This window comes from Corynebacterium sp. UMB10321, assembly GCF_030228725.1.
Classification (GTDB): Bacteria; Actinomycetota; Actinomycetes; order Mycobacteriales; family Mycobacteriaceae; genus Corynebacterium; species Corynebacterium pseudogenitalium.
This window is the reverse complement of the sequence record NZ_JASOZC010000005.1, coordinates 1-57,671: the sequence shown is the minus strand read 5'-3', so window position 1 is coordinate 57,671 and position 57,671 is coordinate 1. Positions and strand designations below refer to the sequence as shown.

The 57,671-nt window shown below is 59.3% G+C and carries 51 protein-coding genes, 1 tRNA gene and 1 pseudogene (1 of these 53 running past the window's edge); 24 read left to right on the top strand and 29 right to left on the bottom strand.

Going from position 1 to position 57,671, the window contains the following annotated elements:
• The 4 genes in view from QP752_RS06355 to QP752_RS06340 are tightly spaced (at most 24 nt apart) and all read right to left on the bottom strand, a layout consistent with a single transcriptional unit that may run on beyond the window.
• A protein-coding gene (locus tag QP752_RS06355; RefSeq protein ID WP_070363537.1) for a cysteine desulfurase family protein crosses the window boundary here: on the bottom strand, nt 1-581 show its 5' portion. 544 nt of this gene lie to the left of the window's left edge; 581 of the gene's 1,125 nt are visible here — the first part of the coding sequence; the start codon lies at nt 579-581; its stop codon lies off the left edge, out of view.
• A gap of 5 nt (nt 582-586) precedes the next feature.
• On the bottom strand, nt 587-1,741 hold the full coding sequence (locus QP752_RS06350; protein WP_070976351.1) for an SAM-dependent methyltransferase: 1,155 nt from the start codon (nt 1,739-1,741) through the stop codon (nt 587-589).
• Entirely contained in the window at nt 1,738-2,595 is an 858-nt protein-coding gene (locus tag QP752_RS06345; RefSeq protein WP_070362603.1) for an NUDIX hydrolase, read from the bottom strand. Before QP752_RS06345 ends, QP752_RS06350 begins: the two co-directional genes overlap by 4 nt.
• 24 nt (nt 2,596-2,619) lie before the next feature.
• Nucleotides 2,620-3,453 carry an ABC transporter ATP-binding protein gene (locus QP752_RS06340; RefSeq protein WP_240492718.1) on the bottom strand — a complete coding sequence of 278 codons (834 nt, stop codon included), beginning with the start codon at nt 3,451-3,453 and terminating at the stop codon, nt 2,620-2,622.
• Nucleotides 3,454-3,672: 219 nt separating this feature from the next.
• On the opposite strand from QP752_RS06340, the gene QP752_RS06335 reads away from it, so the two are divergent.
• On the top strand, nt 3,673-5,697 hold the full coding sequence (locus tag QP752_RS06335) for a maltotransferase domain-containing protein (protein WP_070976349.1): 2,025 nt from the start codon (nt 3,673-3,675) through the stop codon (nt 5,695-5,697).
• Between the two features lie 34 nt (nt 5,698-5,731).
• On the top strand, nt 5,732-7,936 hold the full coding sequence (gene glgB / locus QP752_RS06330; protein ID WP_176754840.1) for a 1,4-alpha-glucan branching protein GlgB: 2,205 nt from the start codon (nt 5,732-5,734) through the stop codon (nt 7,934-7,936).
• A gap of 56 nt (nt 7,937-7,992) precedes the next feature.
• Here the strand turns inward: glgB and QP752_RS06325 are convergent, their stop codons facing one another.
• The 19 genes from QP752_RS06325 to rho form a co-directional block, all read right to left on the bottom strand.
• Complete coding sequence (locus QP752_RS06325) at nt 7,993-8,871, bottom strand: tetratricopeptide repeat protein (protein ID WP_070976347.1); 879 nt, start codon at nt 8,869-8,871, stop codon at nt 7,993-7,995.
• A gap of 3 nt (nt 8,872-8,874) precedes the next feature.
• On the bottom strand, nt 8,875-9,180 hold the full coding sequence (locus QP752_RS06320) for an MTH1187 family thiamine-binding protein (RefSeq protein ID WP_070362607.1): 306 nt from the start codon (nt 9,178-9,180) through the stop codon (nt 8,875-8,877).
• Nucleotides 9,181-9,190: 10 nt separating this feature from the next.
• Nucleotides 9,191-9,394: a hypothetical protein gene (locus tag QP752_RS06315; RefSeq protein ID WP_240492820.1), complete on the bottom strand. Its 204-nt coding sequence runs from the start codon at nt 9,392-9,394 to the stop codon at nt 9,191-9,193.
• Between the two features lie 99 nt (nt 9,395-9,493).
• The gene (nucS, locus tag QP752_RS06310) at nt 9,494-10,186 is read right to left on the bottom strand and encodes an endonuclease NucS (protein WP_070479532.1); all 693 of its coding nucleotides are present in this window, start codon (nt 10,184-10,186) and stop codon (nt 9,494-9,496) included.
• A gap of 45 nt (nt 10,187-10,231) precedes the next feature.
• On the bottom strand, nt 10,232-10,672 hold the full coding sequence (locus QP752_RS06305; protein WP_256000481.1) for a DUF2550 domain-containing protein: 441 nt from the start codon (nt 10,670-10,672) through the stop codon (nt 10,232-10,234).
• A gap of 202 nt (nt 10,673-10,874) precedes the next feature.
• Complete coding sequence (locus tag QP752_RS06300; protein ID WP_070362610.1) at nt 10,875-11,249, bottom strand: F0F1 ATP synthase subunit epsilon; 375 nt, start codon at nt 11,247-11,249, stop codon at nt 10,875-10,877.
• Between the two features lie 9 nt (nt 11,250-11,258).
• Nucleotides 11,259-12,752 (bottom strand): F0F1 ATP synthase subunit beta, encoded by a 1,494-nt coding sequence (atpD, locus tag QP752_RS06295; protein ID WP_070362611.1) that lies wholly within the window; start codon nt 12,750-12,752, stop codon nt 11,259-11,261.
• A gap of 3 nt (nt 12,753-12,755) precedes the next feature.
• The gene (locus QP752_RS06290) at nt 12,756-13,730 is read right to left on the bottom strand and encodes a F0F1 ATP synthase subunit gamma (protein ID WP_070362612.1); all 975 of its coding nucleotides are present in this window, start codon (nt 13,728-13,730) and stop codon (nt 12,756-12,758) included.
• Nucleotides 13,731-13,782: 52 nt separating this feature from the next.
• Nucleotides 13,783-15,453, bottom strand: coding sequence for a F0F1 ATP synthase subunit alpha (gene atpA, locus QP752_RS06285; protein ID WP_252931755.1), 1,671 nt, complete (start codon nt 15,451-15,453; stop codon nt 13,783-13,785).
• 9 nt (nt 15,454-15,462) lie between these two features.
• A complete protein-coding gene (locus tag QP752_RS06280; RefSeq protein ID WP_284804943.1) occupies nt 15,463-16,296 on the bottom strand; it encodes a F0F1 ATP synthase subunit delta in 834 nt (277 codons plus the stop codon).
• Nucleotides 16,297-16,301: 5 nt separating this feature from the next.
• A complete protein-coding gene (locus QP752_RS06275; RefSeq protein ID WP_070362615.1) occupies nt 16,302-16,871 on the bottom strand; it encodes a F0F1 ATP synthase subunit B in 570 nt (189 codons plus the stop codon).
• 47 nt (nt 16,872-16,918) lie between these two features.
• The gene (locus QP752_RS06270) at nt 16,919-17,161 is read right to left on the bottom strand and encodes an ATP synthase F0 subunit C (protein WP_070362616.1); all 243 of its coding nucleotides are present in this window, start codon (nt 17,159-17,161) and stop codon (nt 16,919-16,921) included.
• Between the two features lie 106 nt (nt 17,162-17,267).
• Nucleotides 17,268-18,062, bottom strand: coding sequence for a F0F1 ATP synthase subunit A (gene atpB / locus QP752_RS06265; RefSeq protein ID WP_071568648.1), 795 nt, complete (start codon nt 18,060-18,062; stop codon nt 17,268-17,270).
• Between the two features lie 441 nt (nt 18,063-18,503).
• Entirely contained in the window at nt 18,504-18,965 is a 462-nt protein-coding gene (locus QP752_RS06260) for a hypothetical protein (RefSeq protein WP_284804939.1), read from the bottom strand.
• A gap of 11 nt (nt 18,966-18,976) precedes the next feature.
• On the bottom strand, nt 18,977-20,119 hold the full coding sequence (locus tag QP752_RS06255) for an MraY family glycosyltransferase (RefSeq protein WP_070362618.1): 1,143 nt from the start codon (nt 20,117-20,119) through the stop codon (nt 18,977-18,979).
• Nucleotides 20,120-20,779, bottom strand: coding sequence for an L-threonylcarbamoyladenylate synthase (locus tag QP752_RS06250; protein ID WP_070362619.1), 660 nt, complete (start codon nt 20,777-20,779; stop codon nt 20,120-20,122). It abuts the gene before it with no gap.
• 37 nt (nt 20,780-20,816) lie between these two features.
• Nucleotides 20,817-21,650: a peptide chain release factor N(5)-glutamine methyltransferase gene (prmC, locus tag QP752_RS06245; protein WP_256021264.1), complete on the bottom strand. Its 834-nt coding sequence runs from the start codon at nt 21,648-21,650 to the stop codon at nt 20,817-20,819.
• 19 nt (nt 21,651-21,669) lie between these two features.
• Entirely contained in the window at nt 21,670-22,743 is a 1,074-nt protein-coding gene (prfA, locus tag QP752_RS06240) for a peptide chain release factor 1 (RefSeq protein ID WP_284804936.1), read from the bottom strand.
• Nucleotides 22,743-24,581 (bottom strand): transcription termination factor Rho, encoded by a 1,839-nt coding sequence (gene rho, locus QP752_RS06235; protein ID WP_070362622.1) that lies wholly within the window; start codon nt 24,579-24,581, stop codon nt 22,743-22,745. Before rho ends, prfA begins: the two co-directional genes overlap by 1 nt.
• 304 nt (nt 24,582-24,885) lie before the next feature.
• On the opposite strand from rho, the gene QP752_RS06230 reads away from it, so the two are divergent.
• The 5 genes from QP752_RS06230 (at nt 24,886) to QP752_RS06210 (ending at nt 30,137) form a co-directional block, all read left to right on the top strand.
• Nucleotides 24,886-26,628, top strand: coding sequence for a long-chain fatty-acid--CoA ligase (locus tag QP752_RS06230; RefSeq protein WP_070479523.1), 1,743 nt, complete (start codon nt 24,886-24,888; stop codon nt 26,626-26,628).
• 62 nt (nt 26,629-26,690) lie between these two features.
• Entirely contained in the window at nt 26,691-27,809 is a 1,119-nt protein-coding gene (gene moaA / locus QP752_RS06225; protein WP_284804934.1) for a GTP 3',8-cyclase MoaA, read from the top strand.
• A 6-nt stretch (nt 27,810-27,815) separates the two neighbouring features.
• Complete coding sequence (locus tag QP752_RS06220; RefSeq protein ID WP_284804932.1) at nt 27,816-29,048, top strand: molybdopterin molybdotransferase MoeA; 1,233 nt, start codon at nt 27,816-27,818, stop codon at nt 29,046-29,048.
• Between the two features lie 17 nt (nt 29,049-29,065).
• Complete coding sequence (moaC, locus tag QP752_RS06215; RefSeq protein ID WP_284804929.1) at nt 29,066-29,545, top strand: cyclic pyranopterin monophosphate synthase MoaC; 480 nt, start codon at nt 29,066-29,068, stop codon at nt 29,543-29,545.
• Between the two features lie 10 nt (nt 29,546-29,555).
• The gene (locus tag QP752_RS06210; RefSeq protein ID WP_284804928.1) at nt 29,556-30,137 is read left to right on the top strand and encodes a molybdenum cofactor guanylyltransferase; all 582 of its coding nucleotides are present in this window, start codon (nt 29,556-29,558) and stop codon (nt 30,135-30,137) included.
• Between the two features lie 7 nt (nt 30,138-30,144).
• Here QP752_RS06210 and QP752_RS06205 read toward each other — a convergent pair whose 3' ends face one another.
• Nucleotides 30,145-30,633 (bottom strand): molybdopterin-binding protein, encoded by a 489-nt coding sequence (locus QP752_RS06205; RefSeq protein ID WP_284804927.1) that lies wholly within the window; start codon nt 30,631-30,633, stop codon nt 30,145-30,147.
• 215 nt (nt 30,634-30,848) lie between these two features.
• Here QP752_RS06205 and QP752_RS06200 point away from each other — a divergent pair, with 215 nt between their 5' ends.
• The 7 genes and pseudogenes from QP752_RS06200 (at nt 30,849) to QP752_RS06170 (ending at nt 41,988) form a co-directional block, all read left to right on the top strand.
• Nucleotides 30,849-32,138, top strand: a complete 1,290-nt coding sequence (locus tag QP752_RS06200) for an MFS transporter (RefSeq protein WP_070479515.1) — start codon at nt 30,849-30,851, stop codon at nt 32,136-32,138.
• Nucleotides 32,139-32,194: 56 nt separating this feature from the next.
• Nucleotides 32,195-35,929 carry a nitrate reductase subunit alpha gene (locus tag QP752_RS06195; RefSeq protein ID WP_284804925.1) on the top strand — a complete coding sequence of 1,245 codons (3,735 nt, stop codon included), beginning with the start codon at nt 32,195-32,197 and terminating at the stop codon, nt 35,927-35,929.
• Nucleotides 35,929-37,509 (top strand): annotated as a pseudogene (gene narH / locus QP752_RS06190) (nitrate reductase subunit beta); the annotation flags it as partial. The gene QP752_RS06195 and the pseudogene narH, both read left to right, overlap by 1 nt.
• 143 nt (nt 37,510-37,652) lie before the next feature.
• Nucleotides 37,653-38,348, top strand: a complete 696-nt coding sequence (narJ, locus tag QP752_RS06185; protein WP_070479512.1) for a nitrate reductase molybdenum cofactor assembly chaperone — start codon at nt 37,653-37,655, stop codon at nt 38,346-38,348.
• Nucleotides 38,349-38,363: 15 nt separating this feature from the next.
• Entirely contained in the window at nt 38,364-39,122 is a 759-nt protein-coding gene (gene narI / locus QP752_RS06180) for a respiratory nitrate reductase subunit gamma (RefSeq protein ID WP_070362631.1), read from the top strand.
• A 120-nt stretch (nt 39,123-39,242) separates the two neighbouring features.
• A complete protein-coding gene (modA, locus tag QP752_RS06175; protein ID WP_070362632.1) occupies nt 39,243-40,028 on the top strand; it encodes a molybdate ABC transporter substrate-binding protein in 786 nt (261 codons plus the stop codon).
• A 22-nt stretch (nt 40,029-40,050) separates the two neighbouring features.
• A complete protein-coding gene (locus QP752_RS06170; RefSeq protein ID WP_070479511.1) occupies nt 40,051-41,988 on the top strand; it encodes an ATP-binding cassette domain-containing protein in 1,938 nt (645 codons plus the stop codon).
• Here the strand turns inward: QP752_RS06170 and QP752_RS06165 are convergent.
• The gene (locus QP752_RS06165; protein WP_070479545.1) at nt 41,985-42,239 is read right to left on the bottom strand and encodes a MoaD/ThiS family protein; all 255 of its coding nucleotides are present in this window, start codon (nt 42,237-42,239) and stop codon (nt 41,985-41,987) included. The genes QP752_RS06170 and QP752_RS06165 overlap by 4 nt on opposite strands.
• Before the next feature lie 45 nt (nt 42,240-42,284).
• On the opposite strand from QP752_RS06165, the gene QP752_RS06160 reads away from it, so the two are divergent.
• Genes QP752_RS06160 through QP752_RS06145 form a run of 4 tightly spaced genes read left to right on the top strand, consistent with a single transcriptional unit; the run spans nt 42,285 to nt 45,442 of the window.
• Nucleotides 42,285-43,454, top strand: coding sequence for a molybdopterin molybdotransferase MoeA (locus QP752_RS06160; protein ID WP_070479509.1), 1,170 nt, complete (start codon nt 42,285-42,287; stop codon nt 43,452-43,454).
• A 9-nt stretch (nt 43,455-43,463) separates the two neighbouring features.
• Nucleotides 43,464-43,946, top strand: a complete 483-nt coding sequence (locus QP752_RS06155) for a MogA/MoaB family molybdenum cofactor biosynthesis protein (RefSeq protein ID WP_070479507.1) — start codon at nt 43,464-43,466, stop codon at nt 43,944-43,946.
• Entirely contained in the window at nt 43,936-44,427 is a 492-nt protein-coding gene (locus tag QP752_RS06150; RefSeq protein WP_070479506.1) for a molybdenum cofactor biosynthesis protein MoaE, read from the top strand. The genes QP752_RS06155 and QP752_RS06150 overlap by 11 nt, the downstream gene beginning before the upstream one ends.
• A complete protein-coding gene (locus tag QP752_RS06145; RefSeq protein ID WP_070479504.1) occupies nt 44,414-45,442 on the top strand; it encodes a ThiF family adenylyltransferase in 1,029 nt (342 codons plus the stop codon). Before QP752_RS06150 ends, QP752_RS06145 begins: the two co-directional genes overlap by 14 nt.
• Before the next feature lie 13 nt (nt 45,443-45,455).
• Here the strand turns inward: QP752_RS06145 and thrB are convergent, their stop codons facing one another.
• The 4 genes from thrB to argS form a co-directional block, all read right to left on the bottom strand.
• On the bottom strand, nt 45,456-46,385 hold the full coding sequence (gene thrB / locus QP752_RS06140) for a homoserine kinase (protein WP_070362638.1): 930 nt from the start codon (nt 46,383-46,385) through the stop codon (nt 45,456-45,458).
• A gap of 30 nt (nt 46,386-46,415) precedes the next feature.
• Nucleotides 46,416-47,768: a homoserine dehydrogenase gene (locus QP752_RS06135; RefSeq protein WP_070362639.1), complete on the bottom strand. Its 1,353-nt coding sequence runs from the start codon at nt 47,766-47,768 to the stop codon at nt 46,416-46,418.
• Between the two features lie 84 nt (nt 47,769-47,852).
• On the bottom strand, nt 47,853-49,187 hold the full coding sequence (lysA, locus tag QP752_RS06130) for a diaminopimelate decarboxylase (protein WP_284804917.1): 1,335 nt from the start codon (nt 49,185-49,187) through the stop codon (nt 47,853-47,855).
• A gap of 10 nt (nt 49,188-49,197) precedes the next feature.
• Nucleotides 49,198-50,850, bottom strand: coding sequence for an arginine--tRNA ligase (gene argS, locus QP752_RS06125; RefSeq protein WP_070479500.1), 1,653 nt, complete (start codon nt 50,848-50,850; stop codon nt 49,198-49,200).
• Between the two features lie 233 nt (nt 50,851-51,083).
• On the opposite strand from argS, the gene QP752_RS06120 reads away from it, so the two are divergent.
• The 6 genes from QP752_RS06120 to QP752_RS06095 all read left to right on the top strand — a co-directional run bounded on the left by QP752_RS06120 (nt 51,084) and on the right by QP752_RS06095 (nt 57,582).
• On the top strand, nt 51,084-52,760 hold the full coding sequence (locus tag QP752_RS06120) for an L-lactate permease (protein ID WP_070479499.1): 1,677 nt from the start codon (nt 51,084-51,086) through the stop codon (nt 52,758-52,760).
• A gap of 48 nt (nt 52,761-52,808) precedes the next feature.
• Nucleotides 52,809-53,594, top strand: a complete 786-nt coding sequence (locus QP752_RS06115) for a (Fe-S)-binding protein (RefSeq protein ID WP_070479497.1) — start codon at nt 52,809-52,811, stop codon at nt 53,592-53,594.
• Nucleotides 53,591-55,120, top strand: coding sequence for a LutB/LldF family L-lactate oxidation iron-sulfur protein (locus QP752_RS06110; protein ID WP_070479495.1), 1,530 nt, complete (start codon nt 53,591-53,593; stop codon nt 55,118-55,120). Before QP752_RS06115 ends, QP752_RS06110 begins: the two co-directional genes overlap by 4 nt.
• Before the next feature lie 2 nt (nt 55,121-55,122).
• Nucleotides 55,123-55,767 carry an LUD domain-containing protein gene (locus QP752_RS06105; protein ID WP_070479493.1) on the top strand — a complete coding sequence of 215 codons (645 nt, stop codon included), beginning with the start codon at nt 55,123-55,125 and terminating at the stop codon, nt 55,765-55,767.
• Nucleotides 55,768-55,845: 78 nt separating this feature from the next.
• Nucleotides 55,846-57,423 (top strand): alpha/beta fold hydrolase, encoded by a 1,578-nt coding sequence (locus QP752_RS06100; protein WP_070479492.1) that lies wholly within the window; start codon nt 55,846-55,848, stop codon nt 57,421-57,423.
• An 85-nt stretch (nt 57,424-57,508) separates the two neighbouring features.
• Nucleotides 57,509-57,582: transfer RNA gene (locus QP752_RS06095), tRNA-Arg, on the top strand.
• Nucleotides 57,583-57,671: the final 89 nt, after the last annotated feature.

Sequence of the window (57,671 nt, the reverse complement as noted above, 5' to 3'; positions counted from 1 at the left end):
TTATGTGCGCTCGCTGCCAATGTGGTAGCACCGAGGTCGTGGAAGTGAACGGGGACCTTTCCAACGGCCTGCACAGCATCCACATGAACAGGAGTGTTCTGAAGCGCAGCTCTGCGAACAACCTCCTTCACTGGCTGGAGTGCGCCAGTCTCATTGTTTGCCCACATCACTGCGGCCACAGCTGCCGGAGTGTCAAGCGCCTCGAGGTCCGACAGGTGGCCGTCGTCGCCTACCGGGAGCCAATCCACGTGCTGTGCTCCTAGTGCCTTGACAGTCTCGAGCACTGCCGAGTGCTCAACCGGTGAACACACCACCCGGTCCCCTTGCTTGCCACGCATGGCTTCGTAGAGACCGCGGACCGCGATGTTGTCTGCCTCGGTGCCCGAGCCTGTGAAAATCACTTCAACCGGGTCCGCGCCAAGCAACTCCGCGACTTGTTCTCTTGCATCGGCAAGCACCGCGTTGGCTTGGCGTCCCGCTGCGTGTTGCGCACCGGGATTCAACGCACCTGCGTGTTCAACCCAGGCATCGATTGCTACCTGACGCATCGGAGTAGTTGCAGCGTGATCGAGATACTTCATGCGCACTACCCTACGCGCTGATGCTCCCTTGCCTCACAAATGTATGCAGTCGGGCTGTTGCCTGTTCGCGCAATAAGTACCGCCATCTGTCGGTGCCCTTTCAGCTTCATCTTCTTCCGAAGCTGGTCCGGGTTGACGTCTACCCCGCGTACGAGGATCTCAAGCGCCCCCGCTTGATAGTTGGCCAGTGCTGCCTTAAGACGCTTGAACGGCACAGCCTCTAAGAAACGGAAGCCACTCGTTGCTGAGGGAAGCTCATCACCCGTAAGAAATGCAATGTGCGGGTCCACCATCCACAAGCTGTGCCGGTGCGCCCAGTGGCGAACTAGCCCGGCGCGGATGATCGCTCCGTCGGGCTCGATCATCCAAGTACCTGGTTCGGCGACAGTGGTGTCGTCAGGCTCGTCCGACCTCACTATCTCTCGCGAACCGTCCGCGCGCAGCACCACCGCTTCGCGAATGCCGGATCCGAAACCTTCTGTGTACAGGCAGGTTTCTTTGACGCCGCCATCGAGAGAGACGACGCTGACGAGCCCGCTCCACTCGCTGTAGTCGATTCCGGGTGCACACTTTACTGCGAGTTCTCTGCCACGATGTGCTTCCACGAGGTCTGGCAGGGGTGGTAGGAGTTTTGCTGGGTCGGTGATTCGTCGGCCGTTGGCGCGTCGTGCTGGGTCAGCCACGATGACATCGGCGCGGCTAATGGGTTGCAGTGCATCGGCTTGGCAGAGGAGCACGTTGGCGTCGGCAAGGTTTGCTTGAGCCATCGCAAGCCGTACGCGATCGAGATCGGAGCCTATCCAAGAGAGCTGTTGTTTTCTTATCGACGCCCCTTCGCTTCCCACTGAACAGGTCACGTCGTGGACCGTGGCTGCTCCGAAATCCTTGATCAGCTGCGCTCTGTATTCGGCAACGAGCTGTGGCGTTGCTTGTTGCGCGGCGTCGCTATCGGTAAGCCAATGTTCGGGCATCTTCCCACGGGCGCTGCGCTGCGCAGCGAGTAACTCCGAAACGACACGGGCATGATCGCCGAATTCCTTTTCCAGTACGGCTCTGTCGCGAATTAGCGTACTTGGAATGAGTTCGAGGTCCGGTCCAAGCGCCAGAATCTTTTGCAGGTTGTCCCGTAGGAACCCAACCTCGTCCAAAGTAAAACTCATTTGGGCGTCCCGATCCTATCTGTCGGGTGCTGGTGGAAAAACTCGTGGTAGCGCGGATCATCGGCGGGGTCTCCGATGATCGGGCGCATGTCGGCGTTGCGTGCAAGTTTGACCGCATCCTCGAAGGTGTCGCAGGAGCACAGCTGTTGGAGTTGCCCCCATGTTGATGGCACGAAGCGAACGAGCCCGGCGCGCCATCCTTCCATGAGTAGCTTCGGGGAGAACCAGTTTGCGTCGTCTGCCTCGCCGGTTTCCGCGTCTGGTTCTTGTCCGATGGGTGCTTTTGCGAGGAAGCTGAAGGTGTCGAACCAGTTACCTCGGTGCGAGCAACCTACCCAGCGTGCAAATGGGATGAGGAGGTCGCTGCAGACGTTGAGTTCATTGGCCTGCAGCATGTCCGTAAGCGAGATCTCGTGCGAGACGAGTTTGAGCCGTTGGTCGTGGAAAGGACGTGCGTCGCCGAGTAGGGTTCCTTCGTCGTCAACGGCGAGCAGTGTTCCGGTTTCTTCGAACAATTCGCGAACAGCGGCAAACAGCAGGGCATGTGCCTTGTATTTGGTGACGCCGAGCCTTCGTGCAACAGAGACTGCCGACTTGCCAATCCACAGGTCTCCGTCATTCCAGGCGCGGGGTGGGAAGTCGCGACTATCGACGCCACCTCCGGGAAAAACTGTCATGCCTGGGTAGTTTTTCATGCTCATGACTCGTTCTTGCATCCACACCTTGATTCCGTCGGGAGTGTCGCGGATGAGGATGACGGTGGCAGACAGGCGTGACCCGTTGAACCCACTGGTTTCTGTTGCGTCGACGGCGTCTGTTGCGTCGACAGAAAATGCGCCGGTTTTGCGGTACACGGTGCTCCACCTCCTCGCGTGGTGTTATGCGCGGTGCGCACCACTTCGTGCGCTTCGTGCACGGCGTGCATAGAACCGGCCGTCGTCGTGCTGCACTTCGATTGGCTGATGATACGCCTTAGAGACGTTTTCACTGGTCAATACGTCTTCGATAAGACCTTGGGCGATCACTGTTCCTTCGTCGAGCAGCAAGGCATGTGTAAAACCATATGGGATTTCTTCCAGATGGTGGGTGATCATCACCATAGCTGGCGCATCGGGGTCGAGTGCGAGGTCGCCGAGGTATGCGATGAGGTCCTCGCGTCCGCCGAGATCCATACCTGCCGCCGGTTCGTCCATGATGAGCAGTTCTGGGTCGATCATGACCGCGCGGGCGATGAGGACGCGCTTCTTTTCTCCATCTGAGAGCGTTCCCCACGTGCGGTCGATAAGGTGCATAGCCCCGACCTGTTCCAGGACTTCGAGTGCTTGCTCGTAGTCGACGTCCTCGTACTGCTCGCGCCAACGCCCGACGACCGCGTAGCCTGCGGAGACGACGACGTCGCCAACTTTTTCACTTGGCGGAATCATCGAAGCAATCGCTGAGGACGTCAATCCGATTGCCGCGCGAAGGTCACGCATATCTGTTTTACCGATGCGCTCTCCGAGTACGAATGCGACGCCGCGCGATGGGAACTCTTGGGCAGCCGCCATTCGGATCAGTGTGGTCTTGCCGGCGCCATTTGGGCCGACGATGACCCAACGTTCGTCGAGCTCCACCTGCCAGTCGATAGGGCCAACAAGCGTGTTGCCTCCGCGAATAAACTCGACTCCTCGGAAGTCGATAAGCAGATCTGGATCAGTGGTTGGTTCGTTCACGGCTACCATTCTGGCTTCTTTCTACTTCGGCGTCTTGGTGGATAGAAAAACAAGCGACTGAGTTCTCAGTGTAACCATATCGTTGTATGAGAATCGCCACGGATGAAAGCGAACCCTTATGTCGATATTTAACGCGAGAGTTAGCTAGTCTGAGAGAAGAAAGAGCACACCTATAGGTGTGTCCGACTTCCATCGGCCACATGTGAGGACAAAAACGACATGGTTGCACGCTTTGGTATCGACGACGTACGCCCTCAAGTTTCCGGGCGAACTCTTCCGGCAAAGGCGGTGGTAGGTGAGGTTGTGCCAGTCTCTGCCCTGGTGTGGAGAGAAGGCCACGACGCTATCGCTGCAAGCTTGGTTATTACGGATCCGAATGGAGAACAGTACTCCATTCACATGCAGCAAGAACCGTACCGCCCGGACTACACCCATGCGGTGTTTGTCCCCGATGCTCAGGGGCTGTGGCGCTACCGCGTTGATGCGTGGAGTGACGTCATGGCGACGTGGCGCAACGCCGTCACAAAGAAGCTGGAGGCCGGGCAGACTACCGAAGAAATGGCGAACGACATCGCCCACGGCATCCACCTTTTTGAAGCCGCAATTGCGCAGACTCCGGCCCCAGACCGCGAGGTGCTCGAACGGGCCGCTGCGGCGCTTGATAATCCCGCGCTGCCACTGGCTGAACGAATTCTCGCCGGCATTTCTGACGAAGTACTCGAAGTACTCAATGCTTTTCCGCTTCGGGAGCTCGTCACCCATGGGCCTATTTGCGATATCTACGTAGAACGACGCGATGCGCTGGTGAACTCGTGGTACGAGCTCTTCCCGCGTTCCACCGGCGGTTGGGACGATGAAGGCAACCCGGTTCACGGTACCTGGGCTACCACTGCGAAGGCGCTCGATCGCGTTGCTGCAATGGGCTTTGACACGGTCTACTTCCCTCCTATCCACCCAATCGGTGAGATCAACCGGAAGGGCAAAGACAACACACTTGTCGCCGAGGAGGGTGATGTCGGCTCCCCGTGGGCGATCGGTTCACGAGACGGTGGGCACGATGCCTTCCACCCGCAGCTCGGTGGTGAGAAAGAGTTTTGCGCGATGCTTGACCATGCGCACGAACTCGGATTGGAGGTAGCGCTGGATTTGGCCTTGCAGGCTGCGCCGGATCACCCTTGGGCGAGCGAGCACCCCGACTTCTTCACCATCTTGGAAGACGGCACGATTGCTTACGCCGAGAACCCGCCGAAGAAGTACCAGGATATCTACCCGATCAACTTCGATAACAACCCGGAGAAGGTCTACGAGGAGATTTACCGGGTTGTCATGTACTGGGTAGACCTGGGCATCCGAACGTTCCGTGTGGACAATCCGCACACGAAGCCGGTGAACTTCTGGCACTGGTTGATCACCCGCGTCCACGAGACGCACCCCGACGTCATCTTCTTGGCCGAAGCGTTTACCCGCCCACCAGTGATGTACGGGCTGTCGAAGGCAGGGTTCTCCCAGTCCTACACTCACTTCACCTGGAAAGTATCTAAGAGTGACCTCATCGACTTCGCTGAGCACATGGTCGACGTCGCGGATGTCTCGCGCCCGAACCTCTTCGTGAACACGCCTGACATCTTGCACGCCTCGCTGCAGTACGGAGGTCCAGCCGCGTTCGCAATTCGCGCCACGCTTGCCGCCACAATGAGCCCATTGTGGGGCGTATATTCCGGCTTTGAGCTCTTCGAAGGCGAAGCCGTCGCAGAAGGTAGCGAAGAGTACAACCACTCCGAGAAGTATGAACTGCGCCCACGCGACTTCCAGACAGCCCTCGATAACGGGCAGTCTCTAGAGCCTTACATCACTTCGCTGAACCGCTTCCGCAAGGCGCAGCCTGCGCTGCAGCAGCTACGTCAAATTCGCTTCCATCACGTGGACAACGACCAGATCCTCGCGTACTCGAAGGTCGATGCGATCTCTGGCAACGCGGTCCTCGTCGTCGTTAATCTCGACCCTTGGAACGCGCAGGAAGGCACGCTGTACCTCGACGCGCCGGCAGTTGGTCTCGAATATGGTGCGCAGTTTGCCGTCCATGACTTGGTAACTGACGCGTACTACGACTGGGGATCAGAAAACTACGTGCGCCTCGCACCGGAAGTCAACGTCGCTCACATTCTCAAGCTGCCTGATGTTGCGCCACAGAAGAGAGAAGCGCTCGCTTTCCGGCAAATTTCAGATCACGACTACCGCCCATAACAACCGCGACCAAACAGACGCTAGAAAGATCATTATGTCTGCAAATTCAGTCAACCCAGCACTGCTGATCCCGGCTCACGACCGGCACCGCCTCCTCGAATGCAAGCACCACGCACCGCACGACTTCTACGGATGGCACGCGGCACCCGAGGGCTCCCTCATTCGCACCCGATTCCTCGGCGCAACGAACGTCGAGTTACTCATCCACGATGAGATCCGGCAAATGCAGTCCCTTGGCGACGATATTTGGGCGATCGGCTTGACCGACACCACTGCGCCCGACTATCGCTTCAAGGTTCACTATCCCGAGGGCGACCCGGTGACCGTCGCCGACGCATATCACTTTCTGCCTACACTCGGCACGCTCGACCTGCACCTGATTAGCGAAGGCCGCCACGAGCGTCTCTGGGAGGTGCTCGGCGCCAACGTCCGTACCTACGAGACGACGCTCGGCACCGTCACTGGTACCTCGTTCGCTGTGTGGGCACCGAATGCACAGGGCGTGGCCGTCGTCGGTGACTTCTGTGCATGGAACCCAAACCAGTACCCGATGCGCGTCCTCGGTTCGACTGGAGTGTGGGAGATCTTCATCCCGGGCATTGAGGCAGGCACCACGTACAAATTTGCAGTACAGACGTCCGACGGCCGTCGCATCGACAAGGCCGACCCTCTGGCGAAGCAAACGCTGACACCTCCAGAGACCGTCTCCGTGGTTGCCGCCCCTTCCGAGTTCAAGTGGACAGATGAGGATTGGGCGCAAAAGCGCAGCGAAGCAGACCCGACCAACTCCCCAATGAGCGTCTACGAGTGCCACGTCGGCTCATGGAAGAAGGGCGCAACCTTCCAGACGATGCGCGACGAGCTCGTACCGTACCTCATGGAAAACGGCTTCACCCATGTCGAGTTCCTCCCGGTAGCCGAGCATCCATTCGGTGGCTCTTGGGGCTACCAGGTCACGGGGTACTACGCCCCAACCGCCCGTTGGGGGACTCCAGATGACTTCCGCGCACTCGTCAACGACCTACACGCAGCAGGCATCGGGGTCATCGTCGACTGGGTCCCCGCACACTTCCCAAAGGATGACTGGGCGCTCGCCCGCTTCGACGGCACCGCGTTGTACGAGCACCCCGACTGGCGCCGTGGCGAGCAAAAAGACTGGGGCACCTACGTCTTTGACTTCGGACGCAACGAAGTTCGCAACTTCTTGGTCGCAAACGCTCTGTACTGGTGCGAAGAGTTCCACATTGATGGCCTCCGCGTCGACGCCGTCGCGTCAATGCTCTACCTTGACTACTCCCGCCAACCCGGCGAATGGCTTCCAAATCAGTTCGGTGGGCGCGAGAACTGGGACGCTGTCCAGTTCCTGCAAGAGATGAACGCAACGGTTCACCGCAACCACCCAGGCATCGTGACCATCGCGGAGGAGTCTACTGCTTGGCCAGGCGTGACCGCTATGACGGAAAACGACGGCCTCGGTTTCTCCCTGAAGTGGAACATGGGCTGGATGAATGACACACTCGAGTACTTCTCCCTCGACCCGATTCACCGCTCATACCACCACAACGAAATCACGTTCTCCCTCGTGTACGCGTTTTCCGAGCAATATGTCCTGCCGTTTAGCCACGACGAAGTAGTCCACGGCAAGGGCTCGCTTTGGCAGCGCATGCCAGGCGACGACTGGAACAAGGCCGCCGGCCTTCGCACGCTCTTCGGCTATATGTTCTCCCACCCAGGCAAGCAGCTCCTCTTCATGGGCTGTGACTGGGGCCAGACCACCGAGTGGGACGAAGCGAACTCAATCAACTGGGACAATATTTCTGACGGCTGGGGCCACGAGTACCACCGCGGTATCCAGCAACTAGTTCGCGACCTCAACCGAGTGTACGTCGACACCCCTGCGTTGTACGCGCAGGACAACGTGCCTGCCGGATTCCAGTGGGTCAAGGGCGACGACTCACAGCACAACATCCTCGCCTACCTCCGGTGGGATACCGAGGGCAACCCTGTGCTGGCCGTCATCAACATGTCCGGAACTTCCCAGCCAAATTACCGGATCGGCCTGCCGGTCGCCGGTGAGTGGGAGCTACTCATCAACACGGACGCAGGCGTCTACGGCGGTGCCAACAACGACCTGCCACACACTGTGCACAGCGACGATGTTCAGTGGGATCACTTCCCTCACTCGATCGAGCTGCACGTACCAGCAATGAGCGCACAGCTGTACAAGCTGAGCCGCTAGAACGCTAGAGCCCGGGCCTCAGGAGTTCCTGCAGGTCCGGGCTTTTGCATGTCACGCTAGAACAGCGCACTCGCAAGCTTCGTACGAGCGGCGAGCACACGCGGGTCGCCGGCGTCGAAAAGCCCGAAGAGCTCGAGCAGTCGCTCCTTCGCCTCTGGAGACTGCTTGATCAAGCCCAACAGACGGTCGAATGCTTTCTCAGGCGCACCGGACACGAGCTCAGCATCAGCAGCCACCATCTGTTTCGCGACATCGTCAGGGTGCTCCGCAGCATCAGCAATAGGATCAACCGACAAGTTCGCAGGGTCAAGCCGCTTGACGACGGCCACCGTCGCCTTCGCCTGCGCAACCTCCTTGTTACCAGGCTCCTCGCTCAGCATCGCATCGTAGATAGCCGTAGCCTGATCGAAATCACCTGCCTGCATCGCACGAGCTGCCTCTTCCAAACGCGGGTCCTCTGCTGGGGCAGCATCCTCAACGGGCTCCTCGTCTAGGCCCTGCAACTGCCTGCCAACGTTGCTCACCAATGCCTCGAGCCAAGGCTTCAATTCTTCCTCCGACTGATCCCCCTCGAAGCTCGTCAGTGGGCGCCCAGCAGCGAGCGCGAGCGTGGTCGGAACCATCCGTACGCCAAGCGCCTGCGCGATCTGCGGAGTGGCATCAGCATCAACGTATGCGTACGCGAATCCTCGCTGACCGGTAGCCAACTTGGTCAACGTCGCCCGTAGCGACTCGGAATCAGCTGAACGCGCACTACCGACGTGAACGACAACCGGAATCTGCATTGAGCGCTGCAGTACCTTGGCTTCCAAATCTGCCTCAGTAACCGTAAATACTGGGACAAACCCCTCGCGCTTCATTTCCTCGCGGGCCTCCGCTTGCTTCGCTACCTGAGCTAAATCAACGGCCCCTGCCGTAAATTGTGGTCCTGTCACGTCCTAGTTCTCCTCAAGATGCTTGTTCAAAGACTCCATCTTCTGGTGGAGCATATCTGTAAACCCACGGCGGATATCCGCTTTAATCACCAGCGAAACACGCGGAGACACTTCCTCCACCGCCTGCGTCGCACGCTTAATAACGTCCATGACTTCGTCCCATTCACCCTCAACCGTGGTGAACATGGCTGTCGTCTCATTCGGCAGCCCCGATTCACGAACTACTTTCACGGCGCGTGCCACGGCCTGCGACATCTCCGCGTTCGGCGTGTCAGTGACGGCTGGTGCTACTGAAAATGCTGCAATCATGCCTCATACCCTACCGCCTCGACCAACAATGTTTATGCCAGTGACGGCGATCATCCGCCCCGCGCCCCACTTCCTTCGGCCACGCAACGACATGGGCTACTCCTGGAGGAATGTTCTGATTACATCCCGGGCACACGTAGAACTTCCGCGCTGCGGAAGAACCAATCTGACGCACTTTGTAGATCTCACCATGCGTCCACCGCGGCCCTTCCATTTCTTGGGTGCCGATAAACGTGGACCCATCCCGCGGGAGTATATAGCTCGGCTGGATGTTTTGACGCCGATTTTTTCGCGGCACTGCTACATCGCTCCTCTAAAACAGGCGCAGCTCATCTGATTCGATTCCACGCAGGTCGTCATAGTCCAGCACAATACAGCGAAAACCACGATCTTCCGCGAGCGTGCGGGCCTGAGGCTTAATCTCCTGCGCAGCGAACACACCCTGTACTGGACGAAGTACGCTATCGCGGTTAAGCAGTTCAACATACCTGCTGAGCTGCTCGACGCCGTCGATCCCTCCCCGGCGTTTCACCTCAACGGCAACTGTCTTGCCGTCTGCGTCCTTGGCGAGCAAGTCGACTGGGCCAATCGCCGTCGGATACTCACGGCGGACGAGCGTAAACCCATCGCCGAGCGTAGAAATATGCTCAGCCAACAGCTCCTGTAGGTGCGCTTCCACCCCGTCCTTCACAAGACCTGGATCTTCACCGAGCTCCACGTTGGTATCAGACACGATCTCCTCGACCGTTATGCGAAGCTGTTCGCCTTTTGGGTTCTCCACGATCCACAACTCGTCCCCCGTGTCTTCCCCATCAATATCCACGACGGCTTGTTCACGTATCGTGCACGGCGGTGTCATCCAGTTCAGTGGTTTATAAGCACGGTCGTCTGCGTGGATCGACACAGACCCGTCAGCTTTCATCAAAATAAGGCGAAGCGCAGACGGCAAATGCGCATCGAGACGACCAACATAATCTACTGAACAGCGAGCAATGACAAGACGCATGGATACTAGGCTACCGGTCGTATCATTCTGTACGGAATTATCCCGCTAGTAGCGCTGATCGCGGCCGCGGTCACGCAGCGCACGCCGACGCAGCGCCTCGTAATCAACCTTTTCCTGCCGCTCATCAGGTGCAGACTCAATCCATGAAATCAACGCCATCTGCGCGCGCTTCTGGCCCGCGAATTCAATATCGCCATCGGCACCGTGCAGCAGTACGGCTTCCTTAATCCCTGGCATGAACGACTGCTCTTCTTGACTCAGCGCTCGCATTCCCTCGAAGCTGGTCTGGGTGCGCTCAATGCACATGTCGTACTGGAATGACAAGGACCGCAGTTTATAAAAACGGAGCTCCTCCGCGTGATAGATTAGCACACCGTGGCGCCAACCGTGGACCCCGGTGGCCGGGAGTTGTCGGAACAGGCCTATCGCGCCGGAGTTGCGGAACATTAAAAAGCGCCACACGCACACAGTAATAACAAAGAACACAAAGAACAATGCGACGTACAGTAAAACGATCACATTGCACCTCTGCTTCGTTCAAACCGACCTTGATGAAAGTATGCGCTTCATTTTAGCGACCTTCGCTGCCAGTGCAAGCAACGAAGAAACGGAAAGCCCCGCTGCCAAAACAGCGGGGCTTTACAAGGTTGAGCGTGGCGCTCTACCTTCCTCCTACGCGGTGACCGCGTTAGCGAGATTCACTGCGACGGACGGCAGCAAGCTCGGCCTCTGCACGAGACTTCGCGAGTGCGTCATCAATGTTCTGAAGCTCTGCCTGAGCTTCATCACGATTCACTTCGTGGGCGAAGATGGCGTAATCCGCAAGAATGGTCACTTTGTCACCTTGCACGGAAAGGAACCCACCCTGGACGGCGGCGACGATGCGCTCGCCGTCGATTGGGCGGATGGTCACGACGCCATTGTCCTTGAGCTGACCAAGGATGGGTTCGTGGCCAGGCAGAATGCCGATCTCACCTTCGGTAGTCTGAGCAGTCACGATGCTTGCTGGACCCTTCCAGAGCAAACGGTCTACCGAGACTAATTGAGCGGTAAGTTCAGCCATTATTGCCTCCTAGCCCTGCAGCTTCTTGTAGGCAGCCTCAACGTCATCCAAGCCACCCAGGCCGTTGAATGCCTGCTCTGGGTATGCATCGAATTCACCGTTGCACAGCTTCTCGAAGGCGTCGATAGTCTCCTCGAGAGGTACGTAGGAGCCCTCGTCGCCGGTGAACTTCTTAGCGACGAAGAAGTTCTGGCCCAGGAAGCGCTCGATCTTACGAGCACGCATAACCGTGACCTTATCCTCTTCAGAAAGCTCGTCCATACCGAGAATTGCGATGATGTCCTGCAGTTCCTTGTTCTTCTGCAGAATACCGATAACTCGCTGTGCAACCTCGTAGTGACGCTCGCCAACGATACCTGGCTCAAGGATGCGCGAGGTCGAGGTCAGCGGATCCACTGCTGGGTAAATACCCTTGGAAGCAATGGAACGCGAAAGCTCGGTCGTCGCGTCCAGGTGAGCGAAGGTCGTGGCCGGAGCCGGGTCGGTGTAGTCGTCAGCCGGAACATAAACTGCCTGCAGCGACGTAATCGAACGGCCCTTGGTCGAGGTAATGCGTTCCTGGAGAACACCCATCTCGTCTGCCAGCGTTGGCTGGTAGCCCACGGCCGATGGCATACGACCCAGCAGGGTCGAAACCTCAGAACCAGCCTGGGTGAAACGGAAGATGTTATCGATGAACAGGAGCACGTCCTGGTTCTGAACATCGCGGAAGTACTCCGCCATGGTCAGGCCGGACAGCGCGACACGCATACGAACCCCTGGCGGCTCATCCATCTGGCCGAAAACAAGGGCCGTATCTGGAAGAACGCCCATGTCCTCCATCTCGAGGAAGAGGTCCGTACCCTCACGGGTACGTTCGCCGACACCGGCGAACACAGAGGTACCGGAGAACTCGCGTGCAATACGCGTAATCATCTCCTGGATGAGAACTGTCTTACCGACACCAGCACCACCGAAGAGGCCAATCTTGCCACCCTTCACGTAAGGGGTAAGCAGGTCGATGACCTTAATGCCGGTCTCAAGGATCTCGGTCTTACCTTCCAAGTCCTTGAACGCTGGTGGCTCGCGGTGGATGCCCCAACGCTCACCACCGACGCCGACAGATGGGTCGTCCAAGCACTGACCAAGCGCGTTAAACACGTGGCCCTTGACCTGGTCGCCAACCGGAACGGAGATCGGATTGCCGGAGTCGCGTACCTGTGCGCCACGGACCAGACCGTCGGTTGGTGCCATGGCGATCGTGCGGACGAGGCTGTCACCCAAGAACTGGGCCACCTCAAGCACGATGGTGCGGGACATTTCGCCGAGGTCGATGTCAACCTCAAGCGCGTTGTACAAAGCGGGCAGCTCGCCACGCGGGAACTCCACGTCGACGACTGCGCCGATGACGCGCACGACGCGGCCATTCTCAGACCCTGCCGGGTTCTGAGCGAAATCGGACTCATTCTGAGCCTGACCCGTTGGCTCCTCGCCGAGCTCGTCGTAAGAGTGAGCAGTAGTCATGATTTAGTCACTTTCTCCACTACCAGACAGCGCGCCAGCGCCGCCGATAATCTCGGTGATTTCCTGGGTAATTTTTGCCTGACGGGCTTGGTTAGCCTCACGGGACAAGTTGTTCGCCAATTCGGTCGCATTGTCCGTAGCGTTCTTCATCGCCGTACGGCGTGAAGCGGACTCCGCTGCAGATGCCTCCAAGAAAATCGAGTACAGCGAGCGAGAAACATACGCCGGAAGCAGTTCGTCCATCAGCGTATCCGCATCAGGTTCGAAATCCATGTCCGGTTGCACATCCCCACTTGTGGTGAGCATGTCTTCCTGCTCGTACTCGTAATCCTCAAGCACCGGCTCAATTGGGAGCAACTGGTGCACCCTGGCTTCTTGTGTCAACATCGACACAAATTCTGTGTACACCACGTGAACCTGGTCGAAGCCACGAACCTCCTGACCCTCAGGGCCATGCAGGCCCTCGCGCCACTTAGCGGTCCCTTCAGAGCTCGCCATGAAGCCGTCGATCAGGTGACGACGAACGTCGTGGGTCGCTTCCCACGAAGGCTTCTGGGACCAACCGGTCCAAGAGCCTTCGACCTCCATATCGCGGAAACGGTAGTGGGTTACGCCCTTACCGCCCGTGATGTAGCGGACGACTTCGTAGCCAGCTTCCTCAAGCATGCGCTCGAGCTCTGCTGCCTTCTTCAACACGTTGTGGTTATACCCGCCGGCCATACCGCGGTCTGATGTGACCACGAGGACTGCTGCGACTCGACCATTCTCACGCTCACGGAGCATGGGGTGATCGAGGGAGCTCGCAGCTGCGAGGCGTTCCATGACGTCTTTCAGCTCGTCGGCATACGGCTTTGCCGCTTCGACGCGCTGCTGTGCCTTGGTGATCTGCGAAGTCGCGATCAGCTCCTGGGCTTTAGTGATTTTCTTCGTGGAGTTTACAGACCTAATACGGTCACGTAGTTCGCGAAGTGTTGCCATGGTTTACTCTCCTCCCTTCCTATATGTAGACGTTTACGTCTTGTTCCAAGAACTACTTCTTGGAACGGCCGACGTTAAGGGTATTTTTCTTGACCTCACGCTTGTCCAGCGGATCCGCCTCTGGCTCGCGCACGATGTGCTCACCGGTGGAGGACTGGAACGAGCGAGCGAAGTCATCATTGACGCGCAGCAGCGTCTGCTTGCTCGTATCGTCGAGCGCAGCGCCACCGGAGATCTGTTCGTAGACTTCCGGAGCGACGGAGCGAATGTGCTCCTGCAGCTCGAACTCGTAGCGACGCACGTCTTCGACGGGAACGACGTCAAAGGCGCCTTCGTTTGCAAGCCAGATAGATACGATCTGGAACTCAACAGGCTGCGGAGCGTTCTCCGACTGCTTGAGGAGCTCTACGAGACGCTGACCGCGCTCGAGCTGGCGCTTCGAAGCTGCATCGAGGTCGGACGCGAACGCAGCGAACGCTTCCAGGTCACGGTATGCAGCAAGGTCGAGACGCAGGTTACCTGCAACCTTCTTCATACCCTTAGTCTGCGCAGCGCCACCGACACGGGACACGGAGATACCCACGTCAATAGCTGGGCGAACACCCTGGTTGAAGAGGTCGGACTGGAGGAAGACCTGGCCGTCTGTAATCGAGATGACGTTGGTAGGAATGAACGCACCCACGTCGTTAGCCTTCGTCTCGATGATCGGCAGTGCGGTCAACGAGCCTGCACCCAGCTCATCGTTGAGCTTCGCAGCACGCTCCAGCAGACGAGAGTGCAGGTAGAACACGTCACCTGGGTATGCCTCGCGGCCTGGTGGACGACGCAGCAACAGCGAGATGGCGCGGTATGCCTCTGCCTGCTTGGTCAAGTCATCGTAAATCACCAGCACGTGCTTGCCCTGGTACATCCAGTGCTGGCCCAGTGCTGCACCGGAGAACGGTGCGAGCCACTTGAAGCCTGCGGAGTCGGATGCAGGAGCAGCCACGATCGTGGTGTACTCAAGCGCACCATGCTGCTCAAGGGTTGCACGAACACCGGCGATCGTGGAGCCCTTCTGGCCGACTGCGACGTAAATACAACGAACCTGCTTCGACGGGTCACCGGTTTCCCAGAAGTGCTTCTGGTTCAGGATGGTGTCGATGCAGACTGCGGTCTTACCAGTCTTACGGTCACCAATGACGAGCTGACGCTGACCACGACCAATCGGGGTCATGGCGTCAATAGCCTTGATACCGGTCTGCATTGGTTCCTCAACCGGCTGGCGGTCGAGAACGCCTGCAGCCTGCAGCTCAAGCGCGCGCTCTTCGTTGGATTCAATTGGACCAAGGCCGTCAATTGGCTGGCCCAGTGGGTTAATAACGCGGCCGAGGAATTCCTCCCCAACCGGGATGGACAGAACTTCGCCTGTCCGCTTTACTTGGTCGCCCTCGGTGAGGGTCTCGAAATTACCCAGAACCACGACACCGATCGAATCGGTCTCAAGGTTCTGTGCGACGCCAATGACGCCGTTCGGAAACTCGAGCAGCTCATTCGTCATGCATCCTGGCAGCCCGGAAACCTGGGCAATACCATCTGCAGCCGAAGTCACCACGCCGACCTCCTCACGGGAGGCCTCCGCGGAGTAGCTCGAGGTGTAGTTCGCTATCGCGCTACGGATCTCATCGGAGGAGATCGTCAGCTCCGCCATGTTCTTCCTGCTCTCGGTAGTTTGTTCCAGCATTATCTCTTACTAAAGGGTCGCGTTGGCGAGAAGGTCGGTGCGCATGCGGTTCAACTTACCGCGCGTCGACCCGTCAATCAGTTCATCGCCGACTCGGATGGTCAGTCCACCGAGGAGGCTGGGGTCAACCTCAGAATGGATCGCCATCTCTCGACCGTAAATGTTCTCAAGTTTCTGTGCCAGTGCATCGCGCTGCGCCTCAGAGAGCGCCTGTGCGGTGACCACACGTGCCACGGCCTTCCCACGCAACGCGGCGACGTCAGCTGCCAGAGCTGCGAGATCGTCTACCGGGTGGTGTTCTGGACGGCCAATGACCTGCAAAGCTAGCGCTTCAGTAACCGTGGTGACCTTGCCGTAAATGACATTCGCAAGCAGACCGCGCTTCTGTGCGGCTGTAGCGGTTCGGTCGGAGAGAAGCTGAGTAAGCTTCCGCTCCTTCTCAAGCAAGGTGGAGAGTTGGTACAGCTCGTTTTCGACCTGCTCCAACTGCCCTTGAGCCTCCGCGCCCTTCATCAGCGCGCGTCGACCTAGGTTGATCAAGCCTGCACGGAATTCGCGCGGGTTTGACCACTCTTCGGAAGCTGCTGCAGCAAGGATCTGTGCCGTAGGCTCTGCTACCTTGGCACCGAAAACATCGTCGATGATCCCGCGACGCTGCGCGGCATCAAGCGAGTTATCAGCGACAGCGATGCGCAGTGCACGCTCGGCGTCCAGCTGATCCACGGTCAGGAACAATTCCGTACCAAGCTGCAATGCAACAGCAACGGTATCCCCTGCCCCTTGAATCAGTTGATCAAGCTGCTCAGAAACTTTTGTTTGTGCTTCGCGACTAGCTGCCTTCATTTCGCCTACTTCCTCGTAGAAACGTTGTCGAGTTCGGCGAGGAAAGCATCAATCGTGTTCGAGCGGCGGGTATCATCCGAAAGCTCGGTACCCAGCAGACGCTCTGCAAGACTGATGGAGTTCTGACCCATCTCGTTGCGCAGTTCAGCGACGACCTGCTCGCGGGAAGCCAGAAGCTGCTTTTCGCCTGCTTCAACAATTCGACGAGACTCTTCCTCAGCGCGCTCACGAAGTTCTGCCTGAATCTCCTTGCCCTTTGCCCGGGCAGCTTCACGGATCTCAGCAGCTTCGGCACGTGCCTCAGCGAGTTCAGCGTTGTTCTTTTCTAGAGCAGCCTTAGCCTCGGCCTGGGCAACCTGAGCACGCTCAATGCCGCCCTTGATTCGGTCTTCGCGCTCCGCCAGTACTTCCTGGAACTTCGGAAGGACAAACTTCCAGAAGAGCAAGAACACGATGACGAAGACAACGGTCGACCAAACCACGTCGTACATGGCAGGCAGGAGAATGGACGGCTCCGTCTCAAGCGGAAGCTTCTCTCCCTCTGCCAACACGAAAATATCGTTGACGTTAGTCATTGGTTGCTCCTGATCTAAAAAGTGTACGTGGAATTCGTGAGTTCTTTTTAGAACAGGAAGCCTGCAACGAGGCCAATCAGGGCAAGTGCCTCAACGAAGGCGATACCCAGGAACATGGTGGTACGCAGCTGGCCGGCCATCTCTGGCTGACGTGCCATACCCTCAACGGTCTTACCGACCAGCATGCCGATGCCGATACCAGGGCCGATGGTAGCGAGGCCGTAGCCGATGGTGCCGAGACCGGTGTATTCGGTAGCGGCTGCTGCCTGAGCAAGAATGATGTCGTTCATGTGAAAGTCGTTCCCTTTCTTGGTGTTTGCTTGCAACGCTTCCTGCAAACAAACGAGTGACAATTTGTATGGGGTTTATTCAGTTTGACCAGTAGGTTGCGCTTTGTTAGTGCGCGTCTGCATGCAGCGACAGTTCGATGTACACCGCAGTCAACAGAGCGAAGATGTACGCCTGCAGGAAGATAATGATCAACTCATACAGGGTGAACAGCAACGCCGCGATCAGGGTCAGCCCTGACACACTCGTCCAGGCCGAGATCTGCCAGAAGAAGAAGTTCGTAGCAGAGTACAGCAGAACGAGAATGATGTGGCCAGCCAGGAAGTTCGCCATAAGACGAAGTGCCAGCGTGACCGGACGCAGAATGAACGTCGAGAAGAACTCGATCGGCACAACAAGGAAGTGCAAGAAGAACGGCAACCCAGGAATCACGGTCGAGTGCTTGAAGAAGGCAACGCCGTAGCGCTGCACGCCCGCGTAGATCATCGCGATGTAGGCGACAACGGCCAGCACAATCGGCATACCGATACGTGCGTTTGGCGAGATGTTGAGGCCAGGGATGATCGTGGCGACATTCATGAACAGGATCGTGAAGAAGATTGTCGCGATTACCGGCAAGAAGCGCCGGCCCTCTTTCTTCCCCAGCGTGTCTTCGGCGATGTGGATGCGGACGAAATCCACGCCCAGCTCACCGATATTCTGCAGACCCTTAGGAACCAGTTTTGGCTTCCTAAAAGCAATAACAAAGAGGACCACCAGTACTGCCGCCATGAACAGGCGAACCAGCATGATACGGTCCAGCGCGAACCAGCCATTGGCGAAATCTTCACCAATAAACTGGTCGAACGTGTGCCCCGGGAAAAATTCTGGACCCAATTGGGGTGCGTGGAATGTACCCTTCATGGCCAAAGTTGTAACGCTCAGCGTTCTCTCCCGTTCTCGGGCCGCACTTAACGTGCGGTGCGATGGACGTCTCCAACAAGCTGTCTCCGTGGCGGACTCCGTCGCACATCTTCTACCACGGGACAGGGGATGTATTTTCGTGCTTCTTCCAGCGAAAAATAAGGAAGCAGCAAACCTTAACTAACCCGCCCGATACTTTAACAGGTCACAGCGTATTTTCACGCTTTAGGGGGTCTTCCAAAGCTTCTTCTGCGCATTTTTCGGTTATACGCCATTAAATATGGCTGGTACTGGCGTTTTCACCTAAGATGTTACTTCCCCCACACCCGTTCCAAAAAGGGGTAGACACCCACAAATTCGGTAGGAATTCCCCTACATTCCGACATAGAAAAGCGTTGCCACCCCAAGGCGAGGGGGTAGCAACGCAAATGTCTGTATGTCTTAAGGCTTCTGAATATATGCCGTTCGTACGCTCAGTACCCCCATAGCTTCGGCGCCTAACGCAACAACAAGTGCCGCGATCGTAGTTACACCGAATGCTGTCGAGTCGTAAAACGTTGCGTTCCGAAGCCCGAGCAAGATAAGCACGATGACGACCATCTTGATGAGCCAACCGCCGAGGACGACAGCCATCGTGGTTGTAGGGGTGGAATTAGACGTCGCAAGAACACTGATAGCGGTCAACAGCACAAAGCCACCACCAATACCGACCCCCATCAATACAGCCCAAAGACCTGGCGCGCCGCTCACGGCTCCCCATGCCATCAGCGAGATGATAAGCAGCGCCAGCAATGCCAACGTTCCAAAGCGCAGTGCACGCAGCAGCGGCCGCCGTTGGTCCTCATACTGCTCAGTGTCTGACACTTCCAGGTTCGGCGTCACAGGGTTCTTTGGAGTATCCACGATTGGACATCCTACACAGATACAGGGCCAATCTTGCCTTTCAGCCATGGAATGAGCGTCGCAACAAAGGCCACCACCAACGAAAGGACGGTAAAAGCTACAGCAAATCGGGTGGGGACGATCGAAAAGCTCACCGCACCGAGGGCTACTGCAGAAATCCACATATAGAGGACCAAAACAGTGCGTCTGTGTGTATGCCCGAGGCGAAGCAGTCGGTGGTGAATATGTCCGGCGTCTGCCTCCCACGGTCGCTGTCCACGAATCACCCGTCGAATAACCGCCCAAATCAGGTCAAGCAACGGCAAGGCAATTGCAGCAAGCACAACGATGATTGGGCTCACTAATGCCACCATGTCCGCAGCCCCATAGAGTGACATGTTGATCTTGCCCGACGCTGACGTCGACGCGGCTGCCAGCAGCAATCCAATAAGCATCGCGCCTGAGTCCCCCATGAAAATTCGGGCAGGCTCGAAATTATGCGGCAAGAACCCGGCACAAATTCCGACGAGAATCGAGCAAATGATCGCCGGCGGGTAGGCCGAAACAGCACCACCCTGGTCGTGGAGCACAGTGAGGGAGAAGAGAAGGATAGCTCCCCCGGCGATCATCCCCAGGCCAGCAGCGAGTCCGTCAATGCCATCAACAAAGTTCACAGCGTTGATAATCAACACAGTGAAGAACGCGGACAACAACATACCCTGCACTTGATCGAGGATTAGCGTGGTCCCCTCCCCAAACGGGACGTAAAAGACGGTAAAGACCAGTCCAAGAAAGCTCATGAGGCCAGCTACCAAGAGTTGTCCGCACAGCTTTACGACGGCCCCAAGCTCGTAGAGGTCGTCGATAATTCCAAGAATCACGATGCCGCTCGCACCAGCGAAGACTGCCGTCATCTCGGGCGTCACCGGTGCGAACCCACGTGTGAGCGCCGGGAGCTGCTGCGCAAGAAAAAGGGCGCACACGAGCCCTGTAAACATGGCAAGGCCACCGACAGAAGGCGTCGGCTGGGTATGCACATCGCGTTTGCGGATCTCTGCCACCCTGCCCGTCCGAACGAGCGCTGTGCGCACCACGCCTGTGAGCAGGTAGGTGATCGCTGCGGCAACAAGCAGAACCAAGCCCAATTCACGCAGCGGGACTCCGGCGCCGCCCATCTACTTCCTCCGCAACTGCTCTGGGTCAAGTTTTAGGACTTGAGCAATGCGTTCCGTGCTGATAGCTCCCTCTCGCAGGATGACTGGGCTAGGGCCAGAAATATCGATAATCGTTGACGGGGTGCCAACTTCGGCGGGCCCACCCTCGAGATACACGCCGACTGCCTCCCCGAACTGCTGGCGTGCAGCAGCCGCGTTGAGCGCTGGTGGATTGCCCGTCAGGTTCGCCGACGAGACCGCCATCGGGCCAGTTCGCTGCAGAAGTTCAAGCGCCAGGGGTTGATTCGGCATCCGCAACAACACGGTGCCACGAGTATCGCCGAGATTCCAGGGAAGGCTCGGGGCTTCCGGAACGACGATCGAAAGCCCTCCCGGCCAAAACGCTTCAACGAGAGTTTTAGCGGTGTCCGTGAACTCCCGCACCAGCCCCTGGATAGTAGTCCAAGACCCTACCAACACTGGCACTGGCATATCGGGGCCCCGCCGCTTCGTTGCCAGCAGTGTCGCCACCGCCTGGTTATTAAATGCGTCGGCGCCGATGCCGTAGACGGTGTCAGTAGGAAGGACGATGCAACGCCCCTCTTTCACTGCGGCTTCTGCTGCCTGCAGTCCTTGTTCGCGTTCTTCTGGTTCGAGGCACTGGAAAACCCTACTCGCCATAATGCTCCTCGTCTCCTTTGTTCAGTACCGGACTAGCTTACTCGCTCCGCTTCCGGGCACAGACAAAGCGTTGCTTTCCGGTGAGGTCCGCTAACCGCTCCACTCGTTCGAACGTGCCGGATGCTGTAACGGCGTCGACAGTCAGGTCAGAAGTTGCGTCATCATGTTCAACTGCAAATACTCCGCCCGGTTTCAGCAGCGCCGCAGCCACCGGCACCAGGCCACGTATCGCATCCATACCGTCGTCTCCGGAAAAGACTGCCTCCGGTGGGTCTACGTAGACCTCTGGGTCCAGACCGTCGGTATTGGGAACGTACGGCGGGTTGCTTACCACCATGTCTACGGTGCCATGCAGCGTAGACAACAAGTTGTGATCAGTCATGTCCCCTTCGACGATCCGGACGTTCAAGCCGAGTTCATCGCGATTTCGTTGGGCATGCTCGCGAGCAGCTTCGGACCGCTCCACCGCGATCACTTCGGCGCACGGTACCGCATTCGCGATGTAGAGCGCGAGCGCGCCCGAACCAGTGCCCAGATCCACGACAGTGGGCGCCTGCGAAGTGGCGGACTGCTGCAATGTCTTCACTGCCCAATCGGCTAGGACCTCGGTCTCCGGCCGCGGGATAAACACGCCCGGTCCGACACGCAGCGTCAAAGGCCCAAACGGCGCGGCTCCAACGATGTGCTGGAGTGGTTCGCGCGATGCCCGGCGTTGAACCGCTGCTTCAAACGCTGTTTCAAACTCCTGGTCAACGTCGAGGAACAGCACGTTCATCGGGGTGTCGTCGAGAAGCCAGGCAGCGATCAACCTCGCGTCGACTGCTGGCGTGGCAACGCCCGCGGCCGCAAGCATCTGCGCGCCACGGGCGATGACCTGTTGAGCGGGTTGTTTACTCGGCTTCAAGTCGTTCCTGCCGCTCGTGTGTCTGCAACGCCATAATCAGATCGTCCATGTTGCCATCGAGCACCGTGTCAAGGTTGTTCGCCTTGTAGTTGATGCGGTGATCCGAAATACGGTTTTCGGGCCAGTTATAGGTCCGAATGCGCTCGGAGCGGTCCATAGTCCGCACCTGGGAAGCGCGTCCCTCGGCGGCTTCGGCCTCGGCCTTCTCGCGCTCGAGCTGGTCAAGGCGAGCTTGCAACACCTGCATTGCGCGGGCGCGGTTCTGAATCTGCGAGCGCTCGTTCTGACAGGTCACCACGATATTCGTCGGCAGGTGGGTAATACGCACGGCGGAGTCAGTGGTGTTCACACCCTGGCCGCCCTTGCCGGAGGATCGGTAGACATCAACGCGAATGTCTTTCTCATCAATATTTACCGACGCCACTTCGTCCGGCTCCGGGAACACATATACACCCGCGGCCGACGTCTGAATGCGGCCCTGCGACTCGGTGACTGGCACGCGCTGCACACGGTGTACGCCACCCTCAAATTTCAGCTTGGACCATGCACCGTCACGTGACGGCGTCTTCGCCTTCACCGCGACGGTCATATCCTTTACGCCGCCAAGGTCCGACTCAGACAAGTCGAGTACTTCCCAGGTCAAGCCGTGCTTCTCGCAGTACTTTTGGTACATGCGGGCGAGGTCGCCAGCGAAGAGGGCCGCCTCTTCACCGCCAGCACCGGCCTTGAGCTCCATGATGATGTCATCACCATCGTGCTCGTCGCGAGGTGCGAGCAGGTCCGCGAGTTCCTCCTCAAGCGCGACGATCTCTTTCGCAAGGCGTTCAGCTTCTTCGGCGAACTCTTTGTCTTCGTACGCCATCTCAGCCGCAGCTTCGTGATCTTCCCTCGCCTGGTTCAGCGCGTCGTTGACCTTGATGATCGGCTGCAGTTCGGCGTAGCGCTTTGAAAGCTTCCGGAATTTATCCTGGTCGCCCGCAATATCTGGGTCGCCCATCTGGGCCTGAATGCCCTCGTATTCGGCGACGTAGTCGTCGACGAGCGAAACTTCGCCAGCCATTAGATGTACTCCTCTGCGTCTTGATCGGCCACCATTGGTGCCGAGTTGGCAACGCCCATCAGGAACTCGCCGTTGCTCTTCGTCTTCTTCAACTGCTTGATCAGCATGTCGATGGACTGCTGCGGGTCAAGTGCCGACAGGATTCGACGCAACTTGTGCATCACGCGCGCTTCATCCGGCCCCATAAGCAGGTCATCCTTGCGGGTACCAGACGGGTTGACGTCGACAGCTGGGAAGACCCGGCGTTCCGCGATCTTACGATCAAGCTTCAGCTCGGCGTTACCGGTGCCCTTGAACTCCTCAAAGATGACGGTGTCACCAGCGGAGCCCGTCTCCACCATCGCCGTAGCGATGATCGTAAGCGAGCCACCCTCCTCGATGTTGCGCGCAGCACCCAGGAAACGCTTCGGCGGGTACAGTGCGTTGGAATCAACACCACCGGACAGGATACGGCCCGATGCCGGCGAAGAGTTGTTGTACGCGCGACCCAGACGCGTGATCGAGTCGAGGAGGACAACAACGTCTTGCCCCATCTCAACGAGGCGCTTGGCGCGTTCAATCGCGAGCTCCGCGACAGCGGTGTGCTCTGACGGCGGGCGGTCGAAGGTGGAGGCGATAACCTCACCCTTCACACTGCGCTGCATGTCCGTGACTTCCTCAGGACGCTCGTCAACGAGAACGACCATCAGGTAGCACTCTGGGTTGTTCTTCGCGATTGCGTTCGCGATGTTCTGCAGAATTGTCGTCTTACCAGCCTTTGGAGGGGAGACGATCAGTGCACGCTGACCCTTACCAATCGGCATGACCAGGTCGATCACTCGCGTGGTCAGGATGTTTGGCTCTGTCTCCAGGCGCAGACGCTTATTCGGATACAGCGGGGTCAGCTTGTGGAATTGCTTGCGCTGCTTAGCGTCCTCTGGCGTCATGCCGTTCACGGAATCGACACGGACCAACTGGTTGTAGCGCTGGCGGTTGCGGCCAGAGCCATGCTGGTGACCCTGCCCGTTCGCGCGCACCTGACCGATGACCGCATCGCCGGAGCGCAACCCATTCGCCCGAACGAGGCGGTTGTTCACGTACACATCTGCGCTGCTCTGACGGTAACCAGTGGTGCGGATAAATGCAGCATTGTTGTCAATGACGTCGACGATGCCGGCTACTTCCTGCAGCTCTTCTGGTGGGATGTTCTGGTTATCCTGCTGGTCACGGTTGTTGTCACGGCCGCGGCGTCCACGACGGCCACGGCGTCCACGACGGCCTCCCCCGTCTTCGTCATGGTCGCGGTTGTTACGACCGCCGCGGTCATTGCGTTGGTTGCGGCCGCGGCCGCCGTTGCCGTCGTTGTTGTTTTCAGACTTCTCGTCGGCCGAGCCGTTATCGTGCTTTTCGGGCTTATCGTTCTTCTCGTCGTTCGAGTGCTTCTGTTCTGCGTCGGCATCGTGGGACTCATGATTGTGTCGCGCACGGTTTCGGCGAGCACGGCGTGCCGCAGATCGGGACTCATAGCGCCCCTCGTGCTGCCCGGACTGCTGCTCTTTGCCCTTTTCCTCTTTGCCCGTCTTGTCGCCTTGTTCCTCACTATTTTCAGCGGGATCTGCGGCCTTGCGGGTGGCGCGGCGACGGTTGTCGCTGTGAGTTTCCTCTTCTACTGCCTTCGCAGGTTCTACTGCCTTCGCAGGAGCCTTTCCAGGCACGGTGCCAGTAGTAATTGCTTGGATAAGCTCGCCCTTCCGCAGACCGGAGACACCTTTGAGGCCTTTTTCTGCAGCAAGTTTGCGCAGTTCAGGAATCTTCAGCGCTTGAAGGTCAGTTCCTGCTGCGTTTCCCGTATCTGTCACGGATGTCCTTTCGTCACTTCGCCAGCAAAGAGAGTGAACACTGATTCGAAGCTTTCGTGTGCATTGTGTCGTTTCGTTCACTGTGCGCTGCAACTTCGTTAGCAGTAACTGAATTGCCTGCGCGCTCCCCCATGGTCAGTGAAAACCATGTAATAAAACTACGCCACTGCACGTAGATTGCAAAAAGGGGAAGCGGATCGATGAGGTTGGCTGCGCAGCAAAGTTCGTGCGATGCGCATGATCCGCCTCGTATTGTATCGCATGATTGAATTGCGCGTGCTTCATTCGCGCTAAAGTGGTGCCCATGCTTTCAACGATGCAGGAAGTGCCGTTTTCCGTCGGTCGCATTTTGGAGTATGGGCGCACCGCTCACGCCTCGACGAAGTGTACGACGTGGGGGCCCACGGGCGCCGAAGAGTGCACGTTTGCGGACATTGGCGCGCGGGCCAGCGCTTTTGCCAACGCTGCGGAAAACTTGCTGGGCATTGACGGGGACCAGCGCGTGGCTACGTTCATGTTTAACTGCTCCGAGCATATTGAGGTGATGTTTGGTACCGCCGCGAAAGGCGCCGTCTTCACCCCACTGAATATTCAGTTGATGCCGGATCAGATTGCCTATGTGGTGAACCATTCAGAGGCGAAGGTCATTGTGGCTGATCCGCGGCTAGCTGAAAAGCTTGGCCGAGTGATGGAGATGTGCCCGCTGGTTGAGCACATTGTCTTTATTGGCGCTCTGCTCAGCGACGACGTCCTTGGGTTGTCGTTCGGAGCTGCCAAGGTGCATAGCTACGAGCAGCTTCTCGACGGCCAAGCAACACGGTACTCGTGGCCGGAACTGCCAGAAAACACTGCAGCCGCACTGGTGTATTCGACAGCAACGACTGGCGCGCCAAAAGGCGTGGCGTATTCGCACCGCTCTCTTTGGCTCGAGGCGATGACGCTTCGCTCAACGGATTCACTAGCGATTACGCACGGCGAGTCTTTCCTGTGCTGCATCCCCATCTATCACGTGTTGAGCTGGGGCGTACCGTTCGCAGCGTACGTCACCGGCGCACCGATGGTACTACCAGGTGCCGACGTTTCCGCACCGACGCTTGCAACGATTATTGCCTCGACGCACCCACGCGTAGCGCACGGCGTACCGACGCTGTGGATCCAGCTAATGGTGCACTATCTGCATACGCCGCCTGAGCGCATGAGTTTGCAGGAGATCTTCGTCGGAGGCTCTCCTGCCCCGCCTGCACTGATCAAGGTGTGGGAGGAACGCTACGGTGTCGACGTCGTCCACGTGTGGGGCATGACGGAAACGTCTACTGTCGGCACGGTGGCACGCCCGCCATCAGGCGCTTCAGGCGAAGCTCGCCAGGCGTATCGTGTGTCCCAGGGACGGTTTGTGCCATGGCTGGAATACCGCGTGGTCAACGATGGAGAGGTGATGGCATCAACTGACCTTTCACAAGGCGAGATGCAGGTGCGAGGAAATTTGGTTGCCAACGGCTACTACCACTCGCCAACCCAAGAAAAGGGCGAGTTGGCCTCGACGTTCCGGGGCAAAGAGATTAATGACGCCCGCCACCACTTCACTGAAGACGGCTGGCTGCGCACTGGTGATGTCGGAACAGTCACCGCCGATGGCTACATGACGTTGTACGACCGTGCACGCGACGTTATCCGATCTGGTGGCGAATGGATCTATTCCGCGCAGGTGGAAAACCTCATCATGGAAGCCGAAGATGTCATCGAGTGCGCTGTGATCGGCTTCCCCGACCGCCAGTGGGGCGAGCGCCCACTGGCTATTACCGTGCTTTTGGACGATATCCCGCGCACCGCGGAAACAGCGGAGCGGCTGCGAAAGAACCTCGCCGATGTGTTACCAACATGGATGGCACCTGAGTATTGGACGTTCGTCGATGTGATCGACAAGACTTCGGTGGGCAAGTTTGACAAGAAGGACCTAAGGAAACACCTCGCCAAGGGCGACTATGAGATTATCGCGCTGCCTGGCCCGGGTAACCGCGGAAGGAAGGCACAAACACCCGAGCAATAAATACGGGTTTTTCACTGCTAATTCTTGACCTGGCGTATTTCGTACTTATTATTGACAGCACTATGCCCATTCACCTTCCTCTTGCATCGCCGTTAGCGTCCCGCGCAGCTTCCGACGGTCCACTCGCACCAAACGCCAGCTTGGACCCAGGTGAGCAGCCCGCCCCGCGCACGCTCGACGATCGTTTTGGGCGTACGGCACGAGACCTCCGGGTCAGCCTTACCGACCGCTGCAACCTGCGCTGCACGTACTGCATGCCTGCAGAGGGCCTTGAATGGATGCCAACTGAAGAGGCACTCACCGACGAGGAGACGATCCGGCTGATCCGCCTGGCTGTGGAGCACCTCGGCATCCGCCAGGTGCGTTTCACAGGGGGCGAGCCACTCCTGCGGCGCTCGTTGGAACGCATCATCAGTGAGACGAAGACCATGCGCACCGACGAGGGCGTCGCACCCTCAACTGCGGTCACCACGAATGCCCTGGGCCTTGCGCGCCGGGCGCAGGGGCTTGCCGACGCCGGCCTCGACAGAGTGAATGTGTCGCTCGATACCACGGATCGGGGGCTCTACGCACAGCTCACCCGCAGAGACCGCATTGACGACGTGTTTGCGGGCATCGACGCCGCAGTGGAAGTAGGCCTTCAGCCGGTGAAGGTCAACGCGGTAGTGATGCCGGGCATCAACGAAGACGGTGTCACAGACCTAGTGCGCTTTGCGCTGGAACGCGGGCTGCAGCTGCGCTTTATCGAACAAATGCCGCTGGGCCCACGCGAGCAGTGGAAGCGCACCGACATGGTGACGGCGCATGATTTGGTTGAGCGTCTCCGCCACGATTTCACGCTTGCACCTGCCGTCGAGCCACGGGGTTCTGCACCCGCTGCCCTATGGGATGTCACAGACGGTACTCGCAGCGGCAAGCTTGGGATTATCGCGTCTGTGACACACCCTTTCTGTGGCGCCTGCGACCGAACCCGCCTCACGACTGACGGCTCCATCCGGTCCTGCCTGTTCTCGAAAGCGGCCGACGAGGTCTCGCTCCGCGACGTCATGCGTGGGGGTGCCTCCGACGCTGAGCTCGCGGACCTCTGGTCGAAAGCCATGTGGCTGAAGAAGCCCGGACACGGCATTGATGACGAGGGCTTCCTGCAGCCGGAGCGCCTCATGAGCGAAATCGGTGGTTAAGAACTAATGAACACTCTCCCTTCTGTCAACGAACATTTGGCCCGTGTCCTGGCTGCGGCGCGGCCCCGTATTAAGCGCGATGTCCCATTAGGTGACTGCGTAGGCCAAGTACTCGCAGCCGACGTCGTGGCACGGTTCCCAGTGCCACCTTTTTCAAACTCCGCGGTCGACGGCTTCGTAGCCCACGAGTCGGATCTATTCGGTGACGGGCCGTGGGTACTGCCTGTAGCTGGTGAGATCCCGGCCGGACATGACGCAATCGATTGTCCAGCTGGCCACGCAGTCCGAATCATGACTGGCGCACCGATGCCGCAACAGGACGGTCTTCATGTCGTCCCCGTCGAGCAGACGAATATCCCTCGAGGTCCTTATCCTCTCCCTGACGAGGTCCAGATTACTTCTGTTGACCTTGGCCGTTCCCACATCCGACATGCTGGTGAGAATGTCGGCGTCGGTGAAGTCGTTGCGCGAGAGGGAACACGGATTGATGCTGGCACACTCGCCGCACTTGTCGCCACTGGTGTCCGCACTGTGGACGTTTTCGAACGCCCGACCGTCGCAGTCGTCTCTACTGGCGACGAGCTCGTTGCCTGGCCCGGCGACATTCGCGGCGCGCAAATTCCCGATTCAAACCTGCCAATGGTGGCGACGCTTCTGCGCGAAAGCGGCTACGCCAAGGTATTCACGATGCACGCTGATGACGATACGCAATCGACCGAGGTCTTACTCCAGCAGGCCGCGCAGCAGGCAGACATCGTGGTCACTACCGGCGGAGTCAGCGCTGGAGCGTACGACGTAGTCCGCACTGTCACAGCCTCCTCACCAGATATGTGGTTCGGCCATGTCGCCCAGCGCCCGGGAAGTCCGCAGGGCGTTGGACGTTGGTCTGAAGCTGCATTTATTTGCCTGCCCGGAAATCCAGTTGCGGCGTTCGTCTCGTGCGCGCTGTACGCGATCCCGTTACTGCGCGCGAGTGCCGGGGACCACACGCGTTGCAGCATGGACGAGCGAACAATGGTGGAAGCGGACGTCGATACGCACTTCCCCGCCCCGCGTGCTGATCGTCATGTATTCGTACCTGTGCGCCTGCACACCGAACACGGTGCTGTCCGCGCTGAAGCCTTTGCCGGCGGACATGGCGGCTCCGGATTCGTGGCTTCCCTACCTGCAGTGGACGGAATCGCGGTCCTTGCCCCTGGAACCGACGCCCCCACTCGCATCCCAGTGATGCTGTTTTAAAGAAAGAAAGACTCAACATGAAATTTACCCATCTCAATGCTGTTGGCCAGGCCTACATGGTTGACGTTACGGAGAAGCAGCCAACCGTTCGGAATGCAACCGCGCAAGGTGAAGTCGCTTGCTCGCCTGAGGTGATGAAGGCACTGCGTGAAGGCACCGTGCCGAAAGGCGACGTGTTAGCCGTTGCACGCGTCGCAGGCATTTCGGCTGCGAAGCGCGTGCCGGACTTGCTGCCACTCGCCCACACGATTGGCGTACACGGTTGCGCGGTAGACGTGGAGTTGCGCGAAGACCACGTTTTCATCGAGGCCACCGTTCGCACGGCGGACCGCACCGGTGTCGAGATGGAGGCGCTGACCGCTGTCAGCGTTGCGGCACTTGCCATCGTGGACATGGTCAAGGGTGTCGACCGTTCGGCATATGTGCGCCGGATGGGGATCGTGGCCAAGTCTGGTGGCCGCTCTGGCGACTGGTCGCGCGAGCTTCCCGAGACATAGCGTGCGAGGCGTGCGAAGCGTGCAACACAAGTGGGAGGATGTTGGCGTCATTGTGCTCGCTGGGGGACGCTCGACACGAATGGGCGCCGATAAGGCCCAGGTGAAAGTGAATGGCACCCGCCTCGTTGATGCGGTCTGTTCCCTCATCCCGGATGGGGTGCCGCGCATCGTTGTGAGCCCACAGCCGCTCGGAGTGCCCACAGTGAGTGAGGATCCGCCATTCGGGGGTCCCGTCGCGGGGATTGCTGCGGGACTCTCACGTATCGACGCCCCCTTCGTCGCCGTCGTCTCCGTCGACGCACCGCGCTCTCCTGAACTGACCCCGGTACTTGCGAGGCCCGTCCACGGCGGCGCGGACGTGGCGGTCGTCGAAGCTGCTGATGGCTACCTGCAACCGCTATGTGCGGTGTGGAACCGTGCCTCTTTGATGGCGGCGCTCGATACTGTCGGCACGCGCGACATTCCCGCGAAGCGCCTCTTCGACGCGGTGAAATCCGTAGTCCGCGTCCAGGGCACAGGCGCTGAGCGCGACTACGATACGCGCGAGGAACTTGACTCGCTCGGGAACGTGGAGTTCCCTTCTACCGAATAGCTCCTGCTTAGCGAACCCATTCTGTCAGGCTCGGCCAAAGCACGAGGATCACACCAAGGGTGTCGCTCACACCACCCCGTGAACTCGGGGTATTGACGATGAGGCTCGCGCCGGGTTCACGCGACGTAAGTCCAATCACGCCCCGACACAGCCCAGCACGTGGGGAGTGTTCCAGCCCCGCGATGAGTACTTGCGTTTCGATGCCGTGGAGCCGTGTACTGATGAACTCCTCGGTGACTTCGGGGGTGAGATTGCGTGGTCCGAGTCCCGTACCGCCACAGGTGAGAATGAGTGAATTTCCACCTTCCACCGCTTGTGCCATTGCATTCCGGAGCGCTTCATCACCTTCTGGAATGATGACGGGTTGTGCGACCTGAAATCCAGCTTCAGTGAGCAACCGGGTGGCTGCGGGGGATGCTTTGTCTTTTCGCTCACCCCCGAAAACCCGGTCCGAAACGACGATAACGACCGCTGTGGGGGCCGTAGTTGTTTCCATGAAGTGTTCCTTCCCTGCACAAACACCAGCATCTGTACAAATCACCGAATTACGACACACATATGTTGCGTAATAATACACGGCTTTTCTCGTGGATAAGTTGATAGTAGCAGTTCACTGCCACTATCCTTAATAGTAGTTTCGGGTATTTCTAACATTTTTATCCACCCGGACCACATAGACCTTTATCGTATTTTTGAAGAGGATTTCACCCCATGTCCAAGCTCGACACCTCCCAACGGGTACTCACCGGTTGGGACACTGAAGATCCAGAAAAGTGGGACGCCGGAATCGCATGGCGCACACTTTGGATCACCACAATTTCGATGTTCTTCGGGTTCGTCACCTGGTACATCGTTGCGGCGGTCGCGCCGCGCCTCAATGAGATCGGGTTCGACCTCACTGCTGCACAGCTTTACTGGCTGACTGCAGTCCCAGGACTGGCGGCTGGTATCTTCCGCCTGATTTGGATGTTCTTGCCACCAGTTCTTGGTACCCGAAAGCTCATTACGCTTTCGACAGCACTCTTCCTCATCCCACTGGTCGGCTGGTATTTTGCGGTCCAGAGTCCTGAGACTTCATTCGCGACGCTCATGATCCTGTCCTTTATGACAGGTATCGGCAGCGGTATCTTCTCAGGCTTTATGCCGTCGACGGGGTACTTCTTCCCGAAGGCAAAGTCCGGTACGGCGCTCGGCCTCCAGGCAGGCCTGGGCAACCTCGGCATGTCGTTCGTACTGTTGCTGGCGCCTTGGCTCATCGGCATCACGATGATCGGCACGATCGAGGCTTCGGATGGTTCAGGTACCGCGATCAACGTGCATAACGTTCCGGCCTTCTTCGTCCCTTGGGTCATCATCATGGTCATCGTGTCCTGGCTGATGCTGAAGGACGTTCCGGTGAAGGCAAACTTCCGCCAGCAGATCGATATTTTCGGAAACAAGAATACTTGGATCCTCACCATCATTTACGTGATGACGTTCGGCGCCGTCTCCGGATTCGGCGCTCAGCTCGCGCTCTTGATGAAGAACTCCTTCGGCGACAACGCGACGAAGCTGCTCGGTTGGGCATTCATGTACGCCCTGCTCGGGGCCCTGGTTCGCGCACTGTGGGGCCCACTGTGCGACAAGTACGGCGGCGCAATCTGGACGTTCGTCGCTGGTGTTGGCATGACGGTCACCACTGCAATTGCCGCAATTTTCCTTGCCCGTGGTGGTGACGCCGCGGCACCGTTCTTTTACACCATGCTGGCCATGTCTGTCTTCGCTGGCATCGGCAACGCTGGCACATTCAAGCAGATGCCAATGATTCTGCCGAAGCGCCAGGCAGGCGGTGTTATCGGGTTCAGCGGCGCGATCGGAGCATTCGGACCGTTCATCGTTGGTGTGCTGCTCACGCTGATGAGCGCACCAACGTTCTTCTGGGGCTGCGTAGTCTACTTCACCTTCGCTACGGCACTCGCATGGATCTACTACGCCCGCCCGAACGCACCGTTCCCTGGCTAACAGCCATTTCATTCACGACCCCGTTTTCTCACTTTCATTCAAGGAGATTGTGAACCATGACTGATGCGACACAGTCCAACCCGCTGTTTAAACTTGGTGGGTTCGTTCGCAAAGGCGACGTCACGCCTTCCGGCCAGCAAATTTTCCTCGAAGGTGGCCGCCAAGCCGACGTGTTCTACCGCAACCGTTGGTCCTTCGACAAGATGGTGCGCTCCACACACGGTGTGAACTGCACCGGTTCCTGTTCCTGGAAGGTCTACGTCAAAGATGGCGTCATCACCTGGGAATCCCAGGCCGTTGACTACCCCACCACTGGCCCTGACTTCCCAGAGTACGAACCTCGAGGGTGCCCACGTGGCGCATCCTTTTCCTGGTACACCTACTCGCCTACGCGCATCCGCTACCCGTACGTGCGCAGCGCATTGCTGGAGATGTACCGCCACGAAAAGAAGCAGCACGACGGCGACCCGGTACTCGCCTGGCGTGCGATCCAGGAAGACCCAGTCAAGCGTCGCGCCTACGTCGGTGCCCGCGGCAAGGGTGGCCTGGTGCGCGTTGCTTACGAAGAAGCCGTCGAGATCGCCGCTGCAGCACACGTTTACACCATCAAGCAGTGGGGCCCGGACCGCATTGCAGGTTTCACGGTGATTCCTGCGATGAGCCAGGTCTCGTACTCTGCTGGTACCCGTTTCTTGGGGCTGATCGGTGGCGCGATGCTGTCCTTCTACGACTGGTATGCGGACCTTCCCCCTGCCTCCCCGCAGACATTCGGCGATCAGACTGACGTGCCAGAGTCCGGTGACTGGTTCAACTCTTCTTACCTGATGATGTGGGGCTCGAACATCCCGGTGACCCGCACCCCGGACTCCCACTTCATGACCGAGGTGCGCTACAAGGGCACCAAGATCGTCGTGGTCTCCCCGGACTACAACGATGCCGCGAAGTTCGCCGACGAGTGGATGCGCATGTCGCCCGGTACCGACGGCGCACTCGCCTTCGCAATGGGCCACGTCATTTTGAGCAAGTTCCACGTAGCGCAGCAGCCGCAGTACTTCATGGACTACATGCTCAAGTACACGGATGCACCGTTCCTGGTGGAGCTCGATCAGCTCGAGGACGGCACGTTCGCTCCCGGAAAGTTCCTTACTGCAGACAAGCTTGAGGACGCCACCCTGGCCAATAGCGATAACGCCCAGTACCGCCTGCTCAACATTGAAGCCGACGGCACCGTTGTCGACCCTGGCGGTACCATCGCAGACCACTACAAGACCGATCCCGGTAAGTGGAATCTCCGCCATGACAACGCCAACCCTGTGATGTCGATGGCGGACACCGACTCCTACGGCACCGCCGAAGTGTGCTTCCCACGCTTCGATATGGACGCTTCTCGCGAGGCTTTGGACTCGGACGGCCCGATCGGCGCTGGTGTCTACCGCCGCGGTGTCCCAGTCCGCGAGGTCGGAGGCCGCACCGTTACCACCGTGTACGACATCATGCTGGCACACTACGGCGTGAACCGTCCGTCGCTGCAGCTGCCAGGCTCCTGGCCGGCTGACTTTAACGACGCCTCCGAGGTCGGCACGCCAGCATGGGCAGAAGAGCTGTCCAATGTTCCTGTTGCGCAGATCGAACGAATCGCCACCGAGTTTGCACAAAACGCGTTGGACTCGAAGGGCCGTTCCCAAATCATCATGGGCGCGGGCGTGAACCACTACGTCCACGCGGACTCTATCTACCGCACTTTCCTTGCGCTGACTTCCATGTGTGGCACCCAGGGTGTCAACGGCGGCGGTTGGGCGCACTACGTGGGCCAGGAGAAGCTGCGTCCTCAGTCGGGTTGGAGCCAGTACGCGTTCGCGAATGACTGGAACCGTCCACCACGGCACATGATCACCACCGGTTTCTACTACCTGACTACGTCCCAGTGGCGTTACGACAACTCGAAGGCCTCAAGGATGGCCTCGCCGCTGGCACGTAAGGGCGCGTCGGAAGATAAGTACCTGTCGGAGACACTGGTCGAGGCCATGAAACGTGGTTGGATGCCGTCGTACCCGCAGTTCAACCGCAACCCACTGCTGCTTGCTGAACAGGCGAAGGAAGCGGGCATGGATGTGAAGGACTACGTCGTCGACCAGTTGGAGTCGGGCCAGATGGAGTTCGCTGCGGAGGATCCGGATGCTCCGGAGAACTGGCCTCGTATTCTGCTGAACTGGCGTACGAACCTGATGGGTTCTTCGGCGAAGGGTACCGAGTACTTCCTGCGCCACATGTTGGGGGTTGATTCGGATGTCTCCGCGGAGGAGCTGGCCGAGGGTGAGCGCCCGAAGTCGATTCGCTGGCGCGAAGAAGCACCGATGGGCAAGCTCGATCTGATGATGACTACGGACTTCCGTAACACCTCCACCACCCTGGTATCTGACATCGTCTTCCCTGCGGCTACGTGGTATGAGAAGAACGACTTGTCCACGACGGATATGCACCCGTTCATCCACACCTTTAACGCTGCCATCAACCCGCCGTGGGAGGCTCGAAGCGACTGGGAGATCTTCCGCGATATGTCCGACGCTGTTTCCCGCATGGCCGGCAAGTGGCTGGGAGTGCAGACGGACGTCGTCACCGCGCCTATCTCCCACGACGCACCGGATGAGATCAACCCGAACATGGCGAACGGCGTGGTGCCCGATGTCAAGGAAGTCGGCATGGTTCCGGGCCAAACGATGGCAAAGCTGGTTCCAGTTGAGCGTGATTACACCAAGATCTTCGAGAAGTGGATGTCTTTCGGCCCACTGACCGAGAAGGCTGGCACGAACGTACACGGCACGCCGTTTAACGTCGAAAAGCAGGTTGGTGAGCTCTTCGGTATGAACGGTGTCGCTGAGACTGCTTCAGCAGGCGACCGCCCAGCGTTGAACTCTGCGGTGAAGGCCGCGCAGGCGATCCTGCACCTGTCCGGTGTATCCAACGGCGAAGTCGCACGCAACGGCTTCGAAAACCTGGGCAAGATGCTCGGCTCGGACACGAGCGAGTTCTGGGAAGGCACCGAGGACGCCCAGATCGTGTGGGACAAGGTCAAGGAACGCCCGCAAGAGGTCATCACCTCGCCGGAGTGGTCCGGTGACAAGCGCGATGGACGTCGCTACACCGCATTCTCCTTGAACTTGGCAATGGACAAGCCATGGAACACGCTTTCCGGTCGTATGCACTACTTCATTGACCACGACTGGTTCATCGACTACGGCGAGCAACTCCCGGTGTTCAAGCCACCGCTGGACCGCATGCGTCTCAACGGCGAGACCGGCCCGGGCGAGATTCTCAAGGGCGAGGACGGCAATCCAGAGATCACGGTGCGCTACCTCACCCCGCACAATAAGTGGTCGATTCACTCGCAATACTTCGACAACCTGCATGTCCTGTCCATCTCCCGCGGTGGCCAGGTCGTCTGGATGTCGGACACGGACGCGCAGAAGATCGGCGTCAAGGACAACGAGTGGGTGGAGCTCTACAACCGCAACGGTGTTGTCTCAGCCCGTGCTGTGGTCACGCACCGTATTCCTGAAGGAACGGTCATTATGAACCACGCGCAGGAACGCACCGTGGGCACACCACTGAACGAGCGTTCCGGCCGACGTGGCGGCACGCACAACTCGCTGACACGCATCACCATTAAGCCACTGCATGTGGCTGGTGGCTACGGTCACTTGACCTACGGATTCAACTACATTGGCCCAACCGGCAACAACCGCGACGAGGTTACCCGCATCCGTCGTCGCTCCCAGGAGGTGCAGTACTAATGCGAGTTATGGCGCAAATTGCCATGGTCATGAACTTGGACAAGTGCATCGGATGCCATACGTGTTCGGTGACCTGTAAGCAGGCATGGACCAACCGTGAAGGCACGGAGTACATCTGGTTCAACAACGTTGAAACCCGTCCCGGCGTGGGCTACCCACGCTCGTGGGAGGACCAGGACAAGTGGAAGGGCGGCTGGAAGCTTGACGGCAGCGGCAAGCTCAAGCCACGTCAGGGTGGGCGCATCAAGCGCCTGGCTACCATCTTCCACAACCCGAACATGCCGACGATCGAGGACTACTACGAGCCGTGGACCTATGAGTACGAGAAGCTCATTAGCGCCCCGGCTGGGCAGAAGACGCAGCCGACTGCGCGTCCGAAGTCGCAGATCACCGGCAAGCCAATCGACACAATCTCCTGGTCTTCGAACTGGGATGACAACCTTGGTGGCTCGACTGCGACCATGGACGAGGACCGCGTCCTGGAGAAGATGAACCTGGAGGTCAAGAAGGAAATTGAAGAGTCCTTCATGTTCTACCTTCCGCGCATCTGCGAGCACTGCCTGAACCCAACGTGTGTGTCTTCCTGCCCGTCGGGCGCGATGTACAAGCGCACGGAGGACGGCATCGTCCTGGTCGACCAGGACAGCTGCCGTGGCTGGCGCATGTGCGTCTCGGGCTGCCCTTACAAGAAGGTGTACTTCAACCACAAGACAGGCAAGGCCGAAAAGTGTACGTTGTGCTACCCGCGTATTGAGGTTGGCCAGCCGACGGTGTGCTCGGAAACCTGCGTGGGCCGCCTGCGCTACCTTGGTGTGCTGCTCTACGACGCGGACCGTGTTGCCGAAGCGGCGTCGACACCCGATGAGAAGGATCTGTTTGAGGCGCAGAAGTCGCTCTTCCTCGACCCCCGCGACCCTGAGGTCGTCCGGGCTGCGACCGAAGAGGGCATCCCTCACTCTTGGATCGAGGCTGCGCAGAACTCCCCGATCTACGATCTGATCTTCACGTACGGTGTGGCGCTGCCGCTACACCCAGAGTTCCGCACACTGCCGATGGTGTGGTACATCCCGTCGCTGTCGCCGATCGTCGATCAGGTGACCAAGACTGGCGCTGACGGCGAAGACCACAAGGTACTGCTCAGCGCGATCTCCAACATGCGTATCCCACTCGAGTACCAGGCTGGCCTGTTCACTGCAGGTGACACCGTCCCAGTCGAGCTTTCGCTGCGTAGGCTCGCCGCGATGCGTTCCTACATGCGCGACATCAACCTAGGCCAGCCGACGAACGAGGCGATTGCGAGCGCAGTCGGTATGACTGGCAAAGACCTGGAAGCGATGTATCGCCTGCTGGCGATCGCCAAGTACGACGACCGCTATGTCATCCCGACCACCTCGCCGGAGACCCCGCGTGGTGTTTCCTCGCTGGATCCGTTTGGTGGCGTCGATCCTGCCAGTGGCGACCTGATGGCCAACCTGGGCATGGGTGCGCCGAGCGCCTGCCACGAAGAGGCCGACAACGCGCAGCCTGGCAAGGTGTCCCTCATGTCGTGGACCGGCGACCGTCCTGACGCGATGTTCCCTACCGCGTTGAAGACTCGCGAGCCGAAGACTGCAAGCGAGAACTACCGCCCTGCTGCTCCGGAAGCATCGACTCCAACGCCGAACCCGGTCGAGGAAGGACCGAGTGCTGACGGCAACGTCGCGCGACGCGAGGGTGAGCAGTAATGAGCACCCGAACCCAAATCGGGGTTGTACCCGAGGAACTAGTGGCACCAGTGGCGTGTGATACGCAGCAGCGTCAGATCGCAGCGATGGCGCTCAGCCTCACGTTGCGGTACCCAGAAGAGGAGTTCTTCTCCACGTTGGAGACCGTCGAGGAACAGCTCGGGCTGCTTCCAGGCCCTATTGCTGCGGAAATCGCGGAGTTCATCGGCAGGGCACGTAGCCTCGGACTTCTGCCACTCCAGGAGCACTACGTCGAGACCTTCGACCAGCGGCGTCGCTGCGCGCTGCACCTCTCCTACTACTCGGTTGGTGATACCCGCCAGCGCGGTGCCGCGATCTTGGCGTTTCGTCAACAGTTGGAAGGTCTAGGGATGGAAGAGATCTCGGAGGAGCTGCCGGACCACCTTTGCGTCGTCCTGGAAGCGCTTGCGTTCGCTGACTCCGACTCCCAACAGCACGCGTTAGAGATGATTGCCGCGCACCGAGACGGCCTCGAGGTGCTGCGTCACGCTCTGGTCGGACTGGGTAGCCCGTACGCTCACTTGCTCACGGCTGTGTGCATGTTGCTGCCCAGCATCGACGAGGAAACTATCGCTCGCTACATCAACCTGATTCGCCAGGGCCCTCCTGCGGAGATGGTCGGTATTGAAACTACTCCCCTGCCGTTTCCAACGGCATCTCCCAACCACAGTTAAAGGACTGAACTCACTATGACTGGTATTGAAGAATTCCTGTGGGTGGCCTTTCCCTGGTTGGCCATCGCTGCGTTTGTCATCGGCATTATCTGGCGCTGGCGCTATGACCAGATGGGCTGGACTACCCACTCGTCACAGATTTACGAATCGAAGTTGCTGCGGCTCTCCTCGCCACTGTTCCACTGGGGCATGGTCTTCGTGGTCATTGGCCACCTCATGGGTCTAGCGATTCCGAAGACTTGGACCCGAGGCATGGGTATCAGCGACCATGCCTACCACCTCATCGCAACGATTCCTGGCACGATTGCGGGTATCGCCGTGGTGTTGGGGTTGCTTGGCTTGCTCTACCGTCGTGTGGTCAACCGTTCGGTGTTCTTATCGACGGCCACCTCCGACAAGTTCATGTATGTGTTCCTGACAATCGCAATCTGCTCCGGCTTTATCGCGACCGTCTCGACGCAGGTCTTCGGTGTGCCCGGCGGCTACGATTACCGCGAAACGATTTCACCGTGGCTGCGCCAGCTGCTGATTTTCAACCCAATGCCGGACCTGATGGTGCAGGCTCCGTGGCAGTTTAAGGTCCACGTGCTTGCTGGCTTCACCTTGATCGCCTGCTGGCCGTTTACCCGACTTGTCCACGCGTTCTCGGCTCCGGTCGGCTACTCCACTAGGCCGTACGTGGTCTACCGCTCGCGCGGTGAAGAGGTCCAGGGCCGCCGCTCTGAGGCCCAGTGGGAGCCGATCCGCTCGAACGGACGTCAATTGAAGCGCTAGTGCTTCAACCCGCTCGCCAGTGCTGCCCCCGGAGCTCTTCTTCCGGGGGCATTCTTCGTGTCTACCCCTTTTTTAAGATAATTTATATTCATATTCAAACCACTACTCGAAGGAGTTCTCATGCGCTCTACTCGCCTTGCCACATTGTTCGTGGCTGCCCTGGCCGCGACCGGTCTGACCGCCTGCGCCGGTGGCACCGATTCCGAAAGCGCCGCCTCAAAAGCACCGACCGCTGAGGCACCCAGCGACCTCATCGTGATGGGCGCGGCTTCCACGCGCGTACTCAACGAGGACCTTTCGGAAATGTCGGAGAACAACCTCGAGTTCGTCAACGCCGGCTCCTCTGACCTGGTGCAGCAACTGAAGGAGGGCGCACCTGGTGACGTGTTGATCACAGCTGACCAGAAGAACATGGACAAGGCTGTCGAAGCGGGCGTCGCAAAAGACCCGAAGGTAGTGGCGACGAACTCGATGGTGCTCGTGGTGCCGAAGGGCAACCCAGCGGACATCAAGAGTGTCGAAGACGTACAGAAGGACGGCGTGAACTTGGTCGTCTGTGACGCCCAGGTTCCTTGCGGCTCCGTGACCAACGAGCTCGTGACGGCGAACAACCTCACCATCAATCCGGTGTCCCTGGAACACAGCGTGTCTGACACCTTGGGCAAGGTTGTCTCGGGCGAGGCTGACGCAGGCTTTGTGTACCGCACCGATGCTGCTGCCGCTGGCGATGCTGTGGAGGTCCTCGATATCCCTCACGCTGACGAGAAGCCGAACTCCCTCGTCGCCGCTGTAACCACCAACACCACCGACGAGGCTGCCGCGCAGAATCTCTTCGAACTGCTTGCAAGCCCAGAAATGGCCGTGGTGTGGGAGAAGTACGGCTTCACCCCTGCTGCGCAACAGTAACCACCGGGTAGAGTCCGTATTCATGCAGCAATCAACGCTTCGCCAGGCCCCACGCCAGACACCAATGTTGGTGTGGGGCCTGGCGCTTCTTGCACTCGCCGCCATTGTGCTGCCGATCCTGGCGCTTGGTGCACGTGTGCCATGGGACCAGCTCGGTGAGATCCTTGCCTCCGCATCGACACAGCAGTTGCTCCGCGTCACGCTGCGCTCCGCTGTCCTGGCGTGCGTCATCACACTCCTGCTGGGCACACCGCTTGCGCTATGGATGCAACACTTGCGACGAGGTGCAGGCCTTGCGCGAGTACTCGTGCTACTTCCGCTAGCGATGCCGCCGGTCGTCGGTGGTTTAGCGCTCAGCGCGTTTCTCGGACGCCGAGGCTTGGCTGCGCCGCTGTTGGACGCGCTGCATATTCAGTTCGCGTTCGCGTTTCCGGGTGTCGTCGCTGCACATGTGTTCATTGCGCTGCCGTTCGTTGTCATCACACTTGACGCGGCGCTGCGGCAACTCGATCCGGAGATTACATACTCGGCCGCGGGCGTGGGGCTGAGCCCCTCGACGATTACTCGCAAGATAATCCTGCCTGCAATCGCGCCCTCACTCGTCTCTGCGGGCGGGCTGGCGTTTGCGCGCTCGCTCGGCGAGTTCGGCACCACGTTGACCTTCGCCGGCTCTATGCCTGGCACAACGCGCACCATGCCGTTGGGCATCTATATTGCCCGCGAAGTAGATCAGGACGTCGCGTATGGGCTATCAGCCATCCTCATCGCACTGGCGGTGCTCACACTTGCCGCATCGACGCTACCGACGGTCTTCCTCTCGCGTACGCGCTCCCGTGAAGTCGCTCGCGCCACCCACGAGGTGGACACGGAACGGCTGCGCCTACTGACAAGCCCCGAGGACGGGGGCGTACCCGTCGTCATCGGTGAAACAACGTTCCCTGCGAACGCCACGACGGCGCTCATTGGCTTGAACGGCTCGGGGAAGACCACTCTGGTCGGCAGGATTGCAGGGCGCCTCGGCGGTTTGCGCACCTTGATCGGCGACCGCGTGGTTGATGCGGGCACGTCGTCGAGCAAGCTTGTCCCGGCGCACAAACGCGGAGTTGTGTTGCTTACCCAGAACCCCGGTCTGCCACCTACGTCGACCCCACTGAAGGCTGTCGCGATGGTCACTGGCAGCAAACAGCGCGCACTTGAGCTGCTGACCTCAGCGGGGCTGCGCGACCTTGTCGACGTCCCCGTCCGCGCCCTCTCTGGCGGTCAAGCATCGCAGGTGTCGCTAGTACGAGCGCTCGCCCCGCGCCCCCGCGTGCTAATTCTTGACGAGCCACTCGCTGCGATCGACGTGAACTCTGCGCATCACTGGCGCCAGGTACTGCGGGCTACGGCGCACGACCGCACCACGATCGTGATTACGCACAACCCATTGGACGTGGCCAACCTTGCGGAATACGTTGCGGTAATGGACCGAGGCAACGTCATCAGCCTGCGGCCGACGGCCGAGGAGCTCAAAGTTCCGGCGACGCAGTTTTCTGCACGGCTCGCTGGCGTGAACTGGTTGCCCGCTAGCGTGAACTGGATTCCAGCGCACATGGTGGGTGCCGCGCACCAAGGTTCCGTTGCGTGCGTGGCAACCACAGTCGGTGAGCTCACCGGTGTCGCCTCAGAGCAGTGCGAACAGCATGAGCATGCCGTCGTAGTCTTCGCACCGCAGGACGTCTCGCTACACGTCCCAGCCGGAGCAGCGCCGGGAGATTACAACTCACTGGAGGCCACCGTGGCCACAGTCGATGTCAGTACCTCGGGTGGCCTCACTGTGGAGCTCGACGTCCACGGTGCGGTTGTGGCGCTCCCGGTCCAGCGTCAGGAGGCACTCGATGCGGGCATTGAGCCCGGCGCATCTGTAACGTGCTACGTCAAAACGGATGACATCGCCATCTACCCAAAGCCGACGGATTAGCCCCCGGCGAACGGTGGCAACACATCAACGCGCTCAGCGGACTCGAGCGAGTCAGTCTGCTGGGCACGTTTTCCGTCGATCAGGAAGGTGCAGCGCGCCAGGATGTCTGCGAGCGTTTGGCCTGCGTCGGTGGTGCCGTTGTGGCGCGAAGCGGCGTCGGTAAGCAGTTCCTGCAGTGTGGCAAAGTTCCCAACTTCTTCCTGTGCGACGCCGGTGGCCGCGCGTGCGGCGGCAAAGTAGTGAATTTGCATGTCGTCCATGGTAGCGAACTGGTGGTGGCGCGTAGAGTAGGCGCCATGACACGAACTACTGAGGAGCACCTGAGTGCGGTGCGCGAGGCCGTCGGCCCTCGGCTTTCGGAGCGCATCAGCGTCGTTGAAGCTGGCAAGCAGCAGCGTGTGCTCGCGGCCGATGTTGTTGCCGTGCGCGAGCAACCGACCTTCGATAACTCGCAAATGGACGGGTACGCGTTGACGCAGGTGAAAGCGCACACGGCGACGATCGGCCCGACGATTGCCGCAGGCGCTGACCCCGACGAACTGTATCCAGAAGGCCTGCAGGGCGTTGTGGCGCCGATCATGACCGGCGCGAAGCTTCCTCGTGGCACGGTAGCAGTCGTCCCAGTTGAGCGTTGCACCCCGCCGACGTTCGGGGCAACTGGTGAACCTGTCAAGATCCCTGAGGTCAAGCGTGGTCAGTTCATGCGCCTTGCGGGCAGCGATATCCAGCCCGGGGCTTGCATTGCGCATCGCGGTGATGGAGTGACACCGGCGCTTGTTGGCGCCGCGATCAGCCAGGGAATCGAGACCGTTGAGGTCGAGCGCACTGCGCGCATCTTAGTGATCACGGGTGGCGCTGAGGTCTCCCCGAGCGACCAGGCCACAGGCCCCGCGACAATTCCGGACTCGAACGGTCCGATGCTTGAGGCGCTAGCCGCGCGCCATGGCATCGAGGTTGTAGCGCGCCTACTGACCAACGACGATCCTGAGGCACTCGAGCGAGAGGTCGCAGCAGCAATCGAGGAGCACCAACCCGATGCGATTGTGACTTCGGGTGGGATTAGCCACGGCAAGTTCGAGGTCATCCGTCAGGTGTTTACGGATGGCTGGTACGGACATGTCGCTCAACAGCCCGGCGGGCCACAAGGCATCTCTGCGTTTCACGGTGTGCCTGTACTGAGCCTGCCAGGCAACCCGATCTCCACCATCGTGTCATTCGTCCTCTACGTCGCACCAGTGTTGGGTCGCGCGCCAGCTCCTGTACGCGTAGCTATAGATACAGATGTCGTTGGAATCGCCGACAAGGATCAGTTCCTGCGTGGTGAAATTCGAGAGGGCCTTGCGCATCCGTACCACGGTATAAGCTCGCACCTGCTTACCCAGGGTGCCACCGCGACCTGCCTGATCCGCATTCCCGCCGCGGCTACGGTTCCCGCGGGTACACCAGTCATGGTCTATCCGCTGTAGATTGTGCCTATGAATACCAATCAACGCACGGCACGGGTTATCGTGGCTTCTACGCGAGCAGCCGCTGGTGTCTACGAGGACAAGTCAGGTCCGATCGCGGTCAGGTTCCTGCGGGAAGCGGGGTTCGACACCCCAGACGCCACCATCGTGGCCGATGCCGACCTTTCGGATGCGGTCCAGGAGGCACTCGGCGCTTCCCCGTCGGTACTGCTGACCTCGGGCGGAACCGGCATTACACCGGATGACCAAACGGTTGATATTGTGGAGCCTCTGTTGGACCGGCAGCTGCCAGGTATCGTGCACGCGTTCTGGGCCTATGGTCAGCAGCAAGTCGCGACGGCAGTGCTGTCGCGTGCTGTCGCCGGAGTGGCGGGCCGCACGTTTGTCATGACACTGCCAGGTTCACGCGGCGGGGTGAAGGACGGGTGTGCCGTACTCGCTCCCCTGCTCGACCACATCACTGCACTCATAGAAGGATCACATGAGCACTAGTTCACAACCAGCCTCTACTTCGGACCCACAGTTCGTCGCCGAGCAGGTCAATACCGTCATCGACGCACGCATTACCGAAACGCCGCTTGAGCAGTTCGCTGCGGATGCGGCCACGGCTACAATGACGCGCTCCATGGGTGCGCTCGTCCGCTTTGAGGGCGTTGTCCGCGACCATGACGGCGGGCAGGCAGTGCGTTCGCTGACGTACGAATCGCACCCCAGCGCCCAAGACGAGCTCCGCGCGATTGTCGAAGACATCGCCCAACAACACCCGGTGCGAATCTGGGCCGCCCACCGAGTCGGCTCCGTGCCGATCGGCGAGATGGCGTTCCTGGTCCTCGTGGCCAGTGCGCACCGCGCCGAGGCATTCGCCGCCTGTGAAGAGGTCACCAACAGAGTGAAATCACAGGTCCCAATATGGAAAGAGCAGTCCATGGCGGACGGCGCAACGCAGTGGGTTGGTATCGATGACGCTCGATGAGCGCTACCTACGGCAAACCACACTCATCGGTGAGAGGAAGCAGCAACAACTTTTCGACGCCCACGTCGTTGTTCTTGGCGCCGGAGGCTTGGGGGCTCCGACCTTGCTGTACTTAGCCGGTGCTGGCGTCGGCACGATCACTGTCATCGACGACGACCGGGTGGATCTGTCCAACCTGCACCGGCAGGTCATCCATACCACCGCTGCCATCGGTACCGCAAAGACGGCGTCGGCAAAGGCACAGATGTTGGCGTTGAACCCGGATATCAACGTCCGCACTGTATCCGACCGCCTCACGTGGGATAACGCACTGCAGCTGCTCAGTGACGCTGACATCATCGTCGACGGCACTGACAACTTCCAGACTCGCCACATCGCATCGCACGCGGCCGCGCGCTTGGGCGTGCCGCACGTGTGGGGGTCAATCCTCGGGTTTGAAGCACAGCTCACGGTGTTTTGGGCAGGCCACGGGCCAATCTACGAGGACCTCTTCCCCGCTCCACCAGCACCAGGCAGCGTGCCCTCTTGTTCCCAGGCAGGCGTGGTCGGTCCACTTGTAGGCGTTGTCGGGTCCGCGATGGCAATGGAAACCATCAAGCTCATCACCGGACTCGGTTCGCCACTAATTGGCCAGATTGGCTACTTCGACTCACTCACAGGTATGTGGGAGTACATGCCGCTTGCCGCAGACCCAGAGGTCACTGAGCGCGTGCGTACGAGCGCACCTCCACAAGGACCGGCGGAAGTCACCACCATTCCGGAAGGCGCCACGATTCTCGACGTCCGCGAGCCCGAAGAGTTCGCTGACTTCCACCTTGACGGCGCCATCAACGTGCCGCTCGGCACCATTATCGATGGCTACACACCGCCAGAAGCGCAGCCCGGCACCATTGTGGTGTGCGCCCGAGGGGCGCGCTCAGCGCAAGCTGTTGCAGCGCTCGATGCGCGCGGCGTGACCGGCACAGCGAGCCTGCGCGGGGGCGTCGAACAGTTCCGCCCCCTTTCAGGCCTGTAACAGCCAGGACGGATTAAGCGCGGGTCAGCTCGCCGCGTACCGGACCCGCTACCTCGAGCTCGATGACGCGTAGTCCGGCCTCGCGGGCGTCGTCAAGCAACTCCTCGTCAACGTCCGTCGTGGTCAGAACCAGGGCGGTCGGGCCCGCGCCAGAGACGAAGGCTGCGTAGCCACGGTTACGCAAGCGGTTGACCCACTCAGCGGTGACCGGCAGCACGTCAGCACGGTACGGCTGGTGCAGGCGGTCGCGGGTGCCCTCCCAGAGCAGCTCGGGGTGGGACTGGATGGCAACCGTCATCACCGCGGTACGCGACACGTTGAAACGCGCATCCGTGTGCGTGACGTGGCTCGGCAACACCTGCCGCACCGCGTTGGTCGAGGCGTGGAAGTTCGGCACCAGCGCCACCGCACGAATCGAGGGATCCACGGGGACCCCGACAGCCCGGTAGACCGGATGCGATACACCATCGACAGGAATCTCGGTCCAGGAGACAACCGCCCCGCCGAGCACAGATGCGGCAGCATTATCAGGATGCCCCTCGAACGCCGAGGAAAGCTGCACAACTTCCTCTGTGGAAAGCGGGTTACCAGCCAGTGTGTTTGCCGCCACAACGCCTGCGACAGCCGCAGAGGCCGACGAACCAAGCCCACGAGACTGCGGGATGTTGTTCGTGCACACCACGCGAAGGCCTGGTACAGAAACATCAGCAGCCTTGAGGCCAGAACGAATCGCTTTGACTACGAGGTGAGAGCCGTCGCGCGGCAGGTCCTCGGCGCCTTCGCCGAAGATTTCCACCTCAAGCCCGGACTCGATGACCTCAACCTCGACAGTGTCGTAAATGGAGAGAGCGAGCCCCAACGTATCGAAGCCCGGTCCTAAGTTCGCCGACGAACCCGGCACCGTCACAGTCGCCTTTAGGCCTACTTCAATGTCTGTCGCCATGATGTGCTCCTTGTCTGTAGGTATCTCAGCTTAGGCGTCTAGGCGGATCACCGAGTTGATTTGCTGCACATCCGGGTGCTGCGAGAGGCGCTCCACGATGTCACGTAGGTCCTTCTCCAGCGCCTTGTGCGTCACCACGATCAGGTGTGCCTCATCGCCGGACTCCTCCTGGCGCACTGCGGAGAGCGACACGTTTGCCTCCGCAAACTTTCGGGTCAGCTCCGCCAGCACACCAACGCGGTCGTTGACGGTCATGTTCACGTGGTAGCGAGTCGCCACCTCGTCGAAGCCGACCACTGGGTAGTTCGCGTACGGGTTCTCCGCTGGTGCACGACCGCCGTGCACCTTGTTGCGGGCTGCACCGACCAGGTCGCCCAGCACTGCAGACGCGGTAGGAGCGCCACCAGCACCGTTGCCGTAGAACATCAGGCGGCCAGCAGCCTCAGCTTCGACGAAGATGGCGTTGTACGACTTATCAACGCTCGCCAGCGGGTGCTCGTTCGGGATGAGCGTCGGGTGAACGCGAGCATTAACAGCAGTGGTCTTACCGTTTTCGTCGTAGAGGCGCTCACAGATCGCCAGCAGCTTAATCGTCTGGTTCGACTGCTTCGCCGCAGCAATATCCTCAGCAGTAATCTTCGTGATGCCCTCGCAGGACACATCGTCGAACGTGACTCGTGTGTGGAAGCCCATCGAGGCAAGGATCGCTGCCTTGGAAGCCGCGTCGTGCCCCTCAACGTCGGCGGTCGGATCAGCCTCTGCGTACCCCAAACGGGTCGCCTCAGCGAGTGCTTCCTCGTAGGTCGCTCCAGTCGAAGCCATCGCGTCCAAGATGAAGTTAGTCGTACCGTTCACAATGCCGGAAATGCGCTGAACCTGGTCACCGGCCAACGAACGACGCAACATACCAACAACTGGAATCGCCGCAGCAACCGCTGCCTCATAATAGAGATCGACGCCTACTTCATTCGCGGCGTCGGCAAGCTCGGAACCGTGCGCTGCAACCAGCGCCTTGTTTGCCGTAACAACGGACTTACCTGCCTTCAGAGCAGACAACACCAGTTCACGCGGGTAGTCGATGCCGCCGATGACCTCGACTACAACATCAACGTCATCGCGAGTGATCAGCGAGCGAGCGTCATCAGTCAGCTCAATGCCTTGCACCTCAGGCGCATCCTTGTGCTTTTCCACGTTGGAGACCGCAACACCGCGCACCTCAAGTGGGCCACCGATACGCTGCTCAAGATTGTCAGAAAACTCCCGAATGAGGCGAAGCACCTCACTGCCCACAGTGCCTTTCCCCAAAATAGCGACACCGACCGGCTGACCAATTCCCTTACCTGGGTAATTACCGTTACGGCTCTCTGCAGATTCGACCGACATCTCTAGATTCTCTCCTACTTCGATACTGGTACGTTCAGCTACGGCGCAGTGTACCGCTTTGTCTATTTCGCACAGAATACATTCTTATTTATATTCACGCGAGAGAATGTCTTCAACAGTTTCTCGCCGCACCATCGGCTTGATCTTTCCAGCCCGGACCGCGACCACGGCAGGGCGCCCAAATGAGTTGTAATTCGAGCTCATCGGGTAGCAATACGCTCCTGTCGCAGGCATCGCGATCAGGTCGCCGCTGACAATGTCGTCCGGCCACTGAGCATCCTCGATGAGAATATCGCCGGACTCACAGTGGGAACCCACCACACGAGTTGCCACCGGCTGGCCGCCTGTAAACCTGTTGACCACCCGGCCCTCGTAGACGGCGTCGTAAAGCGCTGGACGAATGTTGTCGCTCATGCCACCGTCAACGGAAATGTAGCGACGCGTCTTGGTGTACGAAATCTCGACGTCTTTGACCACGCCCGCGCTGTATAGCGTAATGGCAGATGGCCCGGCGATCGCACGGCCAGGCTCGACAACCACGGTCGGCGACGAGATGCCGAGTTCACCGGCAACCTCGTCGACGGCAGCCAACAGATCTTTCGCAACCGCAGCAACGTCCAATGGCGCTTCTTCCTCAAGCTGCGCGATGCCATATCCGCCGCCAAGGTCCAAGTACTCAAGCGCAACGCCGCGCTCGGTCCAAATCTGCGCATACAGCGCAAGCACACGTTCCGCGGCGAGCTTGAACCCGTCTGCATCAAAGACCTGGGAGCCTACGTGGCAGTGCAGGCCGGTCAGGCGCAGATGCTCCGCATCGATCGCGGCACACGCCGCCTGATAGGCAGAGCCAGACGCCAAGGAAATACCAAACTTTTGGTCCTCGTGGCTCGTCGCGATGAATTCGTGTGTGTGCGCGTCTACGCCTGGCTTCACGCGGATAAAGACCTCTTGGGTGGTCCCCATTTCCCCGGCAAGCTCATTGAGCTCTCGAAGCTCCTGGTGAGAATCAAGGACGACGTGCGCTACCCCGGAATCGATGCACAGCTGCAGAAAGCTGCGTGACTTGTTATTCCCGTGCACCGTAATCCGCTCTGGCGGAAAGTTTGCAGCAAGCGCAATGCGAAGCTCATTTTCGCTCGCAACATCAAGCGCGAGGCCTTCCTCGTCAACCCAGCGGGCAATGTGCGTGGTCAAGAACGCCTTCGACGCGTAGTGCACATGTGCTGGGTCACCGAACGCCTTTGCCATATCGCGACACCGCGAGCGGAAGTCGTCCTCATCCACCACCATGACGGGCGTACCGTACTCTTCGGCAATCTCTGGAAGGGGCACGCCAGCGATAGTCACGACCCCGTCTTCTTCTCGTCTGGTGTTGCGTGGCCATACGTGCGCGGGAAGCGCATCAAACGCTGCGGTCATGTACTTCCTCCTACATCCGTTCCGGCGCGCTCACGCCGATCATGCCGAGTGCGTTTGCAAGTACCTGGCGCGCTGCCATCGCCAGTGCAAAGCGCGCGGTATGCAACGGCTCAACTTCTTCGCCAGGCTTCGGCAGGATCTGGCAGGCGTCGTAAAACTTGTGGAAGGAGCTAGCTAGTTCCTCCGCGTAGCGCGCGATTCGGTGCGGTTCGCGCAGCTGCGCGGCGGTGCTCACTACCTCTGGGAACTCACCCAGGGTACGAATGAGGTCGCCCTCCTTTTCATGCTCGAGCAACGCAACGTCCGCGCCGTCGGTAGTGACGCCAGCTTCCTTCGCCTTGCGAGCGATGGAGCACAGACGCGCGTGACCGTACTGCACGTAGTACACGGGATTGTCGGAGGACTGCTTAGTCCACAGGTCAAGGTCAATGTCCAACGTGGAATCCACAGAGGAGCGCACGAGCGAGTAGCGAGCCCCGTCAACGCCGATAGCGTCCACGAGATCGTTGAGAGTAATGATCGTCCCGGCGCGCTTCGACATCTTGACTGGCTGGCCATCACGCACAAGGTTGACCATCTGACCAATGAGCACCTCGACAGCCTCAGGGTCATAGCCAAGAGCCTGCGCTGCGGCGCGGAGGCGCGCAATGTAGCCGTGGTGGTCCGCGCCAAGCATGTAGATCGCCAGTGTGTGACCGCGGTCAAACTTGTCTGCCACGTACGCGATGTCGCCTGCGATGTAGGCGGCGTCGCCATCGGACTTCAGCACGACACGGTCCTTGTCGTCGCCAAAATGGGAAGAGCGCAACCACCAGGCGCCCTCGTTTTCGTACAGGTTGCCGTTGTCTTTGAGCGTTGCAATCGCCTTATCGACGGCCCCACTCTCAAACAGCGAATTTTCGTGGAAGAACACGTCGAAGTCCACGCCGAACTCGTGTAAGGACTCCTTGATCTGAGCGAACATCATTTCCACGCCTGCGGCACGGAACGTTTCCTGCACGTCTTCGGGGCTGCCATCAAGCGCATTCGGTTGCTTCGCCACAATGTCGGCGGCAATGTCATTGATGTAGGAGCCGCCGTAGCCGTCCTCTGGAGTCGGCTCTCCCTTTGCCGCTGCTACTAGTGAACGTGCGAAGCGGTCAATTTGGCCACCGTGATCGTTGAAGTAGTACTCGCGGGTCACCTCGGCACCGCTCGCCTCTAGCACGCGGCCAAGCGAGTCGCCCACAGCTGCCCAGCGGGTCCCGCCAAGGTGGATCGGGCCGGTTGGGTTCGCCGAGACGAATTCGAGGTTGATGCGCTGGCCGTCAAGAAGAGATGAATTGCCGAAGGTCTCGCCTGCCGCCAAGATGTCCGCAACCAGCTGTCCCTGCGCGTCCGTGGCGAGGCGCAGGTTCAAGAACCCTGGGCCTGCGACGTCAGCTTCTGCGATTGCGGGGTTTTCCAGGAGGGCGTCGGCAAGCCACTGTGCAAGCTCGCGCGGGTTCGTACCGGCTTTCTTCGCCACCTGCAGTGCGATATTCGTAGCGTAATCGCCGTGCTCAGGGTTGCGCGGGCGCTCGACGGTCACTGCATCGGGCACGACGGATGCGTCGAGATTGTGGTCGGAAAGCACCTTGACGGTCGCTTCATGAACTGTTGTAGCGAGATCAGCTGGAGTCATGGGCAAACAGTCTAATTCACGTGCCGGACATTCTCCCTATTCCCCCATAAATGCCGCGCGACCCCCATTTGACTACCCCCACCATAGGTACTGAAAACGCTACTAGCTTGAACTTCTACAGACCTCATCCATTTGTGTGACCTAGCATACTTTTTGGTTTTCTCATTGCAGATGTCACCACAGTACTTTGGGGAGGTATTTTGTGTAGCCCTCTGACTCCAAGGAGTGTCTCAGTGGACAAGTTTCAAATTATTACCGACGCAGTAGGGGGAAGCCTCGGGCTTTCTGCGCTCGTTTCCACGATTCCCCTTCTGACGTTTTTCTTCATGCTGCTCGCGGTCAAAGCTCGTGCGCACACGTCCGGCGCAGTAGCGCTGGTCGCAGCTATCGCAGTCGCGATACTCGGGTTCAACATGCCAACCGAGATGGCACTTGCGACTGCACTACGCGGCGGATTATTCGGACTCTTCCCAATCGTGTGGGTGATCTTGACCGCGATTTGGTTTTACCAAATTACGGTTGCATCGCGTCGCTTTGAGGATCTTCGCCTGGTCTTTGACAAGATGGGCAGCGGCGACGTCCGCATCCAAGCAATGCTCATTGCATTCTGCTTCGGTGGCCTACTCGAGGCCCTCGCTGGATTCGGCGCACCCGTCGCGATTACCGCGACGATGATCCTGGCGCTCGGCATCCCACCTTTGAAAGCCGCAACGGTAGTCCTGATTGCAAATACAGCGCCTGTGGCATTCGGCGCCGTCGCCATCCCCATTACCACCGCGGGCGAGGTCGGTGGCCGCACCCTCGAGCAAACGCAGAACATCGCCGCGATCGTTGGCCACCAGACCCCTCTGCTCGCATTCTTTGTTCCTTTCATCATCGCAGCAATTATCGACGGCTGGCGAGGCATCAAAGAAACCGCGCCTATCGCGGTGGCGATCGGACTGAGCTTCGGCATTGCCCAGTGGTGGACATCGAACCACTTCGCCTACCAGCTCACGGATGTCGTAGCCTGCATCGTTGCCCTTGGGGCTGCCTTCGTGGCGCTTCACTTCTGGAAGCCTTCGACTACCGCCGCTCTCCGCGAACGCCTCGGCTTGCCTGAGTACGAGGACAATACTGAACTGCCTGGCACCCGCGTGTGGATGGCGCTGATGCCGTACGCAGTCGTGGTTGTCGTCTTCGGTCTAGCGAACCTGGGCACAACCATCCCGCAGTGGCTGAGCTCGTTCAAGATCAGCCTGACATGGCCTGTTATCGAGCGCGGACTGCTCTTCAACCAGCTGGGTGAGCCAATCAACACCGACTACACCTTCGCCTACATCAACAACCCCGGCACGCTCCTGGTCATTTCTGGCCTCATCGTCGCTATCGCCTACATGATCTTTGACGGCAACGGTCTCTACCAGCTCAACTGGGCACAGGTGGGACGTGAGTTCGTCGATACTTTCTGGCGCATGCGTTGGTCATCCACCACTATCATGTTGGTGCTCGCGTTGGCCTACGTCATGAACTACTCGGGCCAGACCGTTTCTATCGGCGAATTTTTCGCCAACATGGGCGGCGTATTCGCATTCGCTGCCCCAGTGCTTGGTTGGGTCGGCGTGGCAGTAACAGGCTCCGACACCTCCGCCAACGCGCTGTTCGCTAACCTCCAAGTCACCGCTGCAAATAAGTTGGGCCTCAACCCGGACCTGATGTTGGCGGCAAATACGACCGGCGGTGTCGTCGGAAAGATGATTTCGCCGCAATCCCTCGCTATTGCCGCGACAGCTGTGAATTTGGAGGGCAAAGAGTCCGAACTCTTTAAGAAAGTTGCAGGCTTTTCCGTGGTCTTCTTGGTTGCGGTGTGCCTGATTGTCTTCCTACAAACCAACCTACTGAGTTTTCTAGCTCCAACTGTTGTACCGTAGACGTATTACCATTATCTGTATCGTTCACGACCATCAAAGGAGTCCACATTGCGAGTAGCACTGTTTTCTACTTGTATCGGTGACGCCCTGTTTCCTGACGCCCACAAGGCCTCAGCACTTGTCCTATCTCGTCTGGGCTACGACGTAGTCTTCCCTGAGGGACAAACCTGCTGCGGCCAGATGCACGTCAACACGGGCTACCAGGAACAAGCTGTGCCAATCATTCAGACATATGCCGATGCGTTTGCCGACCCTTCCATCGACTATGTTGTGGCCCCTTCCGGCTCGTGCGCTGGTGCAGTTCGCGAACAGCACGTGCGCCTCGCCGAACGATACGGCAACAAAGCACTTGTCGACGGCGCTACGCAAGCAGCGAATAAAACCTACGAGCTCACCGAGTTCATCGTGGACGTCGCTGGCGTGACCAACCTCGGCGCGTTCTTCCCACACAGGGTGACTTACCACGAGTCTTGTCACTCTCGCCGCTTCCTGAAGGTCGGCGACCGCCCTTACAAGTTGCTTGAAGCCGTCGAAGGCATCGAGCTCGTGGACCTGCCGAACGTCGAAGAGTGCTGCGGATTCGGCGGCACCTTCTCGGTGAAACTGCCCGAGGTTTCCGCGGCGATGGTTTCCGACAAGGTGCGCCACATCAAGGAGTCAAAGGCGGAGTTTGTCACTGCCGGTGACTCCTCGTGCTTGATGAACATCGCTGGCGCGATGAGCCGCCAGCACAACGGCATCCGCGCGCTGCATATTGCAGAGATTCTCGCATCCACGAAGGAACACCCGTGGACGCCTACGACCGCTGCGTATTCGAAGGAGAAAATGCTGTGAAAGTTGCACTCGGCAAGCCAACGATGCCCCCAGTGGCGCAAGGACCGAACCACCTGCGTGGCTCGGAGCGCTTCGGACAGGCTGCGCACCACGAACTCGATAACGTTACGAAGCGTCGTAACCTCAACTACGCAACCACTGCTATTCGTGTAAAGCGTCAAAACGTTGTCGACGAGCTCGACGACTGGCAGGAGCTTCGCACCGCTGGCTCCACCATCAAGCAGGATGTTGCGGCTCGCATGCCTGAGCTGCTCGAGGAGTTCGAGCGCAACGTCACCGCGCGTGGCGGCCACGTCCACTGGGCGCGCGACGCCAAGGAAGCCAACGACATCATCGCTTCGCTCATTGAGGAGACAGGCGAGACTGAGGTTGTCAAGATCAAGTCGATGGCAACGCAGGAGATCGCGCTCAACGAAGAGCTGGAGAAGCGCGGCATCCACGCACAGGAAACTGACCTTGCGGAGCTCATCGTGCAGCTTGGTGAGGACTTCCCGTCGCACATTCTCGTGCCCGCAATCCACCGCAACCGCGAAGAAATCCGAAACATCTTCGTGGATAAGATGCCAAACACCGACGACTCACTGACGAACAACCCGGCAGAGCTCGCCGAAGCCTCCCGAACCTTCCTACGCGAACAGTTCATGAAGGCGAAGGTCGCGATCTCGGGTGCCAACTTCGGCATCGCGGAAACCGGTACCGTATCCATCGTCGAGTCCGAGGGCAATGGCCGCATGTGCTTGACCTTGCCGGAAACACTGATCTCAGTGATGGGCATCGAAAAGCTCCTGCCATCGTTCGAGGACCTCGGTGTCTTCCTGCAGTTGCTGCCACGCTCCTCCACCGGTGAGCGCATGAACCCGTACACCTCGCTGTGGTCCGGTGTTACTGAGGGCGACGGCCCGCAGAACTTCCACATCGTGCTCCTGGACAACGGTCGTACCCACGCGATGTCGAATGAGATCGGCCGCGAGGCGCTGAAGTGCATTCGCTGCTCCGCATGTCTCAACGTGTGCCCGGTCTACGAGCGCGCTGGTGGCCACTCCTACGGCTCGACGTACCCTGGCCCAATCGGCGCGATTATCACGCCGCAGCTGACCGGCATGGAGTCCGCCGAGGACCCGAACGCGTCGCTACCGTTCGCATCTTCCCTGTGTGGGCGCTGCAACGAAGTGTGCCCAGTGAAGATCCCGATCACAGACATCCTGCTTGAGCTTCGCCACCAAAAGGTAAAGGAGCACAAGCCTTTCCTGGAATCCACGGCCTTCGGCGCTATTTCCCTGCTGTGGGGCAAGCCTGCACTGTGGAACGCCGCAATGCACGTTGTAGCGCTGGGTCGCGTACTTGGCGGTTTCAAGGGCGAGATTTCCTCGATGCCCGGTTTCGTTGCTGGCTGGACCGACTACCGCGACGTAGCAGTTCCGCCGAAGAAGTCGTTCCGCCAGTGGTGGAATACGGACGAGGCGAAGGACCTCCTCGCTGAGGCCCGTCGCGAAGGCATCCCAGCTAATGTCAGGAAGGATGGCTAACAATGTCAAGCACCCGAAATGAAAGCGCGAAGCGCGAGATTCTTGACCGCATCCGCACTGCACAGAAGCTCTCCCATACCCCAGAGCACGTCGAACCTGTGCGCGAGTACCGCACCACCAGCGACCACACTCCCGAGCAGCTGCGCGAGATTCTCATCGATCGTCTCCTGGACTACAAGGCCACAGTTGTAGAGACAACGGAGGAGACCCTTGCCGCAGACATCGCCGATATTCTGGCGAAGCGCGAGGCAACCGAGATTGTTTACGCCCCGGGTCTCGACACCGCGCTGTTCGAAGAGTTTGCTGGCAGCGCCCGCCCAGACGACCCATCGAGCGATCCGCGTGAGCTCGGCACTATCGGTGCCGCAGTAACGGATTCCCACGTCACTTCAGCACAGACCGGTTCGATCGTGCTCGAAGCTGGCGAGCTGTGCGGCCGCCGTGCACTGTCACTGGTCCCCGATCGCCATGTGGTCATCGTCCGTCCAGAGTCAGTGGTCTACGGCGTGCCGGAAATGATCGCTCGCATCGATCCGGAAAAACCCGCTACCATGATTTCTGGTGGTTCAGCGACCTCAGATATCGAGCTTGTTCGTGTCGAGGGCGTCCACGGGCCCCGCGACCTGATCGTGATGGTTGTGAAGTAGAAACACACCGTCGACATTCCCTACCGATCAGCGCATCGGTAGGGATTTGTCTTTTCGCACCCCAACGGAAGGAATGCAATGCGCACCACAGCTTCAGTAATTGCGGCGCTCGGACTGCTTGGCATGGCCGTCGTAACGCCTGCTACTGCGCAGCCAGCACCGGCTGTGCAGTGGACCAAATGCCCGAAAGAAGTCAAAGATTCAACAGCGCAGTGCGGACACATCGACGTCCCCATGCGCTACAACCAGCCGAACGGCAAAAAGATTCAAATTGGATTCGTACGAGTCCCAGCGAAAACCCAAGCGCGCCGAGGCGCACTGTTTACCAACCCCGGTGGCCCAGGTGGCGACGCCTACGCTTACGCAGCCGGCAACATTCTTGATTTCCCGAAAGAACTCAACAACGAGTGGGACATCATCGGTGTGCAACCCCGTGGCCTGCCCGGCTCGACTGCACTTGAGTGCGCAATTCCCGATGTGAACGATCCTGGCCAGATAGCCAAGCTCACTGCTGACAGTCTCTTCAACGCAGGAGGTTTCAACCGTTCGGCCTGCCAAGGCGACAAGCCTGGCTACCCCGAAACCATCACCACGGAGAACACCGCGCGCGATTGGGAGGAAGTTCGACGCGCGCTGGGCTACCAGCAGATTTCCATCCTCGGTGTCTCCTACGGCACGTACCTTGGTTCCGTATACGCGACGCTATTCCCCCAGCACACCGACAAGGTTGTGCTTGACTCCGCAATGGATCCAACCCGTTCCTGGAACGGCATTGCCGCCGACCAACAAGCAGCGTACGAGAAGGCGCTCAACGAATACTTCGCGTGGGTAGCACTCAACGACGCCAAGTATCACATGGGCAACACTCCCCTGAAGGCGTACCAGTACTGGTCGCGCAAGGTAAGCGCGCAAGCGGGAACTAATCCCACCGTCACTCCCCCGCCTGCACGCGTTGGCGATCTGCCAGCGGGCCTGGAGTTCGCCGGACAGGCTGGCGCGGACGCCATGACAGCAGTCGGGAAAACCCGTGTCGAAGGTGAAGGCGTCATCAGCCGCATGCTGAACCCTGGTGCTGTACAAGCTAAGTCGCCGCTCCTGCAGGAGACCCGCGCTATGCTTCCAACCCCAAAGATGTGGGACTACCTGGCACGGTCCACAAACGGCACCCTGACCGCTGAAGAATCGAAGCAGCCGTCCAAGGAAGAGATTCAGCAGGCGGTGGATCAGATGATGGCGGTCGAGCAGCTGCAGGCTGCCCAGTGGTGCAATGAGAACGTTGTCCCCGGCGACCCAACGCTGCTCCCCTCATTTGCATGGTCACAGCTCACGGGAGACCCGTTTACGTTCTTCAACGCTTCACGCGGCTCAGGGTGGTACTGCAACGGCGCCGGCGCAGTCACCGGAATCGCGCCACTCAACGGGGCGGCATTAAAGACTCGCCCATTGCAGCTGTCCGCGACCCGTGACCCCCAGACGCCGTACTCAGGCCACGGACAACTCGCCCGCAGAATGGGAACCCAGGTAGTCACGATTCACGGCCCGGGCCACGCGCACTTCGGCACCGGCAATAAAGTTGTCGACGCCACCGTCATCAACTACCTGCGCACCGGCAAGGCCGATCGCACTGATGCACCAGGCTACTGGGAGGCCCAATAGCAGCTACTTTCCGCAGTCTTAGGCCAGTTATGTGCCCAGCATATCTGGTGCTAAGATTGCGTCATTGCTTGTGAATAAGCAGTGAGTCTCCGTAGCTCAGCGGATGAGAGCATCGGTTTCCGGTACCGAAGGTCGCAGGTTCGAATCCTGTCGGGGACACAATTTTTCAACTGTAAAGTGTCAGCACCTCGTGCACGTTGAGTGTCATCAGGTTGTGCACACTGGGTGTCAGGAGGTTGTGCACACTG

Coding starts and splice junctions, on each gene's coding strand:
- QP752_RS06350 (WP_070976351.1), bottom strand. CDS start 1,741: ATGAGTTTTACTTTGGACGAGGTTGGGTTCCTACGGGACAACCTGCAA.
- QP752_RS06335 (WP_070976349.1), top strand. CDS start 3,673: ATGGTTGCACGCTTTGGTATCGACGACGTACGCCCTCAAGTTTCCGGG.
- glgB (WP_176754840.1), top strand. CDS start 5,732: ATGTCTGCAAATTCAGTCAACCCAGCACTGCTGATCCCGGCTCACGAC.
- QP752_RS06320 (WP_070362607.1), bottom strand. CDS start 9,180: ATGATTGCAGCATTTTCAGTAGCACCAGCCGTCACTGACACGCCGAAC.
- QP752_RS06315 (WP_240492820.1), bottom strand. CDS start 9,394: ATGGAAGGGCCGCGGTGGACGCATGGTGAGATCTACAAAGTGCGTCAG.
- nucS (WP_070479532.1), bottom strand. CDS start 10,186: ATGCGTCTTGTCATTGCTCGCTGTTCAGTAGATTATGTTGGTCGTCTC.
- QP752_RS06300 (WP_070362610.1), bottom strand. CDS start 11,249: ATGGCTGAACTTACCGCTCAATTAGTCTCGGTAGACCGTTTGCTCTGG.
- atpD (WP_070362611.1), bottom strand. CDS start 12,752: ATGACTACTGCTCACTCTTACGACGAGCTCGGCGAGGAGCCAACGGGT.
- QP752_RS06290 (WP_070362612.1), bottom strand. CDS start 13,730: ATGGCAACACTTCGCGAACTACGTGACCGTATTAGGTCTGTAAACTCC.
- atpA (WP_252931755.1), bottom strand. CDS start 15,453: ATGCTGGAACAAACTACCGAGAGCAGGAAGAACATGGCGGAGCTGACG.
- QP752_RS06280 (WP_284804943.1), bottom strand. CDS start 16,296: ATGAAGGCAGCTAGTCGCGAAGCACAAACAAAAGTTTCTGAGCAGCTT.
- QP752_RS06275 (WP_070362615.1), bottom strand. CDS start 16,871: ATGACTAACGTCAACGATATTTTCGTGTTGGCAGAGGGAGAGAAGCTT.
- QP752_RS06270 (WP_070362616.1), bottom strand. CDS start 17,161: ATGAACGACATCATTCTTGCTCAGGCAGCAGCCGCTACCGAATACACC.
- atpB (WP_071568648.1), bottom strand. CDS start 18,062: ATGAAGGGTACATTCCACGCACCCCAATTGGGTCCAGAATTTTTCCCG.
- QP752_RS06255 (WP_070362618.1), bottom strand. CDS start 20,119: ATGGGCGGCGCCGGAGTCCCGCTGCGTGAATTGGGCTTGGTTCTGCTT.
- QP752_RS06250 (WP_070362619.1), bottom strand. CDS start 20,779: ATGGCGAGTAGGGTTTTCCAGTGCCTCGAACCAGAAGAACGCGAACAA.
- prfA (WP_284804936.1), bottom strand. CDS start 22,743: ATGGCTGGCGAAGTTTCGCTCGTCGACGACTACGTCGCCGAATACGAG.
- QP752_RS06230 (WP_070479523.1), top strand. CDS start 24,886: ATGCTTTCAACGATGCAGGAAGTGCCGTTTTCCGTCGGTCGCATTTTG.
- moaA (WP_284804934.1), top strand. CDS start 26,691: ATGCCCATTCACCTTCCTCTTGCATCGCCGTTAGCGTCCCGCGCAGCT.
- QP752_RS06220 (WP_284804932.1), top strand. CDS start 27,816: ATGAACACTCTCCCTTCTGTCAACGAACATTTGGCCCGTGTCCTGGCT.
- moaC (WP_284804929.1), top strand. CDS start 29,066: ATGAAATTTACCCATCTCAATGCTGTTGGCCAGGCCTACATGGTTGAC.
- QP752_RS06205 (WP_284804927.1), bottom strand. CDS start 30,633: ATGGAAACAACTACGGCCCCCACAGCGGTCGTTATCGTCGTTTCGGAC.
- QP752_RS06200 (WP_070479515.1), top strand. CDS start 30,849: ATGTCCAAGCTCGACACCTCCCAACGGGTACTCACCGGTTGGGACACT.
- QP752_RS06195 (WP_284804925.1), top strand. CDS start 32,195: ATGACTGATGCGACACAGTCCAACCCGCTGTTTAAACTTGGTGGGTTC.
- narJ (WP_070479512.1), top strand. CDS start 37,653: ATGAGCACCCGAACCCAAATCGGGGTTGTACCCGAGGAACTAGTGGCA.
- narI (WP_070362631.1), top strand. CDS start 38,364: ATGACTGGTATTGAAGAATTCCTGTGGGTGGCCTTTCCCTGGTTGGCC.
- modA (WP_070362632.1), top strand. CDS start 39,243: ATGCGCTCTACTCGCCTTGCCACATTGTTCGTGGCTGCCCTGGCCGCG.
- QP752_RS06170 (WP_070479511.1), top strand. CDS start 40,051: ATGCAGCAATCAACGCTTCGCCAGGCCCCACGCCAGACACCAATGTTG.
- QP752_RS06165 (WP_070479545.1), bottom strand. CDS start 42,239: ATGCAAATTCACTACTTTGCCGCCGCACGCGCGGCCACCGGCGTCGCA.
- QP752_RS06160 (WP_070479509.1), top strand. CDS start 42,285: ATGACACGAACTACTGAGGAGCACCTGAGTGCGGTGCGCGAGGCCGTC.
- QP752_RS06155 (WP_070479507.1), top strand. CDS start 43,464: ATGAATACCAATCAACGCACGGCACGGGTTATCGTGGCTTCTACGCGA.
- QP752_RS06150 (WP_070479506.1), top strand. CDS start 43,936: ATGAGCACTAGTTCACAACCAGCCTCTACTTCGGACCCACAGTTCGTC.
- QP752_RS06145 (WP_070479504.1), top strand. CDS start 44,414: ATGACGCTCGATGAGCGCTACCTACGGCAAACCACACTCATCGGTGAG.
- thrB (WP_070362638.1), bottom strand. CDS start 46,385: ATGGCGACAGACATTGAAGTAGGCCTAAAGGCGACTGTGACGGTGCCG.
- QP752_RS06135 (WP_070362639.1), bottom strand. CDS start 47,768: ATGTCGGTCGAATCTGCAGAGAGCCGTAACGGTAATTACCCAGGTAAG.
- lysA (WP_284804917.1), bottom strand. CDS start 49,187: ATGACCGCAGCGTTTGATGCGCTTCCCGCGCACGTATGGCCACGCAAC.
- argS (WP_070479500.1), bottom strand. CDS start 50,850: ATGACTCCAGCTGATCTCGCTACAACAGTTCATGAAGCGACCGTCAAG.
- QP752_RS06105 (WP_070479493.1), top strand. CDS start 55,123: ATGTCAAGCACCCGAAATGAAAGCGCGAAGCGCGAGATTCTTGACCGC.
- QP752_RS06100 (WP_070479492.1), top strand. CDS start 55,846: ATGCGCACCACAGCTTCAGTAATTGCGGCGCTCGGACTGCTTGGCATG.